General features: G+C 51.6%; 60 protein-coding genes and 1 pseudogene (2 of these 61 cut by a window edge). 25 read left to right on the forward strand and 36 right to left on the reverse strand.

The genetic code is table 11. From position 1 onward, the window contains the following. From N037_RS01380 to N037_RS01415, 8 genes are all read right to left on the reverse strand, one after another. On the reverse strand, positions 1-308 hold the 5' portion of the coding sequence (locus N037_RS01380; protein WP_032638419.1) for a phage protein. 151 nt of this gene lie to the left of the window's left edge; 308 of the gene's 459 nt are visible here — the first part of the coding sequence; it begins with the start codon at positions 306-308; its stop codon lies beyond the left edge, outside the window. Continuing rightward, positions 305-1,453, reverse strand: a complete 1,149-nt coding sequence (locus N037_RS01385; RefSeq protein ID WP_032638421.1) for a DUF2586 domain-containing protein — start codon at positions 1,451-1,453, stop codon at positions 305-307. Before N037_RS01385 ends, N037_RS01380 begins: the two co-directional genes overlap by 4 nt. A 2-nt stretch (positions 1,454-1,455) precedes the next feature. Then, positions 1,456-2,112 carry a hypothetical protein gene (locus N037_RS01390; RefSeq protein WP_047368752.1) on the reverse strand — a complete coding sequence of 219 codons (657 nt, stop codon included), beginning with the start codon at positions 2,110-2,112 and terminating at the stop codon, positions 1,456-1,458. A 35-nt stretch (positions 2,113-2,147) separates the two neighbouring features. Then, the gene (locus tag N037_RS01395) at positions 2,148-2,624 is read right to left on the reverse strand and encodes a phage tail protein (RefSeq protein WP_032638424.1); all 477 of its coding nucleotides are present in this window, start codon (positions 2,622-2,624) and stop codon (positions 2,148-2,150) included. Then, complete coding sequence (locus N037_RS01400; RefSeq protein ID WP_032638426.1) at positions 2,621-3,094, reverse strand: head completion/stabilization protein; 474 nt, start codon at positions 3,092-3,094, stop codon at positions 2,621-2,623. The genes N037_RS01395 and N037_RS01400 overlap by 4 nt, the downstream gene beginning before the upstream one ends. Positions 3,095-3,197: 103 nt before the next feature. Further along, a complete protein-coding gene (gene gpM, locus N037_RS01405; RefSeq protein ID WP_032638428.1) occupies positions 3,198-3,902 on the reverse strand; it encodes a phage terminase small subunit in 705 nt (234 codons plus the stop codon). 2 nt (positions 3,903-3,904) lie between these two features. After that, complete coding sequence (locus N037_RS01410; protein WP_032638430.1) at positions 3,905-4,927, reverse strand: phage major capsid protein, P2 family; 1,023 nt, start codon at positions 4,925-4,927, stop codon at positions 3,905-3,907. 28 nt (positions 4,928-4,955) lie between these two features. Beyond that, positions 4,956-6,008, reverse strand: coding sequence for a GPO family capsid scaffolding protein (locus tag N037_RS01415; RefSeq protein ID WP_050511205.1), 1,053 nt, complete (start codon positions 6,006-6,008; stop codon positions 4,956-4,958). A 175-nt stretch (positions 6,009-6,183) separates the two neighbouring features. Between N037_RS01415 and N037_RS01420 the strand changes: the two genes are divergently transcribed. Genes N037_RS01420 through N037_RS01430 form a run of 3 tightly spaced genes read left to right on the forward strand, consistent with a single transcriptional unit; the run spans position 6,184 to position 9,376 of the window. Then, positions 6,184-8,001 carry a terminase large subunit domain-containing protein gene (locus N037_RS01420; protein WP_032638432.1) on the forward strand — a complete coding sequence of 606 codons (1,818 nt, stop codon included), beginning with the start codon at positions 6,184-6,186 and terminating at the stop codon, positions 7,999-8,001. Continuing rightward, positions 7,998-9,062, forward strand: coding sequence for a phage portal protein (locus N037_RS01425; RefSeq protein WP_032638434.1), 1,065 nt, complete (start codon positions 7,998-8,000; stop codon positions 9,060-9,062). Before N037_RS01420 ends, N037_RS01425 begins: the two co-directional genes overlap by 4 nt. A 56-nt stretch (positions 9,063-9,118) precedes the next feature. Further along, entirely contained in the window at positions 9,119-9,376 is a 258-nt protein-coding gene (locus tag N037_RS01430; RefSeq protein WP_072163863.1) for an ogr/Delta-like zinc finger family protein, read from the forward strand. A 42-nt stretch (positions 9,377-9,418) separates the two neighbouring features. Here the strand turns inward: N037_RS01430 and N037_RS01435 are convergent, their stop codons facing one another. The 7 genes from N037_RS01435 to N037_RS23335 form a co-directional block, all read right to left on the reverse strand. Continuing rightward, complete coding sequence (locus N037_RS01435) at positions 9,419-11,707, reverse strand: AAA family ATPase (protein ID WP_032638438.1); 2,289 nt, start codon at positions 11,705-11,707, stop codon at positions 9,419-9,421. 216 nt (positions 11,708-11,923) lie between these two features. Next, positions 11,924-14,521, reverse strand: coding sequence for a replication endonuclease (locus N037_RS01440; RefSeq protein ID WP_032638440.1), 2,598 nt, complete (start codon positions 14,519-14,521; stop codon positions 11,924-11,926). Further along, complete coding sequence (locus N037_RS23330) at positions 14,518-14,745, reverse strand: ParE family toxin-like protein (RefSeq protein WP_072163841.1); 228 nt, start codon at positions 14,743-14,745, stop codon at positions 14,518-14,520. The genes N037_RS01440 and N037_RS23330 overlap by 4 nt, the downstream gene beginning before the upstream one ends. Next, positions 14,742-15,728, reverse strand: coding sequence for a DNA adenine methylase (locus N037_RS01445; RefSeq protein ID WP_032638442.1), 987 nt, complete (start codon positions 15,726-15,728; stop codon positions 14,742-14,744). Before N037_RS01445 ends, N037_RS23330 begins: the two co-directional genes overlap by 4 nt. A 69-nt stretch (positions 15,729-15,797) precedes the next feature. Then, positions 15,798-16,181 carry a hypothetical protein gene (locus N037_RS01450; RefSeq protein ID WP_197278565.1) on the reverse strand — a complete coding sequence of 128 codons (384 nt, stop codon included), beginning with the start codon at positions 16,179-16,181 and terminating at the stop codon, positions 15,798-15,800. A 22-nt stretch (positions 16,182-16,203) separates the two neighbouring features. Then, on the reverse strand, positions 16,204-16,425 hold the full coding sequence (locus N037_RS01455; RefSeq protein ID WP_032638446.1) for a phage filamentation protein Fil family protein: 222 nt from the start codon (positions 16,423-16,425) through the stop codon (positions 16,204-16,206). 13 nt (positions 16,426-16,438) lie between these two features. After that, the gene (locus N037_RS23335; protein ID WP_072058752.1) at positions 16,439-16,708 is read right to left on the reverse strand and encodes a DNA-binding protein; all 270 of its coding nucleotides are present in this window, start codon (positions 16,706-16,708) and stop codon (positions 16,439-16,441) included. A 120-nt stretch (positions 16,709-16,828) separates the two neighbouring features. Here N037_RS23335 and N037_RS23340 point away from each other — a divergent pair, with 120 nt between their 5' ends. From N037_RS23340 to N037_RS01475, 5 genes are all read left to right on the forward strand, one after another. Next, the gene (locus N037_RS23340; RefSeq protein ID WP_032638449.1) at positions 16,829-17,128 is read left to right on the forward strand and encodes a helix-turn-helix domain-containing protein; all 300 of its coding nucleotides are present in this window, start codon (positions 16,829-16,831) and stop codon (positions 17,126-17,128) included. Positions 17,129-17,204: 76 nt separating this feature from the next. Further along, on the forward strand, positions 17,205-18,191 hold the full coding sequence (locus N037_RS01460; RefSeq protein ID WP_032638451.1) for a phage integrase: 987 nt from the start codon (positions 17,205-17,207) through the stop codon (positions 18,189-18,191). Then, positions 18,184-18,582: a hypothetical protein gene (locus N037_RS01465; RefSeq protein WP_050511206.1), complete on the forward strand. Its 399-nt coding sequence runs from the start codon at positions 18,184-18,186 to the stop codon at positions 18,580-18,582. Before N037_RS01460 ends, N037_RS01465 begins: the two co-directional genes overlap by 8 nt. Next, on the forward strand, positions 18,569-18,883 hold the full coding sequence (locus tag N037_RS01470; RefSeq protein ID WP_231686661.1) for a hypothetical protein: 315 nt from the start codon (positions 18,569-18,571) through the stop codon (positions 18,881-18,883). The genes N037_RS01465 and N037_RS01470 overlap by 14 nt, the downstream gene beginning before the upstream one ends. A 206-nt stretch (positions 18,884-19,089) precedes the next feature. Then, positions 19,090-19,974 (forward strand): D-hexose-6-phosphate mutarotase, encoded by an 885-nt coding sequence (locus N037_RS01475; RefSeq protein ID WP_032638453.1) that lies wholly within the window; start codon positions 19,090-19,092, stop codon positions 19,972-19,974. A 78-nt stretch (positions 19,975-20,052) separates the two neighbouring features. Here the strand turns inward: N037_RS01475 and N037_RS01480 are convergent, their stop codons facing one another. Then, complete coding sequence (locus N037_RS01480; protein ID WP_032638456.1) at positions 20,053-20,799, reverse strand: MipA/OmpV family protein; 747 nt, start codon at positions 20,797-20,799, stop codon at positions 20,053-20,055. 430 nt (positions 20,800-21,229) lie between these two features. On the opposite strand from N037_RS01480, the gene yeaG reads away from it, so the two are divergent. The 3 genes from yeaG (at position 21,230) to N037_RS01495 (ending at position 25,122) form a co-directional block, all read left to right on the forward strand. Further along, positions 21,230-23,164: a protein kinase YeaG gene (yeaG, locus tag N037_RS01485; protein ID WP_008500713.1), complete on the forward strand. Its 1,935-nt coding sequence runs from the start codon at positions 21,230-21,232 to the stop codon at positions 23,162-23,164. 74 nt (positions 23,165-23,238) lie between these two features. Beyond that, the gene (locus N037_RS01490) at positions 23,239-24,522 is read left to right on the forward strand and encodes a YeaH/YhbH family protein (protein ID WP_032638458.1); all 1,284 of its coding nucleotides are present in this window, start codon (positions 23,239-23,241) and stop codon (positions 24,520-24,522) included. A gap of 99 nt (positions 24,523-24,621) precedes the next feature. After that, positions 24,622-25,122: a YbaK/prolyl-tRNA synthetase associated domain-containing protein gene (locus N037_RS01495; RefSeq protein ID WP_023335328.1), complete on the forward strand. Its 501-nt coding sequence runs from the start codon at positions 24,622-24,624 to the stop codon at positions 25,120-25,122. 21 nt (positions 25,123-25,143) lie between these two features. Here the strand turns inward: N037_RS01495 and yoaI are convergent, their stop codons facing one another. Then, positions 25,144-25,248, reverse strand: coding sequence for a small membrane protein YoaI (yoaI, locus tag N037_RS24750; RefSeq protein ID WP_010430055.1), 105 nt, complete (start codon positions 25,246-25,248; stop codon positions 25,144-25,146). A gap of 145 nt (positions 25,249-25,393) precedes the next feature. On the opposite strand from yoaI, the gene N037_RS01500 reads away from it, so the two are divergent. After that, positions 25,394-25,840, forward strand: coding sequence for a DUF441 domain-containing protein (locus tag N037_RS01500; RefSeq protein ID WP_003857881.1), 447 nt, complete (start codon positions 25,394-25,396; stop codon positions 25,838-25,840). Here the strand turns inward: N037_RS01500 and N037_RS01505 are convergent. Continuing rightward, positions 25,824-26,615, reverse strand: a complete 792-nt coding sequence (locus tag N037_RS01505) for an AraC family transcriptional regulator (protein ID WP_032638460.1) — start codon at positions 26,613-26,615, stop codon at positions 25,824-25,826. The genes N037_RS01500 and N037_RS01505 overlap by 17 nt on opposite strands. 99 nt (positions 26,616-26,714) lie before the next feature. On the opposite strand from N037_RS01505, the gene N037_RS01510 reads away from it, so the two are divergent. Continuing rightward, positions 26,715-27,902 (forward strand): CynX/NimT family MFS transporter, encoded by a 1,188-nt coding sequence (locus tag N037_RS01510; RefSeq protein ID WP_032638462.1) that lies wholly within the window; start codon positions 26,715-26,717, stop codon positions 27,900-27,902. Positions 27,903-27,934: 32 nt separating this feature from the next. Here N037_RS01510 and N037_RS01515 read toward each other — a convergent pair whose 3' ends face one another. Further along, on the reverse strand, positions 27,935-28,642 hold the full coding sequence (locus N037_RS01515) for a CTP synthase C-terminal region-related (seleno)protein (RefSeq protein ID WP_023335325.1): 708 nt from the start codon (positions 28,640-28,642) through the stop codon (positions 27,935-27,937). Between the two features lie 101 nt (positions 28,643-28,743). Between N037_RS01515 and N037_RS01520 the strand changes: the two genes are divergently transcribed. Then, a complete protein-coding gene (locus tag N037_RS01520; RefSeq protein ID WP_023335324.1) occupies positions 28,744-29,088 on the forward strand; it encodes a DUF488 domain-containing protein in 345 nt (114 codons plus the stop codon). Here N037_RS01520 and N037_RS01525 read toward each other — a convergent pair whose 3' ends face one another. Continuing rightward, positions 29,089-29,394, reverse strand: a complete 306-nt coding sequence (locus N037_RS01525) for a hypothetical protein (RefSeq protein ID WP_023335323.1) — start codon at positions 29,392-29,394, stop codon at positions 29,089-29,091. Positions 29,395-29,473: 79 nt separating this feature from the next. Beyond that, entirely contained in the window at positions 29,474-29,728 is a 255-nt protein-coding gene (locus N037_RS24535; RefSeq protein WP_023335322.1) for a putative hemolysin, read from the reverse strand. A 309-nt stretch (positions 29,729-30,037) separates the two neighbouring features. Between N037_RS24535 and N037_RS01535 the strand changes: the two genes are divergently transcribed. Together N037_RS01535 and N037_RS24755 are read left to right on the forward strand one after the other, a co-directional pair. Continuing rightward, positions 30,038-31,066 (forward strand): sensor domain-containing diguanylate cyclase, encoded by a 1,029-nt coding sequence (locus N037_RS01535; RefSeq protein ID WP_032639128.1) that lies wholly within the window; start codon positions 30,038-30,040, stop codon positions 31,064-31,066. 45 nt (positions 31,067-31,111) lie between these two features. After that, a complete protein-coding gene (locus N037_RS24755) occupies positions 31,112-31,210 on the forward strand; it encodes a YoaK family small membrane protein (RefSeq protein WP_029739841.1) in 99 nt (32 codons plus the stop codon). A 129-nt stretch (positions 31,211-31,339) separates the two neighbouring features. Here the strand turns inward: N037_RS24755 and N037_RS01540 are convergent, their stop codons facing one another. The 3 genes from N037_RS01540 to N037_RS01550 form a co-directional block, all read right to left on the reverse strand. Continuing rightward, positions 31,340-31,588 (reverse strand): GlsB/YeaQ/YmgE family stress response membrane protein, encoded by a 249-nt coding sequence (locus N037_RS01540; RefSeq protein WP_008500746.1) that lies wholly within the window; start codon positions 31,586-31,588, stop codon positions 31,340-31,342. Between the two features lie 114 nt (positions 31,589-31,702). Further along, positions 31,703-33,187, reverse strand: a complete 1,485-nt coding sequence (locus N037_RS01545) for a sensor domain-containing diguanylate cyclase (protein WP_369796137.1) — start codon at positions 33,185-33,187, stop codon at positions 31,703-31,705. Between the two features lie 113 nt (positions 33,188-33,300). Then, positions 33,301-34,821 carry an EAL domain-containing protein gene (locus tag N037_RS01550; protein WP_032638464.1) on the reverse strand — a complete coding sequence of 507 codons (1,521 nt, stop codon included), beginning with the start codon at positions 34,819-34,821 and terminating at the stop codon, positions 33,301-33,303. Positions 34,822-35,056: 235 nt separating this feature from the next. On the opposite strand from N037_RS01550, the gene N037_RS01555 reads away from it, so the two are divergent. Further along, the gene (locus N037_RS01555) at positions 35,057-36,556 is read left to right on the forward strand and encodes an EAL domain-containing protein (RefSeq protein ID WP_032638466.1); all 1,500 of its coding nucleotides are present in this window, start codon (positions 35,057-35,059) and stop codon (positions 36,554-36,556) included. A 290-nt stretch (positions 36,557-36,846) separates the two neighbouring features. Here N037_RS01555 and N037_RS01560 read toward each other — a convergent pair whose 3' ends face one another. From N037_RS01560 to icd, 3 genes are all read right to left on the reverse strand, one after another. Then, entirely contained in the window at positions 36,847-37,092 is a 246-nt protein-coding gene (locus N037_RS01560; protein WP_032638468.1) for a DUF2543 family protein, read from the reverse strand. 74 nt (positions 37,093-37,166) lie between these two features. Then, on the reverse strand, positions 37,167-37,514 hold the full coding sequence (locus N037_RS01565; protein WP_032638470.1) for a DUF1304 domain-containing protein: 348 nt from the start codon (positions 37,512-37,514) through the stop codon (positions 37,167-37,169). 77 nt (positions 37,515-37,591) lie between these two features. Next, positions 37,592-38,842 carry an NADP-dependent isocitrate dehydrogenase gene (icd, locus tag N037_RS01570; protein ID WP_003857898.1) on the reverse strand — a complete coding sequence of 417 codons (1,251 nt, stop codon included), beginning with the start codon at positions 38,840-38,842 and terminating at the stop codon, positions 37,592-37,594. Between the two features lie 117 nt (positions 38,843-38,959). Between icd and rluE the strand changes: the two genes are divergently transcribed. The 7 genes and pseudogenes from rluE to N037_RS01605 all read left to right on the forward strand — a co-directional run bounded on the left by rluE (position 38,960) and on the right by N037_RS01605 (position 45,373). Beyond that, positions 38,960-39,613, forward strand: coding sequence for a 23S rRNA pseudouridine(2457) synthase RluE (gene rluE, locus N037_RS01575; protein WP_032638472.1), 654 nt, complete (start codon positions 38,960-38,962; stop codon positions 39,611-39,613). Positions 39,614-39,622: 9 nt separating this feature from the next. After that, positions 39,623-40,096 (forward strand): NUDIX hydrolase, encoded by a 474-nt coding sequence (locus N037_RS01580; protein ID WP_032638474.1) that lies wholly within the window; start codon positions 39,623-39,625, stop codon positions 40,094-40,096. Positions 40,097-40,136: 40 nt separating this feature from the next. Beyond that, the gene (mnmA, locus tag N037_RS01585) at positions 40,137-41,249 is read left to right on the forward strand and encodes a tRNA 2-thiouridine(34) synthase MnmA (protein ID WP_032638477.1); all 1,113 of its coding nucleotides are present in this window, start codon (positions 40,137-40,139) and stop codon (positions 41,247-41,249) included. 27 nt (positions 41,250-41,276) lie between these two features. After that, entirely contained in the window at positions 41,277-41,906 is a 630-nt protein-coding gene (hflD, locus tag N037_RS01590) for a high frequency lysogenization protein HflD (protein WP_013097081.1), read from the forward strand. Positions 41,907-41,925: 19 nt separating this feature from the next. Beyond that, positions 41,926-43,296 (forward strand): adenylosuccinate lyase, encoded by a 1,371-nt coding sequence (gene purB, locus N037_RS01595; protein ID WP_008500757.1) that lies wholly within the window; start codon positions 41,926-41,928, stop codon positions 43,294-43,296. 392 nt (positions 43,297-43,688) lie between these two features. Then, a pseudogene (locus N037_RS01600) lies at positions 43,689-44,363 on the forward strand (SOS response-associated peptidase). Positions 44,364-44,593: 230 nt separating this feature from the next. Next, positions 44,594-45,373 (forward strand): hypothetical protein, encoded by a 780-nt coding sequence (locus N037_RS01605; protein WP_032638479.1) that lies wholly within the window; start codon positions 44,594-44,596, stop codon positions 45,371-45,373. A 330-nt stretch (positions 45,374-45,703) separates the two neighbouring features. On the opposite strand, the gene N037_RS01610 is transcribed toward N037_RS01605, so the two are convergent. From N037_RS01610 to N037_RS01625, 4 genes are all read right to left on the reverse strand, one after another. Next, positions 45,704-46,978 (reverse strand): hypothetical protein, encoded by a 1,275-nt coding sequence (locus tag N037_RS01610; protein WP_032638480.1) that lies wholly within the window; start codon positions 46,976-46,978, stop codon positions 45,704-45,706. Positions 46,979-47,207: 229 nt separating this feature from the next. Further along, entirely contained in the window at positions 47,208-48,476 is a 1,269-nt protein-coding gene (locus N037_RS01615) for a Y-family DNA polymerase (RefSeq protein WP_032638482.1), read from the reverse strand. Positions 48,477-48,478: 2 nt separating this feature from the next. Then, complete coding sequence (locus N037_RS01620) at positions 48,479-48,898, reverse strand: translesion error-prone DNA polymerase V autoproteolytic subunit (protein ID WP_028013554.1); 420 nt, start codon at positions 48,896-48,898, stop codon at positions 48,479-48,481. Positions 48,899-49,094: 196 nt separating this feature from the next. Then, positions 49,095-50,354: a phage tail fiber protein gene (locus N037_RS01625; RefSeq protein ID WP_032638485.1), complete on the reverse strand. Its 1,260-nt coding sequence runs from the start codon at positions 50,352-50,354 to the stop codon at positions 49,095-49,097. A gap of 126 nt (positions 50,355-50,480) precedes the next feature. Here N037_RS01625 and N037_RS01630 point away from each other — a divergent pair, with 126 nt between their 5' ends. Further along, a complete protein-coding gene (locus N037_RS01630) occupies positions 50,481-50,843 on the forward strand; it encodes a hypothetical protein (RefSeq protein ID WP_050511207.1) in 363 nt (120 codons plus the stop codon). Here the strand turns inward: N037_RS01630 and N037_RS01635 are convergent. The 5 genes in view from N037_RS01635 to N037_RS01655 are tightly spaced (at most 42 nt apart) and all read right to left on the reverse strand, a layout consistent with a single transcriptional unit that may run on beyond the window. Continuing rightward, positions 50,808-51,449, reverse strand: coding sequence for a hypothetical protein (locus N037_RS01635; RefSeq protein ID WP_032638489.1), 642 nt, complete (start codon positions 51,447-51,449; stop codon positions 50,808-50,810). The two genes, N037_RS01630 and N037_RS01635, sit on opposite strands and share 36 nt — an antisense overlap. Continuing rightward, positions 51,446-51,748 (reverse strand): hypothetical protein, encoded by a 303-nt coding sequence (locus N037_RS01640; RefSeq protein WP_032638492.1) that lies wholly within the window; start codon positions 51,746-51,748, stop codon positions 51,446-51,448. The genes N037_RS01635 and N037_RS01640 overlap by 4 nt, the downstream gene beginning before the upstream one ends. Further along, positions 51,742-55,314, reverse strand: coding sequence for a host specificity protein J (locus tag N037_RS01645; protein WP_032638495.1), 3,573 nt, complete (start codon positions 55,312-55,314; stop codon positions 51,742-51,744). The genes N037_RS01640 and N037_RS01645 overlap by 7 nt, the downstream gene beginning before the upstream one ends. 42 nt (positions 55,315-55,356) lie before the next feature. Next, positions 55,357-55,974, reverse strand: coding sequence for a tail assembly protein (locus N037_RS01650; protein WP_032638497.1), 618 nt, complete (start codon positions 55,972-55,974; stop codon positions 55,357-55,359). Further along, a protein-coding gene (locus N037_RS01655) for a C40 family peptidase (RefSeq protein ID WP_032638499.1) crosses the window boundary here: on the reverse strand, positions 55,967-56,425 show its 3' portion. The gene runs 261 nt beyond the window's last position; the window shows 459 of its 720 coding nt (coding positions 262-720); its start codon lies off the right edge, out of view — the gene reads right to left on this strand; its stop codon occupies positions 55,967-55,969. The genes N037_RS01650 and N037_RS01655 overlap by 8 nt, the downstream gene beginning before the upstream one ends.

The raw sequence follows: 56,425 nt of genomic DNA on the forward strand, positions 1-56,425 counted from the left end.
ACGCATCCAAACACCTCGATTTTTTCTTCGTCGTCTCCGGCGTTCGCATAGAACAAAAAGTCCTTAGCGGGGATGCCGCGCCACGAACCGGCAGCGCGGGCCACGGCGGTGAATTTTTTAAAATTCTGGGAATCGACTTCGATTTCCACATCCGCCGACACCGATCCCTTTGTGTGGCCGTTCGGAACGCCACGCGTTTGCGCCACGGCGCTGTTATCCGTAATGGTGACGGTTGCGTTTTCGACGTGAATCATGACGCCGTCATAGTTCACATCGAACGATCCGCCGCTAATGCGTTCTCCGCTCATGCCTGATTCTCCAGTGATGTATCCAGTTCGATGCTGACGCCGATTTCCTTCGCGCTCTCATACGGGCGGACAATCAAATAAATCTGCACCGCAACGCTACTGGTCCAGGTGATAGTGACGTCGCCGTCTTTTGGCGGTTTCACTTCACCGGGGAATTCCACGCCGTTAATCTGCGAGGAAATCGACATTTCGCGCAGCGGCTTGCCGAAATAGGTTTCATGCGCCGCAATGCTGCCCGGTGTGCTGTTAAGCGAGCGATCTGCGATTTTTGGAATGGCGCGTAAGCGGACGCGGCGGGATGCCTTATCCACTACGCGGACGTTTTCAATGACCTGATAATCGCCGCCCTCAACATCCAGCGTGCGACCGTCTGACCAGTAAATCCCGTCATAGTCGTGATACCACATCGGCACGCTGTAGCGGTTCGCCTGCAATCCCTGCAAGACGGCCAGATCAATTTCTTGCCCGGTCCCATCTTTCGGCAGGTCGTCACTGCCCAGAGCAGTGACCGCGCCGGTTGCCACACGGGCCGGACTGTCGGCGACGGTCACCGAACGGTTACACAGGCGACCGGCCAGGACACCCGGTTCGTTGCCCCACAGTCGCGGCACAAGCTGGACGCCGGGCGACGCGATACCGTTTTCAAGCGCAGCCATGCGAGTCTGGTAATCCGCCCATGATTCGTCTTCCTCCGTGCCACCCACAGACAGCACGAACCAGACAAAGCGCCCGAACTTAGTCTGTAAGGTCGTCCGCATTTCTGTAGCGCGGTTGATTGTCGCTTTTTCAGTGACATCAAACGCCAGGACAACCCCTTCAACGGATGCCACTGACTGGGCATCCGTGACGGCTTTCATCCATGCATCATCGACTTTGTTGCCTGCATCGTCTGGATCTGGCTCAGGCATGACATGCACATAAGCAAACCAGTTCTGACCGGCGTTATTGGCGGCTGCGGCCACAATCCGCTTTAACAGGCTGTCGGTATCACCCAGCGCCTTATCCAGATCGGTGCCGGTGTTGACCGCCTGGGTTTTGTCGGTGTTGGTGTCACCGTAACCGACATACAGGACAACGCGTTCGATATCGTTCGTCGTGCCGTTGTAGCGGTTTTTCTGACTAACTGTGACATTCGGCCACGTCATTTTTACCCCCTGATATCCTGCGCGTTGACGTCCCAGCCGAAGCCGATTGCCTGCATTTGCCGCGCTATGATTTGGTTAAATTCGTCGTTACTGACACCCAGAAAAACGCGGCCCGGTATGTCTATGGTCCATGTGCGTTTGGCCGGTGTGCCTTTCAGCTTGCGGATAACCAGCCCGGCCTGCGCCATGCTCATGGTTTCCATGATTTGTTTGCTGGACGGCTTCACCCAGCGCTTGCCCTTGCGTACCTTGTACCCCAGCGCCCGCAGTCGCTTTGCCTGGCGTGGCAGCGCTGGCTGATTCGCCTGCGGTTTACGCGGGGCGTTACTGGCTTTCATCTGGATCCGCGCACCGTCCTGCTGGACCGCACCGACCAGACCCGCCGCGACGGGCTTATTTCCGTTGCGATAATTACCGCCTTTGAGATAAACCCTGACGCCCTGAATTTCCGGCATTTCCCGGACGGCCAGCAGCTTGGGCAATCCCTTTAACATCTTCCCTTTGCCGCGCTTACGCGGTTCCCACGGCGTGCCGTCCGGGGCCGCCTGCTGGCGCTGGTGACGTTTGGCAGCCGCAATAATTCCCAGCTTTGCGACACGCCACAAAAGGCGCTGGCGCTTCCGTGGTGGCAGGTCAGCTTTTGCCAGCGCTTCGCGCATTTGCTTTAGCTGTTGCTGGTTTAACTCCCCACGGATCACGACGCATCACCATGCTGGACAATGAATTCCGCTTCCTCCGCGACCCAGATTTCCGGGTTGACGATGTCCCACGCTTTGCCCCTGAACGGGATCGGACCGTCTTCCACTTCTCGGATAATCACCGGATCAGCCAGCCCGACCACCACATCAAGAATGCAGCTTCCTTCGTCGTCGAACTCCGGGTCCACTGTGGGATCGGGTAATTTCAGTTCGTCGCGCAGCTCGTTGGCATGTTCATCCACCCAGGCCAGCACCAGGGCATAAATCAGCCCCGGTGAATATTTGCGAAACGGGAAGTTATCCCACGACAAACGAGCGTTATACGTCAGCACACCGATGCGGCGTTGATTGTTCCCCAGCGCTTTGGCGCTGCGGACCAGTTCGCAATCGTCCATTGAACTGGAAAACATCTGCATGGCGTCGGGCTGCAAATTCGCCGTGATAAACGCCGTCAGGCTTTCAAGCTGGCTCATATCAGATGCACCCCCACGCGTGGCTGTTGCAGCATGTTGCGCATCACGTTGGCCGCTTCGGCCAGCAGATTGGCGCGGGTGTCCAGGCTTTCCTGACCCGGGTGCGACTCACGTCGCCCGATGGTGGCGAACTCGCCCAGCAAATCGGCTTTTGCCCGCGCATAAACTGCTTTTTTGTACTGGGCTGTTAACTGGTTTTCGTCTCCCAGCTTTGCGCCCGGTACATCGGCGGCCCGCTCGCATCCTTTCCCGTTCCAGTAGGCCACCACGTCGGCCAGCGTCGTGTTTACCTCCGCTATGGCGGCCAGCAGGGCAACGCCTGCGGTGTCTGGCGGCAGGTCTGCGGGCAGGGTGCGCGACGTCTGAAATTCAGCCAGATCCAGATCAGGCCAGAACGTCACGCCATTGGTGATCACAGTTGGCGTCACCGTTAACGGCTTGCCGCTAATGCTGAAACTTGGACCACTCATGGTTTACACCTTGTTTGCAAAAGAAACGGGCTAACGGGATCCATAGCCAACAACCCAAAAGGGTTGATGCCTCCCCCGCGCCCGTCCCGGCTTGCGGGAGTCGTTATTGCTTTGTCAGGCTGTTAATCCGGGCGCGAATCTTGTCGCGTGCGGTCCTGACGCCAGAGTTATTGTTAAAGGCGTGCGCCTGGGCCAGCAGGGCATCGGCCTGTTCAAGCGTTTCCACATCATCCACGGCAGTGGCACGCGGTCGGCCCCGTTCGTCGCGCAGCAGGTAAAGCCCCGCGAACTTGAACCATTTCGCGTTAATGTCTTCGTGCAAACGCCACTTTTCGCGGATGTTTTCAAACGTGCGGCTGAAATACGGCTCGATGCTTTGACCGGCTTCCGCCTGGCTCGTTGCCCACTCCAGCACCGTATCGGCCACAAAGGCGGGCATGGTACTTTTGAAGTTTTCCGGCATCGCCTGGTTTTCAGTGATAGCCACGTCGGCCCAGTCAAGCGCCTGGCTCATTTCCCCCGTGTCGAACAACCAGATCACGCAGTAGACCAGGGCCGGATTTGCGAAGCGGGCATCACCGGCAAGATAGGACTCAACGGTCGGCATCCAGCGCGGCAACAACACATCGCGTTTAAATTCGATGCGGTCTTCGGTGCGCGGCAGGCTGCGGAGTTGCTCAACATCTTTTGCCAGTTCCAGCATTTGCAGGTGGAAGCTGACCGGCGACGACGCCAGGGCTTCGCGTTTATCCAGCGTCTTTGCGGTCTTAATGCGTGCGCGGTGTCGCTGACACAGGGAAAGAGCCATGATTATTCGCCCCCGCCTGAAGCTGGCGCGTCGGTTGCCAGGGTAATTTTGTCGTATGCGGCGTAAAGCTCGTCATGCTCGACGGCGTACCCTTCCATACGCAGGTAGTTATTTTCAAAGCGCTTGCGGTCGTCGTTCCATTCGGCCTTGCGCTTGCGGGTTCCCTGCTGGGTGTAGATATGCAGGTTATCCAGCGTGGTGACGATCAGGCGACCTTCCGGCATGAATGGCGGGGTGTACACCGTGCGGCCAGCGATCTGGCGACCAATCAACTGCGCCGCAACTTTTTCAGTCGGGCGATCAATCTTATTCATCAGCGTGGTGACGTCTGCGCCGATAAGGTCAGCGGATGCCAGCACAACCAGACGCGGGTCATTGCGATAAGGCTCATAAATGCAGCTATGCACCAGATCGGTGACCGCCGCGTCCAGCCCCATAAAATCAGCATTTGCACCGCCGATAGTGACGTCGCCGGTGACTATTTGCTCGGGTGTACGGTCCTTTACAATTTTGTGCCAGCCGATGTTAACGTCTTCACCGTTCGGGTTGGCTTCCGGGTCGGTATCTTCGGCAACGCTTGTACCGTTAAACGCCACGCGCAGCATATCCAGTGCGAATGATTCATTGCTGAAAGCCTGGATGCGCTGGAAGAATTCTTCCTCACTGCCCGCATTAGCCCAGACAACAAGCAGGGAGTAAGGCAGATACGAACCGGAATCTGTTTCTACCAGTTTGTACTCGTTACCCTCCACACCCAGTACGCGCGAGAAACGCCCGTCTTTTTTACGGCCTGTATAAATACCTTTCTGGCCGGTAGTTACCACCTGTCCGGTGATCTGGTTCACATCCAGCACGTTAGGCAGCAGGCGCAGGAATTCAGAGCTTTCCAGCAGCGCATTGCGCAACTGAGTTTCTTTCGGGTTGGTCAGCGAGAAGTATCGCGAAGTGTCCACCTGGCCGTTGGCTTTCGCCAGGCCTGCGGCGTACTTACGCAACATCTGCTCTGCTTTTGGGGTTAATTGCATTTCGTTTTATCCCTGGAAAGAAAATTGATTAACAGAAGTCAAACGGCTTGTTGCTGCCGCCTGGCGCATTATTCGGGCGCTGCGTGCTGCCGTTTTCCATCGCTGACAGCTTCGTCAGGACGGTAGTCAGTTGCGTGGTCAGCGTGTCCATCTGGTTACCGCCTGACTGGCGACGCGCTGAAAACTCACGGCGACGGCTGCGGCGCGGGCGTTTGGACGGGGTCACGTTGAACGCTTTCATTGCTTTAGCCAGGTTGGCTTTTGCAACGCTGAACTCCGCCGCTTTGACTTCGTCTTCTGGGTTCTCTGCCACTTCCTCGGCAAGATCGGCAACTTCTGCCGCAGCTTCGGCGATATCAGCGGCGATATCTGCCACTTCGTCGGCGGCCTGTTCTGGCGTGTCGACGTTATCAGCGTCGCCGTTAGCGGCCTCTTTGCCGCTTTTGACTAAATCCAGCAGTTGCTGGATGAGGGCTTTTAACTCTTCCATTTTCTGTTCCTCGCCCTCATTGGGCTTGTCGGTGTTAGGTTCTGGTGTTGGCGTAAAATCTTTGCTGGCCGAAAACAGTCGCGACCAGAAAGAATCTTTTTTACTTTTCTGCAAATTTCCCAGGCTGAATGTTTCCAGGCTTCCGCGTTCCGCGTCCTTTTCTTCTCCAGCCAGAATAAATTTAAGCTTTTCAGTTCCCAGACTTGCCGGAATATCCGTAACGGCCAGCCCGAAAAGATATTCCCGTCCGCTACCTGCAAAATCAGTGACAAATTCGGCAGACGTAAAAAGCTTTTGCCCCATGCGGTTGGCATCAATTAAGAACTGGTTAGGGATTAACTGGGCATATAGTTTGGTGACATCACCTTCCGTCTCAACTTTTAGCGCATCCACTTCGCCCAGGTTGCAGGTAAATTCACGCTCGCCAATATCGTATTGCGGATGATGCGGCCAAATCATTGCCGTGTAGGTTTTGCGGGAATAGGTTTCCGCAGCGTCAATTAACCATTGCGCTTCAATGGTGCGACCGTCCACGGCCTGCCCGGATGTGGCAATGCATAGCCAATCAGTTCGATAACTGGGTTGCGTCATAACTGACCTTTAATAATGAAATGAATAATACAATTCGTTTGTGATGGTCAGTATTGCCAATTAAATAGAATGTCGCGACCGCTTTATTTCTTATGCATTCGGTTATAAATGGATAACCACTTTTTGCCGATATTTAATTATCAGGCTGGTCAAATAATCCCGTCATAATAGCCTCATGGCTAAATATTCCGATGAATTAAAAGAAGCGGCCCGCACGCTTTACATTAAAAGCTGGACGCCGAAAGATATTGCGCAGGAATTGAATATTCCGCCGCGCACCATATACCACTGGGCTGACGTCGGGGAGTGGGCATCACTGCTGCCCGTCGAATCAGTGGAAAATGTCATCGCACGCCGCATTGACCAGCTTTCCCGCCGCGAGAAAAAAACGGCGCTGGAACTGGAAGAACTCCGCGATCTGATTGCCCATCACGTCAAGCTTATGGCGCAGCGCAATAAGCACGCCGAAAAACTGGCCGAAATTCAGGCCAAAAAAGCATCCTATGACGGTGAAGGTTACTGCCTCAGCAGCGCAGGCGGGGAACCTGGGGAAAGAGAAGGAAAGCGCCGGTATAAGAAAAACGACGTTTCCGGGCTGACGCCTGAAATGCTCGACACCTGGGCGCGGGAACATCTTTTCGAATATCAGCTACATTGCCGCGAGCATAAAGGCGAAGACTGGCGCTTTATCCTGAAAAGCCGCCAGGTTGGCATGACCTACTACTTTGCATGGGAAGCCTTTGAAGACGCGGTAATCAGCGGTGATAACCAGGTCTTTTTCTCCGCATCCCGTGCACAGTCTGAAATCTTCCGCGAATACATAGTCCAGATTGCTCAGAACCATTTCGGCATCACGCTGACCGGCAAAAATATCCGCCTCAGCAACGGCGCAATCCTGCGCTTTCTGTCCACGAACGCCAGCACCGCGCAGGGCTTTAACGGCCACCTGTATGGTGATGAAGTCTTCTGGATCCCGAAATTCACGCGCCTGCACGAAGTTGCCAGCGCAATGGCAACGCACAACAAATACAGAACGACCTACTTTTCAACGCCCAGCGCGAAGACGCACCAGGCCTACCCGGTATGGACTGGCGAAGAATGGCGCGGTGACGATCCGAAGCGCAAAGGGATTGAGTTTCCAAAAGAAAACGCCATGCGCCAGGGCATCATCTGCCCGGACGGGATCTGGCGATACATCATCACGATGGAAGACGCCATCAAAGGCGGGCTGGGCGCGCTCGTCGATATTGAGCGGCTCCGCAACAAGTACAACCCGACCGCGTTCGCCATGCTTTACATGTGCCAGTTCGTTGACAGCAAAGACGCGGTCTTCAAATTTTCGACGCTGGTCGGCTGCGAAGTGGACCGGGCAACCTGGGGCGATTATGACCCGACCGCCGCGCGGCCATTTGGCAACCGCGAAGTGTGGGCGGGCTTCGACCCGTCGCGCTCCGGTGACAACTCCACTTTTGTGATAATTGCGCCCCCCATTCACGACGGCGAACGCTTCCGCGTGCTGGCCTGCTGGCAATGGCAGGGCTTTAACTTTAGCTGGCAGGCTGACCAGATACGCCAGCTTATGCGCCGCTTTAATATTACCTACATCGGGATCGACACAACCGGCATCGGGAAAGGGGTGTATGACCTGGTCAGCAAGTTTGCCCCGCGCGAAGCGAACGCCATTCTTTACAGCGTCGAAAGTAAAAACCGCCTGGTAATGAAGATGATCGACGTCGTGGAACGTAAGCGCATCGAATGGGCAAAAGACGCCATAGACGAAACCAACAAAGAGCGCGTCGAAATCCCCGCGTCGTTTATGGCAATCCGGCGCACCACAACTAACAGCGGCAACGCGTTAACGTTCGTTGCTGAACGTTCCGACGCAACCGGCCACGCGGATGTTTTCTTTGCTATCTCGCACGCCGTAATAAACGAACCTATCGATCACGAATTTGACCGCCCATCGACCTGGGCTTTTGGGAATGCAGCATGACGACAAAGAAACATCGTAAAGCGAAAAAATTCAGGGGAACGACCGGCAACAACGTTGAAACGTTCTCGCCGGGGCGCGGCAGCGTGATTACCTTCGGTGAACCGGAACCCATCCTTACGACCGGCACCGATTATCACAATATCTGGTATGACAACGAGGCGGATCACTGGCGGCTCCCGATTGACCGGCTGGCGCTGGCTCAGTTGCCAAACCTTAACGGCCAGCATGGTGGCGTATTGTATGCGCGGCGCAACATGGTTGCCGGTGGCTATATCGGCGGCGGCCTGACGCCTGACCAGGTAGAACAAGCGGTATTTGATTATCTGCTGTTTGGCGACGTCGCAATCCTGAAAATTCGTAACGTATTCGGGGAGGTGATCGACCTGCTGCCGCTGCCGTCGCTTTATCTGCGCTGCCGTAAAGACGGAACGTTCGCCGTTCTCCAGGAAGGGCCAGCGCTGATTTATGACCCGGAAGACATTGTCTTCTTTAAAATGTATGACCCGCGTCAGCAGGTCTATGGCCTGCCGGATTATATCGGCGGGATCCATTCCGTTTTACTTAACAGCGAAGCGACCATCTTCCGCCGCCGCTACTACAACAACGGTGCGCATATGGGCTTTATTCTGTATACCAGCGACCCAAATTTAACGCTGGAAATGGAAAACGAAATCAAAGACAAGATTGCGCAGTCCAAAGGGCTGGGCAACTTTCGCAACATGTTTATCAACATCCCGAAAGGCGACCCGGACGGGGTCAAAATCCTGCCGGTGGGTGAAGTCAGCGCAAAGGATGAATTCCAGAACATCAAAGGGATCACCGCGCAGGATATCTTTACCGCGCACCGCTTCCCGGCTGGGCTGGCAGGTATCATCCCGACGAACGGCGCGGTAATGGGTAACCCTGAAACTGCCCGCACGACTTACCGGAAAGACGAAGTTATCCCGTTACAGCGTAAATTTATGAATGGGGTTAACAATGACCCAGAAATCCCGCCGCGCTTACACCTAAATTTTGACGTTGAATTGCCGGTAATTACCGCCGATAAGGGCGAAAAATGAACGTAATTAGTTTAAAATCATCCCCATTGTTAGCAATGGCGTGCGGGGTGGTGAACATGCGAGTTTTTAAAATTAAATGTCCTGAATGCGGTCAACCGGCCATCATTCGTAAATCTGACTGGAAAGACAAAAAACTGGCGGATTTATACTGCGCTTGCACCGAAGTTGAATGCGGCCACACGTTTGTTTTTAACGCCTCGTTTTCTCACACTCTCAGCCCGAGCGGGTTGACCGGTAACAAGCTGGTCAAATTCCTGATTGACCGACTCAAGCCAGAAGAACGTCAGTTCGCGTTAGACTTATTAAAAAACTGAAAATCAGTTGTTGCTCCTTTATAAAGGAGCAACCTTTTTACACTAAATCGAGCCACGATAAACAATATTGAGCGCTCTTGAACAAAATGCAGATAGCTCCCCATGAATAACTAGTTCATTAGCTGCATTCGGATTTGTGTCATGATGGAACCTACCTGCATAACTATTAATCTGATTCAATTCATCAGTAATCGATAATGCATTATGAAGAGGCGTATTAGGCTGCGCTGACAATATCAACTGAATAATTTCACCAAAAAGTTTCCCCGGTGAAATATGCCCAGGGAATCGACGATGCAAATAACCTTCCAGAAGTGGCCTGATAGCAATAGCTACATCTTGCGGATTGAATTGCTCTCCATTTAAATAACCACTCACAAGCCTATGATTTTTATAGTAAGGACTCTCACATTCATCATCAAGATTTAGAGCCATCAAATCACTGAATTGTCCTTGTGCATGCACTACCTTTATCAATGAAAGAGTATTTACATCCACTCCCCTTTTCAAGAATTCATCTCTCAAACTTTTTATAAAATAAGCATCATGTGCCAGTATAATTAATTGTTTACACCTGTCATTTAGGAGTTTTAATTCTGTAATGGTTTGCTGTTTTCTATGAGTATCAAAACTGCACATTGGATCATCGATTAGTACAATTTTGTCATTTAAATTTTCATCTTCCGAAATTACTGCAATGAAGAATGCAAAAGCCAGAGTTCTCTTATCTCCTTCACTCAGACAGGTTTTAAAGCCTGCGTCTTCTCCTTGCAATGTAATTTCACTACCTCTTAGCTTCAACCCATACTCGGTTCTTGGCTCACCGGTTCCAAGATAATTATAACTTATCTCCTCAATAGTAAAAGCCGCGCCGAATTTGAGTAACAATGAATTAATAGCCGACTCGTATCTACCTAGAGTCGTTTGCATAATAGTATCTAACGCTTCTCTTTTAGCAGCCTTTGTCGCCTTAGCAGCCGTTTCATTAGCTTTCGCTATTGTGTACTCATCAATTAAATCTTGCACTGCTTTTGAATGTCGTATTTTGATTGCGTTTAGTCTTGTATTTTCTTGAGTAAGAGCTTGAATATTTATATTCTCCAAACTCAATTGGTACTCATCAATTTGGTTGTTCAAACCATCAATTAGAGTATTAAAATCGCTAACACATTGGGCCATTTCATTTATTATTGTTTTAATTCCCTCCTCATACTTAACATCTAGCTTCGAAAGAGGATTGGATGATTTAAACTGAACGCACTCTTTTAATTGTGCATCAAGATTATCTTTCAGTTCTTTCAGTTTTTCGAAGTTAGGATTAGATATATTTAACTGTAAGAATTCGCTCCAAGAATGAATACCATCAGTAACATTGACATGCTCCTGCTCAATAGCTGGCAAGTTAAATTTTGATAAAATTGATATTCTCTTACTATCTAGAGAAGCAATTTCTGAAATGAAATTACTATACTCAACGTTGAAATAGTTTTTATAAGCATTTATTAAAGCAATACCTTCAATGTTTTGTGCGCAGAAAGGGCAAGTATTTTTATGAATGAATTGCTGACCTTCGCCTATCCATTTTTCGCTCCCATCGGCAGGAAAATGCTGAAAATGCTCTTTCACGATCACACTGGCATTTTCATCAATTTCATCAACAGTTTTGTACATTATGTTGAAAAAAGAATCCAAATTACAATTGAACTCGGTTAATTTCTTTAATTTATTTTTTCTTTTTATTAGATCGATTTGTTTGGATTTCCCTTGCTCAGCAACATTTGCTGCAATCAAATCATCAATGTTATTTTCATTGCTTAACCTTATGTATTGAGAAATAGTTAACTGCCCACGATACCCTGTTAATTTTGCTTCTGCCTCTCGTTTTAATCTAGTACATTCGGCGACTGCTGAATTAGATGCATCAAATTCTGCCCTGGCGTTTACCGCTGAATGCCCTAATGCGAAACTCAGTAATTGCTGTCTATGTCCCGGGCTGATTTCACCGCCAGAGTAAACATTCGTATCGATAAAGTCCAAATCGAATACGTGAAAGTCAGAAAACTTCGTATTCCAAGATTCATTTTCGAATTTAGCTCTTCTTCCCCCAGTAAATTGTAAATCAACTAGTTGCGGTAGAGTTGAATTTAAAGTCTTTCTTTTCAATAAGATTGATGGGGCTGTTTTTGTGTAAGAGCGCATTATTGAAGCAAGCGTGGATTTGCCCCTACCATTATCCCCGTAAATCAATGAAGTTTTTTTAAAAGAAATCCTAGTAGGAGTAATGTCATTAAACAAACCAACACTAGTAATCCTTTGTATTCTATCAAGCATAAAAATCCCTCAGAGAAAACATGGAACTGACAATTTACGATTTTGATTTGAAAGCATCAACTCTAATGGCAATAATTTCATGGCAAAAATTAATAGTTTGATTAAGATCACTTTTTGATACTATAGAGGCAAAAAACTGATTTAAACTAATTAATATTATGACCTATTAATTTCAAGAAAAAACTATTAATCACCTAACAATCCTTAAAGAAAAACTTATTTGTTATGTTTATATCTTAAATTTTTAGCATACTCACCCATTGGGTCAAATCGTATACAAGTTGAACTAATGCCATGATTATCTCTTAACCATTCCCATAGTTTGTTTACCGTCTGCCCTCCGTCAGGTTGTTGACGTGTGATTAACTCGCCGTCCGAACTAGTGCGGTAAACCTGCCCGTTAATTTCCAGCCTGCTGCCTTTCAGCAGTGAAATTGCCTGTGCTTCAGAAATATCCAGCCCGTAGAGGGAGGCATCAGCCAGCAAGCTGGTAACCGCTGGCGCAAGCGCGGCCCGTTTGGCGCTTTCCTCAGCCGATTTCGAGTTAATTTTCTCCACTGCGACCCGCCAGGAGACATCCAGTTCACTGCCGGGATCATACGGTGAATCTGTTTTTACCCTTCTGACAGGCATTTCCCGCAACCGGCGAACCAGCTTGCGCCGCGTGGCGTCATCCATGTTTTCAAAATCGACCATTTCTTCCTCTGAATCGTCTGTCACATCCTCCACGTGTGGCGCTAAATCGGTGATTTTTTCGTCTTCCGTAGAGTTATTGACAGAACTCCAAGCGTCGCCGGGTGGCGACGGCAAAACGTCAACCCCCAAGCCAGGGCCGCTTTTGGCCCCGGTGGCGGCTTTTGATTTGGCGCGGATTGTCCACTTAACCAGACGCGTGCAAATGCGGGAGTCTTCCCCCAGACGCGGCGACCAGACACCGAAGACCTTGTCGGGGATCTCACAGTAAGCATTCATTTCATCGGCTGGTTGATAGGCGAGACGGACGACATAGTTTTCACGCGGGATCAACACACCGCCCTGGCGCAAAATGTATGTGGCGAAGCAACCCACATCGGCAGCGGCGCAGACCGCATCCATTTCGGGATCTGCCAGCATTGCCGCGCCACGTTTGAAGGTATTCGCGATTTTGCGCTGGTTGGTTAGCTGGTTGCTCAGTTTGCGCAGTTCGCGATAAACAGACACAGGCGGCTGGCCCAGCGGCTGAAACTGGCGGATGCGGTGAAGCGATGCCCACGCCATTGCATATCTGGCCGTTTCATTCAGCGGCCTGCCCGTCTCGTCGTCCAGCTCACCGGCCAGCGCGTGGCCGTCGATATTCTTGGAAATATATTTCGCGATGTAGGCCGTTGCTGACCCCTTGCGCGGATCCATTTTTTTGGACTTGAAGCGAGCGCCGGTATTGCGGCCCAGTTCGTCGCGGTCCTCCGCAATGAAGTAAGCGCGAAGGATCGCGACGGTGGCTTTAACCTCCGCCTGCGGCATGAATAACAAGGCGTGCCAGTGCGGCGTGCCGTCGTGGTGTGGCTCCGCGACACGGAAGCCATAAGGGCGCAAATCTTCACGTTTCAGTTTGGCGGTTGCTCGGTTCCAGACGCGGCATAAATACCGCTGCGCCTGGGCAACGGTTGTGTGATTCCACTTGCCGTTATGGTGACCGGATTCGACATTGCTGTGATATTTGGACGGGCAAGTGATGGTCAGGAAGATGCCCACATCGCCACGGCTCTGGGCGACAAGCTCCACGCCAGCCATACGCGCCATTAGCTCATGACGGCGGATCGCAGGATTGGACGTGGATTTGTTAATCATATCTTCAAGCGATGAAACGTTGCCGTCTTCGTCGACAAGCTCATGGCTTTTGAAAAATTCGCGGTTCTTACGGCGCTGTTCCTGCCACTCAACCAGGCTTGATGCGCTTACATAGGCGTGGGCCTTACGATGAACTGCGCCGACTGCACGCAACTGGTTTTCGCGCCAGTCACAGCGAAGACGCCAGATTTTACGGCCCCACCAGTCCGGCGAGCACATACGCAGAATGGCGGTAAAGATTCGATCACGTTCCCACGGCGCGGTCCATGCAGGAGGCACAACGCGGAGGGCCAGCATTTCGCGGCCCAGGTGGCAATAAATCCAGTCCAGTTCTTCAACGCTCATGCCCTCGGCGGTCAGGCCCAAAGCGGCGCATTCGGTTTCAAGCATTTCCGCCAGGCGGTTTGCAATCTCATGCGCGGCACTTAACGCTTCCCGTTTGGTGAAATCTGCCAGGCGTTGCCAGCGTCCATGCCAGTAGGCGGCCAGTTCGCTGTTGACGTCTGTCGCAACGCCTTGTTTGCTGCGCACGACATCAAGACGCAGTAATGATTTTTTCACGGTCCCCATAAGAAAATCATTAATGTGTCGGGCTTCACGGTTGGCGCGTAACCAGTCGATTTTTTTGCGCCAGACTTCGCGGATAAAAAACGGCTCAGACAACAAACGGGCCTCCACACCTTCCGGTGTGCTGGCCCATGCGGCTGCGGCGGCCTTTGCGGCGGCCATTTCTTTTCTGACCATTTCTTGATGTATGGCAAACGGCAGGCCGTGCGGCTCGTATTTGTCCAACGCATGGATCAGCGCTCCACGATTGCGAACCTCAGCCGGGTTATAACCGGCGCGTTTGATAAGCCGGTCGATATGCTTTTCAACGGCAGGATTATGCGCCACCCCCCCGGCGAGCGGGGTAAGTTTTGCAGGTTCAAAGGTAAACGCCCCGATAGCGGGGCGGGGCTTATTCCAGGGCCAGGCGAAATCCGTCATTTCTTACTTTCCACGTTGTACTTTTCGTGGGTCAGCAATGACCAGACCTTGCCGCCGTCCTTACTCAACAACCGCCAGCGGCAAACTAGGCGGATCACCAGGTAATGATGTGGCGCAATGCGGGAATAATTTCTCCGGCCTTTTGCGTACTGGCTTAATTCCACGGTTGCACGCTTGCTTACGCACAGCGGTGCGGCGCATGTAATCTGCAAACGGGTAGTCACTGGAAAGCCTCCACACCATTCGCCGCAGCCGTCGCGATCATTTCTTTGTATGTCGCATTCCCCATTACTGGGCCGCAATCAGGGCAGCAACCACCACCGGCACGCCCGCAGCCGTCGCACACTTTGAGGACGCCGATCACCTCGCTGGCGGCACCCCTGGTAATGGCGTTCGCGCTCACTGAACGGTTAACGCTAATTTCCTGGAATTTGAAAGCGCTGTAGATCTCACGGGTGACTGGGGTATCACTGTTTGACAGGATCACCGGCGAACCAGTCAGTCGGTTGGCAGCCAGTAGGGCCGCAGCTAACTGGCGGTGTTGTTTCTCACCAAACGGGGCGGTGTGGTACTGGGTAAAATTGGCTGTTTCGCTTGCTGGCAGGTACGGCGGATCGCAGTAGATAACGGCATCGTTGCCAATCATGATTTTTAATGTGCTCTGGTAGTCGCAACAAACGAAAACGGCTTTCGTGTCGTTGGCCTTTTCAGAGAACAAGCGGATCTGTTCTTCGGGGAAGTAAGGCGGGGTTTTATGCTTACCAAAGGGAACGTTATATCCGCCCTGGCGGTTGTAGCGCACAACGCCGTTATAGCCGTGGCGATTCAGATAAAGGAATTGCGCAGCGCGTAGGATCTTGCCCGCGTCCGGGCCGTTTTCGAAAACTTCACGCGAAGAAAGATTATCTCTGGCACGGGCGTTGAAATCATCCCGGACCCACTGATAACCGTCTTTATCGCCATACACCTTAAACAACGGGCGAGCGGCGATAATCACTGCATCCGGCCAGCGAGTTATCTGGCGGTAAAGGTTAATCAGGTCTGGATTGATATCGCCCAGGATATAGCGGCGATATTCAGTATTGAGGAAGACAGAAGCACCGCCGACGAACGGTTCAACCAGGCAATCCGTCTTAGGCAGTAGGGGCAGCAGATCGGGAATTACGCGGCTTTTACCACCAGGCCATTTCACAAGGGAACGAATCATTTTACTTTCTCCAGGGTGCAAGAAGCCCGACGCGTTAGCGCCTGTTTCTTTTTTTTGGTCAGTTATTTGTTAATTGGTTGGTTTGTCTGGCTCTGGCGGCTTGTCACGTAAAGCCTGCATTTCAGCGCGGGGCGCGGCGTAGTCCTCAAATTCCCACGGCATTGACGCAGCGAACTCTGAAAGGCGCTTAATCCCCATCATCAGGCAGGTTTGTTCCGCTTCGGTCAGATCAGCAAAAGCTAAATTCAGGTGGCTGCGGGTCAGTTGTGGTAAACCGGCCACGCGGCTGGCCGCATCATTCGCCAGGATGAAAACCACTTTCTTGCGAGTTTCATCCAAGCGATTAAAGCGGGTTGCCGTATCGTTCACGCGGTTGGCGTTCAAACTGGCTTGCAGTCGGGCGCGTTGTTCCAGAAAACTGCGGCGGCCCGGTTGCTGTCCTGTTTTATCCATGAACATATCCACCTCACCAGAACTAAGCGAAGATGCCCATCAGGCGGGCGAACCAGCGGCGCTTTTTACGCGGGCGAGACATAAACGGCAAACGTGACTGTTTGATGAATTGCACGTCAGTTGCCTTTGGCTGGAAGAAGCGCCCGTCCGGGGTTTCGATCCAGCCCTGGGTGTGGGCGCGGTGTGTTATCTGCTGGCTTTTAGTTAATAGGCTGGCAAATGAAGGGCATTGAATCATATCCATAATTGTCTTTGCCTCAGTTCATCATTTCAGTGTAACGCTCGGCTTTGTAACGGGCGTTCATATAAAGCGCATAAAGGTTAACTTCACGCTTTTTGCCAGGTGCAGTCTGGAGAATCGGAATTAATCCCCGATCCGCTCTTGTACGTATTGCACCGACTGAAACCCCCATACGTTTTGCATATTCTGCAAGCGATTCGGAGACACGGTTACCGAATGGATAATCAGAAGGTAATTGGTTGTTTAATGACCCAGCATTCACTGAGGTTTTCAGCTTCTTAGGCATAGTGTTATTCTCACCTTTTGGGGCTTTCTGCTGTAGTTTGTTGCAGTTAGCCGTTTTCCATTGCTAGTTGGAAGTGTTTTCACTACCAATGAGCGCAATATTAGGAGTGAAAACACTACCATGTCAAGCGATCGTGGAAAAAGGCTCAAAGAAATACGTGAGGCTGAAGGTTACAGCCAAGCAGGATTTGCAGAGTTAACAGGCATAAATATCGGAGTTATAAAGAATTATGAGTCTGGTCGTTCCGGCGCAGGTATAACCGTTATTGATCGAGTAATCGAGACTAAAGACTTTAGTAAATACACCTTGTGGCTAATGACCGGCGTAGCTAATGAATCTGCCGGACAGATCTGTCCGGCTCTCTCCCCTAATGGGCAAGAGAACACATCCGACCACCCAAAAGGCCACAAGGCTGGTTAGTCGCATTGAAAATTAAGGAAAATTGGTCAGCTGGCGGGATTTGCGCCTACAAAGTGAACTTTTGGGAGGATGCCGAATGACAGTCTCTAAATTGCCTGACGGCAGGTATCTCGTAGACGTGCGTCCTCAGGGTCGGAATGGGAAGCGGATTAGAAAACGATTTACAACCAAATCCGAAGCTCAGCAGTATGAGCGCTGGGCGGTTGCGTCTTTTCACAATAAAGAGTGGCAGGAACGGCCAGCGGATAAACGCCAGCTTTCCGAGTTGATCGACCTCTGGTATCAGATTAAAGGCCAGATGATGAAATCTGCTACCAATACCCACAACAAAGTTAAAGCGATTGATAAACGGCTTGGCTATCCGCGTGCAGATAAAATTAACAAAAAAATGATTGCCGACTACCGGGCTAAACGATTCGAGGCGGGTGTTACAGCAAACACAATCAATCGCGATATCACAGCAATCTCAGCAGTGTTTACCACTCTCATCGAGACCGGAAACTACCATGGAGAAAATCCATTCTCCGGTACTAAGAAGTTAAAAATCGCCACTGTCGAAATGGGATTTTTAACTCGGGCCGAAATCAGCGCCCTACTCGCTGAACTTCCCGAAGATGAACAACTGGCGGCGAAGCTTTCACTTTCAACTGGTGCGCGCTGGGGGGAAGTTAAAGGTCTCATGAGCACACGTATTGCCCATGGCCGCGTTACGTATACCGATACAAAAAACGGCAAAGATCGCACGGTGCCGATAAGTGAAAAACTTGAGAAAGCACTTAAGGCGCGGGGGCGTGGTTACATTTTTTCTAACGTTGATTATGACATTGTGAGAGAAGCGCTTAAGAAAGTTGCGCCTGACCTGCCGAAAGGCCAGGCAGTGCACGCACTACGTCACACATTCGCGTCTCACTTTGTGATGAACGGCGGCAACATTTTAGTGCTGCAAAAAATACTTGGTCACGCAAATATTCAACAAACTATGGTCTATGCACATCTTGCGCCCGACTTCCTGCAAGATGCGGTCAAGTTCAACCCCCTTAATGAGGATTCTGAAAATGGGTGAACAACTGGATGATACCCAGAACAACAGTGTAGAAAGTAAGAAAAAAGCTTTCACTCAACTCTTAGAATCGGTTGCTCCATCCGATTTCTTTAGATTTCTGGATGCAAAGGGAGTAACAACAATCTGTCCTGGTTGTCAGCGTGATGGTTTGCAGGTTACTGCTATATCAGGGAAGAAAAACTTAGATGAGTTAATGAAAGGAGACGATGGCAAAAGCTTCGTAACATACTTTAGACTTGAACCAGGCCATGCTGGCGATACGGATCATAATTATTACTATAAGTCGTTTTGCGAGAACTGCGGTTACATCACCATGCACGCTGTGACGCCCGTTCTACAATGGCTCCAGTCTGAAGCGAATCAGGGAGGGGCTGAAGATGAGCAACTATAGTGATATCATAACGCCACAGATTGGCTTCTCGTATGGAGGTATTAGACAAGTGGGTATGCGCAGAAGTGACGCTTCAAGTTCCGATGCCTCAATGGACGGTCGCGTAGCTCGCATTGAGTCAGATATCTCATACATCAAACGAGATATTCAGGATCTTAAAGGCGATATTAAAGATGTACGAAGTGATATCAGAGAGATTCGAACTGATATGCGCACTGACTTCCGAATCACCTTCGGTGCCCTGATCGCCGTCGCCCTAGGTCTTGCTGGAATCATGGCTCGTGGTTTTGGATGGATGTGAATCACAGCATAAAAATAGCCCCGCAATGCGGGGCTTTTTCATTTTTGCGTGTCCACAAATTGCCCTAAAGACTGATGTTAGGCGTGGTTTTATGCTGTAGAATGTTGTAACCACGTCACTGTAAAAACAGTAACTTACTGAATTTCAAAGATAAAGATAGGCCACTTCGGTCGCCTTTTTTTATTTATAAGACAGAGGATTGCTTAATGATTAATAAAATTTTTGCACTTCCGGTAGTCGAACAACTTACCCCTGTGCTCTCCCGCCGTCAGATTGACGGTGCCGACGTTATCGTCGTTGACCATCCGCGCGTCAAAGCGTCCGTGGCGCTGAACGGCGCCCACCTGCTCTCCTGGAAACCGGAAGGCGAAGCCGAAGGTTTATGGCTGAGCGATGCGACTTCCTTCAAAAAAGGCGCCGCAATCCGCGGCGGCGTGCCGATCTGCTGGCCGTGGTTCGGGCCGTCCGCACAGCCGGGTTTGCCGTCTCACGGTTTTGCCCGCAACCAGCAGTGGACGCTGAAAGCGCATAACGAAGATGACAACGGTGCGGTGCTGACCTTTGAGCTGCAGGCTAATGATGAAACCCGCGCCCTCTGGCCGCACGATTTCACCCTGTACGCCCGATTTAAGCTGGGTAAAACCTGTGAAATCGAACTGGAGGCTCACGGCGAGTTCGAAACCACCTCTGCCCTGCACACCTATTTTAACGTGGGTGATATCAGCGCAGTGAAGGTGAGCGGCCTGGGCGATACCTATATCGACAAAGTGGATAACGCCAAAGAAGGTAAACTGAGCGACGGCGTACAAACGTTCCCTGACCGTACCGACCGCGTCTACCTGCACCCGGAAGCGTGCAGCGTGATCCACGACGGCGCCCTGAACCGCGGAATTGAAGTGGTCCATCATCATCACAGCGACGTGGTGGGCTGGAACCCGGGTCCTGCGCTGTCCGTCAGCATGGCCGACATGACGGATGAAGGGTATAAAACGTTTGTCTGCGTGGAAACGGCCCGCGTGACCACCCCGCAGAAAGCGAGCGAAGAAAAGCCATCTCGTTTAGGGCAGACGATCCGCATTGTTAAGCGATAATCTCGCCGCACCACATTAAAGCAAACGGGGCGCAAGCGCCCCGTTTTAACGCACCGATTGCACAATGTAAGTGCACAATCAGAACTTGTAGGTCACACCGACAGAGAAGATGCCTGCCCAGGACTTGTCGACCATCGGGCTATCCTTCACTTCATCGCTCAGACGCTCGTAGCGGCCGGTACCGTACACGCTCCAGTCGCCGAGGAAGTTATAGCTTGCGGTCAGCTCCAGGTACGGATCCCAGCCGTCATCTGCGCTGTAGCTCTTCAGACCGCTACGGCGGGACTCGTTTTTAGAGACGCCATAGTAATAGTCGTTGTAGTTCTCGCTGTTGTACTGCACACCAATACCCGGCGTCAGAGTCAGCCCACCGTTGGTATAGCGGTACAACCACGCAAGATCCCAGATAAAGCCGTTGCTGTTATCCAGCGTATCACCCGCCAGAGCCGTTCGCAGGAAGCCATACTGGGTGTTATGCACATAAGAAAGGCCAGCCATCATTGAGCTTTTACGCTTGTCGAGCTGGCGAAGCGCATGGCTGTCGCTGTCACCCGGCTTGAAGTGCGTTGGATCGTAGTAGGCCATGATAGAGAGCTTATCAGCCGTATCGTTCCAGAGATAGTAGCCGCCGCCGAGCCCGCGGAACCAGAAGTTATCGCCTTCATAGGTGATAACGGGAACAGGATAAACGTCACGGTCATACTGCTTGTACGGGCTGTTAATGACGCCAACACCCGCGCCAACCGTCCACTGACTTTCCGCCTGTGCGGTGCTTACTGCGGTCGCGGCAAGGATGCCTAATGACAGAAGTTTGAGTTTGGTCACAATCCATTCTTTCCTGTAGTCAAATAATCAGCGGGTGAAGTGTAACCGCCATTCCCGTACATCCCAAAATTTTTTGCCTGCTAATCAGTCTGATTAACCCATTATTTTTAACTTTTCAGATGACAGCCCGCTTACATTTATATGACCACTGAGTGAAAAACGTGCATTTGTCTTATAACGACAGTGGAAATTTTTGGATGAGTTATTGATATGTCATTGAAAGTAGATTTTCTGGGCATGCAAGTTTTGCAAATGCCATCTACGCTTTAATTTAAGAAGAGTTTTCCTGAACACCTGCGGTTCTTAGCGTCTGACCTGGCACACAGGTTGCTGCTCTGGCAGTGGGGTGCGAGAGATTCTCTTCCGGGAGCCTCCACTACTCATACGAACGGCTCTTATCCTGTGCTAAAAAACGAAAGGACGGCATGCCATGAATATATTCGATCACTATCGCCAGCGCTATGAAGCTGCCAAGGACGAAGAGTTCACACTGCAGGAGTTTCTTACCATCTGTCGGCAAGATCGCAGTGCCTATGCCAATGCGGCAGAACGGCTATTGATGGCTATTGGTGAGCCAAACATGGTTGACACTGCCCTGGAGCCTCGGCTTTCCCGTCTCTTTTCGAATCGGGTGGTCGCCCGATATCCGGCGTTTGAAGAGTTCTATGGTATGGAAGATGCCATCGAACAGATTGTCTCCTATCTGAAGCATGCCGCTCAGGGTCTGGAAGAGAAGAAACAGATCCTCTATTTACTCGGCCCGGTGGGTGGCGGTAAATCCTCGCTGGCTGAACGCCTGAAGTCGCTGATGCAGCGCGTGCCTATCTATGTGCTGAGCGCCAACGGTGAACGCAGCCCGGTGAACGACCATCCGCTGTGCCTGTTCAATCCGCAGGAAGATGCGCAGATTCTGGATAAAGAGTATGGCATCCCGCGTCGCTACCTCGGGACCATTATGTCGCCGTGGGCGGCAAAACGCCTGCACGAGTTTGGTGGCGACATCACCAAGTTCCGCGTAGTGAAAGTCTGGCCATCTATCCTTGAACAGATCGCCATCGCCAAAACAGAACCCGGCGATGAGAACAACCAGGACATCTCGGCGCTGGTGGGTAAAGTCGACATCCGCAAGCTGGAAAACTTCGCGCAAAACGATCCGGATGCCTACGGCTACTCAGGCGCGCTGTGCCGCGCGAACCAGGGGATTATGGAATTCGTCGAGATGTTTAAAGCACCCATTAAAGTGCTGCATCCTCTGCTGACGGCTACCCAGGAAGGCAACTACAACGGGACGGAAGGTATCTCCGCCCTGCCGTTTAACGGGATTATTCTCGCCCACTCGAACGAATCTGAATGGGTGACCTTCCGTAATAACAAAAACAATGAGGCCTTCCTTGACCGCGTCTATATCGTCAAGGTGCCTTATTGCCTGCGGATCTCCGAAGAGATCAAAATTTACGAGAAGCTGCTTAACCACAGTGAGCTGGTGCATGCCCCCTGCGCGCCGGGCACGCTGGAAACGCTGTCACGCTTCTCCATCCTTTCGCGTCTGAAAGAGCCGGAAAACTCCAGCATCTATTCGAAAATGCGCGTTTATGACGGTGAAAGCCTGAAAGACACCGACCCGAAAGCGAAGTCGTATCAGGAATACCGCGACTATGCCGGGGTTGATGAGGGGATGAACGGTCTGTCCACGCGCTTCGCGTTTAAGATCCTCTCCCGCGTCTTTAACTTCGACCATGCGGAAGTGGCGGCCAACCCGGTTCATCTGTTCTACGTGCTGGAGCAGCAGATCGAACGCGAGCAGTTCCCGCAGGAGCAGGCTGAACGCTACCTGGAGTTCCTCAAAGGTTACCTGATCCCGAAATACGCCGAGTTCATTGGCAAAGAGATCCAGACGGCCTACCTGGAATCCTATTCAGAATACGGGCAGAACATTTTCGACCGTTATGTCACCTATGCTGACTTCTGGATCCAGGATCAGGAGTACCGCGACCCGGATACCGGCCAGCTGTTTGACCGTGAATCCCTGAACGCGGAGCTGGAAAAAATCGAGAAGCCTGCCGGGATCAGCAACCCGAAAGACTTCCGTAACGAGATTGTGAACTTCGTCCTGCGCGCCAGAGCGCATAACAACGGACGCAATCCGAACTGGACCAGCTACGAGAAGCTGCGCACGGTCATTGAGAAGAAAATGTTCTCCAATACCGAAGAGCTGCTGCCGGTGATCTCGTTTAACGCCAAAACCTCAACCGATGAGCAGAAAAAGCACGACGATTTTGTCGACCGTATGATGGAAAAAGGCTACACCCGCAAGCAGGTCCGCCTGCTCTGCGAATGGTATCTGCGCGTGCGTAAATCGTCTTAAAACAAGTGCCCGGTGGCGGTTAGCGCTTACCGGGCCTACAAAATGCAAGTTGGCAAATGCAGTACGGGGGGTATATGACCTGGTTTATTGACCGGCGTCTTAACGGCAAAAACAAGAGCACGGTTAACCGCCAGCGCTTCTTGCGTCGTTATAAAGCGCAAATTAAACAGTCTATCTCCGAGGCCATCAACAAACGCTCGGTGACCGACGTCGACAGCGGCGAATCTGTCTCCATCCCCACCGATGACATCAGCGAACCGATGTTTCATCAGGGGCGAGGCGGCCTGCGCCATCGCGTACATCCAGGTAATGACCACTTCGTTCAGAACGACAGAATTGAGCGTCCTCAGGGCGGCGGCGGTGGTTCAGGAAGCGGTCAGGGACAGGCCAGCCAGGACGGTGAAGGTCAGGACGAATTTGTCTTCCAGATTTCGAAAGATGAATATCTCGACCTGCTGTTTGAAGACCTGGCGCTGCCGAATCTGAAAAAGAATCAGCATCGTCAGCTTAATGAATATAAAACCCACCGCGCGGGCTATACCGCCAACGGCGTGCCCGCCAATATTAGCGTTGTGCGTTCGTTGCAGAATTCGCTGGCGCGACGCACGGCGATGACGGCGGGAAAACGCCGCGAACTGCGCGAGCTGGAGAGCAGCCTCAAGGTCGTGGAAAACACTGAACCGGCGCAACTGCTGGAAGAGGAGCGCCTGCGTAAAGAGATTGCAGAGCTGAGGGCGAAGATCGAACGGGTACCGTTTATTGACACCTTTGACCTGCGCTACAAGAACTACGAAAAACGCCCTGAGCCCTCCAGCCAGGCGGTGATGTTCTGTCTGATGGACGTATCCGGCTCGATGGACCAGGCCACCAAGGATATGGCGAAGCGTTTTTATATTCTGCTCTACCTGTTCCTGAGCAGAACCTATAAGAACGTGGAGGTGGTCTATATCCGTCACCATACTCAGGCGAAAGAGGTGGATGAACATGAGTTCTTCTACTCGCAGGAGACCGGCGGGACCATCGTATCAAGCGCTCTGAAGCTGATGGATGAGGTAGTGAAAGAGCGTTACGACCCGGCGCAGTGGAACATTTATGCCGCGCAGGCGTCCGATGGCGATAACTGGGCCGATGACTCACCGCTGTGTCACGAGATTCTGGCGAAGAAAATTCTGCCGGTGGTGCGTTACTACAGCTATATCGAAATCACCCGTCGTGCGCACCAGACCCTGTGGCGGGAATATGAACATCTGCAGTCGATGTTCGATAATTTTGCCATGCAACATATCCGTGACCAGGATGATATTTATCCGGTGTTCAGGGAGCTGTTCCACAAGCAAGCTTCTACCAGCAACGCATAATCCCACAGCCAGCGAACCCGCTGGCTGTTTTCTTTCGACCCCGCTTATCCCGTGCTAATGTAGAACGCTGCATACTGGATTATCACCGGGAAAATCGTTATGACTGACGACGTTATTGGCACAGGAACCCACCAGCAACTGATTACCTTACTCACCGAGCAGGGCGCGCGTTTTCGCGTCATGGAGCACGAGGCGGTCGGGAAATGTGAAGCGGTAAGTGAAATTCGCGGGACCGATCTGCGGCAAGGCGCCAAAGCTCTGGTCTGCAAGGTGAAGGGAAACGGTGTAAAAAAACACGTTCTGGCGATCCTCGCCGCCGATCTGCAGGCTGACCTGAGCCAGCTTGCCAGCCATTTTGGCGGGCTGAAGGCCTCCCTCGCCAGCCCGGCCGAGGTCGATACCCTGACCGCCTGCGTTTTCGGCGCTATTCCGCCCTTTAGCTTCCATCCTGATTTGGCGCTGGTTGCCGACCCGCTGCTGTTCGAGCGCTTTGACGAAATCGCGTTTAACGCCGGCCTGCTGGAGAAATCCGTGATTATGGATACCCAGGATTACCTGCGCATCGCTCGTCCTGAACTGGTGACCTTCCATAAAGCGTAACCGCGATGGCTGACGATCCGGTCAGCCTTTTCTTTCCAGGAACAGCACGGAGGCGACGAGAATAACGGCAATAGCGAAAAACGATGAGGAGATAATCAGCGTTTCAACAAACATGTGATCGTTCATGATGGCGACCCCTTTTGCGATATCTGCCTCCGTTTTAATCCGCGTAAATGACAAGGTTATGACAACAATAAAATCTTTTTAAAACTGTCCTGCGTCGCGTTTGCGCGTACTGTAAGCAGGTTAATTATTTAGGCAAGGATTCCCTATGTTTGACCCTACTCTGCTCATTCTCCTGGCACTCGCCGCGCTCGGCTTTGTCAGCCATAACACCACCGTCGCCATCTCGATTCTGGTGCTGATTATTGTTCGCGTGACCCCGTTAAATACCTTTTTCCCGTGGATAGAAAAACAAGGCCTCACCATCGGGATCATCATTTTAACCATCGGGGTAATGGCGCCCATCGCCAGCGGTACGCTTCCCGCCTCAACCCTGCTGCACTCGTTTGTAAACTGGAAATCGCTGGTGGCGATCGCGGTGGGGGTTTTTGTTTCATGGCTGGGCGGACGCGGCGTTACGCTGATGAGCAGCCAGCCCTCGCTGGTGGCAGGTCTGCTGGTGGGCACCGTACTGGGCGTGGCGCTGTTTCGCGGCGTACCGGTGGGGCCGCTGATTGCGGCAGGCCTGGTCTCTCTGTTTATCGGGAAGTCGTAGTCAGGCTGGCCATATAACGCGCTGGCGTCTGGCCCAGCCCCTTCCTGAACATGGTGATAAACGCGGTGGTAGAGTCATATCCCAGTGACTGTGCCACCTGCTGTACCGATTTCCCACTTATCAAATGCTGTAACGCCACGATCAGCTGCAGCTGGTGGCGCCAGCGGCGAAAGCTTAAACCGGTCTCTTTCACCACCAGCCGCGCCAGGCTGCGTTCGCTCATGGCAAAGTGGCTCGCCCACTGCGCCAGCGTTTGCCAGTCGGCAGGCTCTTCCGCCATCTTCTCGCTCATCAGCCGAATTTTAGGATGGGGCGAGACGGGCAGCTGCAGATGTTCCTGACGCTGGAGCGGCAGCTCGTCAAACAGAACGTCCACCAGGCGCGACGTGGCCGTAAGAGGGAGTTGTTCACGCGATTTTTCCGCCAGGGATAAAATCAGCTCCCGCACCAGAGGAGAGATTTTCAGAGTGCAGCAGCGGTCAGGCAAGCTTGCAGCCCCCGGCTCAATGAACAAAAAGCAGAGCTGCGCGCCCGGCGTGGCCCTGTTACTGTGCGGCATTTGGCCGGGGATCCAGACGGCGTACTGGGGCGGAACCATCAGCATGGCATTTTCCACTTCGCAGGTGATCGCGCCGCCGAGCGCCAGAATCAGCTGTCCCTTACGGTGATGATGTCGGGGAATATACTGTTCCTCCGCCACCACGCGGATGCGAAATGCGACGGCCGCATCGTGCTGGCTATCAGGATCGTAGCCCTCCAGTCCCAGACCAATCATCAGTTTGTCCGATTTTAGCGATAAACTGTCATTTTAGCCTGATTTCAACCGCGGAGAAAATCGGTATTGTGTGCGCTCGCTTGAACGTATGAGAACATAATGACTACTGCCATTCGCACCTCAGGAAAACACGGCGCGCTGTTGATTGCAGGCATCCTGATGATTGCCACTACGCTTCGCGTCACCTTTACCGGCGCAGCTCCGCTGCTCGACACTATTCGTCTTGATTATGGCTTAAGCACGGCGCAAACCGGTCTGCTGACCACCCTGCCCCTGCTGGCTTTCGCCCTTGTCTCACCCCTCGCCGCAGGCGTTGCCCGACGTATCGGCATGGAGCGCAGCCTGTTTGTCGCCCTGCTGCTGATTTGCGCCGGAATTGCGGTTCGCTCGCTGCCCTCCGCCGGGCTGCTTTTCATTGGCACAGCGGTCATCGGCTGCGGGATTGCGCTCGGGAACGTGCTGTTACCCGGATTAATCAAACGTGACTTTCCGGGACAGGTGGCGAAACTCACCGGAGCCTATTCCCTGACGATGGGCGTCTCGGCGGCGTTTGGCTCAGCGATGATTGTGCCCCTGGCGCAGGGTAGCGCGGGCTGGCATGGCGCGCTGCTGATGCTGATGGCGTTTCCGCTGGTCGCGCTGCTGCTCTGGCTGCCGCAGTGGCGTCAGAAACACGTTGCGACGGTAACGGGCGCTGGCGCGCTGCATAATCGCGCCATCTGGCGTTCGGCTCTCGCCTGGCAGGTAACGCTCTTTTTGGGGATTAACTCGCTGATTTACTACGTCATCATCGGCTGGCTGCCGGCGATTTTGCTCAGCCACGGCTACAGCGAAGCGCAGGCCGGCTCGGTGCACGGGCTGCTGCAGCTGGCCACGGCCGTGCCGGGGCTTGCCGTGCCGCTGGTCCTCCACCGTCTGAAAGATCAGCGGGCCATTGCAGGCGCGGTGGCGCTGTTGTGCGCGGTAAGCGCGGCGGGGCTATGGTTTATGCCTGACATGGCGGTGATGTGGACGCTGGTGTTTGGCTTTGGCACAGGAGCAACGATGATCCTCGGCCTGACGTTCATCGGCCTGCGCGCCAGCTCTGCACACCAGGCTGCGGCGCTGTCCGGCATGGCGCAGTCGATTGGCTATCTGCTCGCCGCCTGCGGCCCTCCGCTGATGGGGAAAATTCACGATAGCGCGGGAGACTGGCGGATCCCGCTTCTGGGCTGCGCCCTTGCCGCCGTGATAATGGCTATTTGCGGCGTGCTCGCCGGGCGAGACCGGGAGATCGCGCCCCGTTAAACAGTGTGGCAGACCATCGGGTCTGCCTTTTCTTACCCTCGAGCCGCGCGCAGCATCGCCTGCACCAGCACGACCGGGCGTCCTTCCAGCGCGGCACGCTCATGCTGGAATAGGGTGATCACGAAGAACGGGTGCGTAACCAGCTCTGCGGCGCGAATTTCACCCTGTTCGTCCCATCCCGTGACGTGCATATCACCGCTTTCCAGCGCCTGTGCAAACGCCGGCGACACGCCATAGTTACAGTGATACCCCTCTTCAATTTCCGGCCTGCCGTACGCTTTCGCGATCAGCGTATTTTTGCGCAGCTCAATGGCATCAGTTTTTTCCACCAGCGAGCATGTCAGCGGCGCAATCACCATGGTGCCTTCGCTATCCGTCTCAGCGTGTGCCGCATCGGCCCAGCCCAACACATTGCGGGCATACTCAATCAGCGCATGCTGGAACCCACCGCAGGTGCCAAGGAACGGAATGCCGTTTTCACGGGCGTAGCGCGCGGCGATAAAGGCTGCTTCGGTGTTTTTATAGGGGCTGGCGGGAACCAGCCAGATGGCATCGTAGCCCACCAGATCTTCAGGGCTTGTCAGCTCCGTGGTAGGAAGCCAGTCGTAATCGGCGGTGAGGTCCAGAACTGCGGCGGCGTCGTCAATGGCCAGCGGGATCGCCTGATGCGCAATAACATTGGGATTGTAATCGCCAACCAGCGCAATGCGCAGCGTCGTTTTAACCGGGAGGTGTTCCATGAAAGGTTCCTTATGCCAGAGTATTATCAGATAACATAAGGAACCTCAGACTACCGATCTTCTGCAATTATCACAATACCTTAAATTGGGAGGGTGGAATCATGATTCAATGCAAACGCGTGTACGAACAGGCAGGTCCGGACGATGGCTATCGGGTGCTGGTGGACAAACTGTGGCCGCGCGGCGTTAAAAAAACGGACCTCGCGTATGATGAATGGTGTAAAGCGCTCACGCCTTCAAATGAATTACGCAAGGCCTTTCACAGCGAAACCATTGATTTCGCCGCTTTCAGTAAGGCCTATCGGGAAGAGCTGGCGCAGCACGCTGACGAGGGAATGCGTCTGGCGACGCTGGCGAACGGGCAGACCGTCACCCTGCTCTTTGCTGCCAAAGACACGAAGCAAAATCACGCCCTGGTATTAGCCGACTGGCTGCGCCATCTCTGATCAGCCGATCGCCAGCTCATCGAGGATTTGCGGCGCTTCATCGGGAGTGAGCGGCATCAGATGTTCGGCGCGGACAAACGCAAAGCCGTGCTGATTATCAAAGGCGTAAACATCACCCGTCACCAGCCAAAGCGCGCGATCGGCGGTTGCGGGTAATTGCGTCATCACGCCGTTGACCGGGTTAACGAAACGCTGTCCGGGCTGGCACAGGCCAAACAGCTCAACAGATTTACCAATATTGCGACGGCCTGACGCCGTGCGGGCACCCACGATCATCGCCATGCTGCCCGGTTTAAGCTGAAACATACTTCTCTCACGATAACAATAGCCAGGACTGGCTAAGAATAATCCTAAAGAGAAGTGTATCGCAGGCACTATACGTCTGTCACCTGGTGGGTTGCGGACGATCGCGACGATAGAGCGTCCATTCATCGATCACTTCACCGCCCGGTAGTTTGCACTCCGTGCGTACGCCCTGCGGGCTTTGAACCGGGATCTGTTCCCCGCCTTTCTCAAGGCAGTACACGGAGGCCGGGTTCGCCATACCGATAGCGTGCGGCGGTTTCGGGGCATCGGGTGGGGTCGTTTTTGCGGTGCAGGCCACCAGGGGAAGCGCCACCGCCAGAAGCAGAAATCTCATCTCATTGATCCTTGTGACATGATTACGGTCTAAGGGTAACGGGTCACCGCCGCTTTCTCCATGATTTCTCCATTTTAACTGCACTTTTCAACACTATAGTGAGGCGTGTTCTCGATATGACCAGAGAACATCATTCCGTAATCAAGATGTCTTTGCCCCGGTCTCAACAACGGGGCTTTTTTTCTCTCCTGCTGCCCTCTCCCTGCATATATTAAATTTTCTGTATTCATGTTTTACTATGCCTGAAGTCTAAAAACTCAGCATAACATGCAGATGCAGACGTCTTCTGCCTGGGAGTCATTCTACGTCATGTCGGATATTATCCTTGCCCGTGTTTCAGAAACCCTCGCCACTGAACAATCCCTTGAAAGTCTCGTACGTCAGCTGCTGGAGATGCTGGAGATCGTGACGGATATGGAGTCGACTTACCTCACCAAGGTAGATATCGAAGCCCGACTGCAGCATATCCTCTACGCCCGCAACAGCAAGCAGATGACAATCCCTGAGGGACTCAGCGTCCCGTGGGATGAAACACTGTGCAAGCGCGCGCTGGATAGCGACACCGTATTCAGCAACGACGTTCCTGAACGCTGGCCGGAGTGCGAGGCGGCGAAAGCGCTCGGCATTACGACCTACATGAGTATTCCTGTCCATCTTGCGGATGGTTCGCTATACGGAACGCTCTGCGCCACCAGCACGGCCAGAAAGCCGCTGAGCGAGCGCGGTGAACAGGTTCTGAAGTTATTCGCCGGGCTGATTGCCCAGTCCATTCAGAAAGAGTCGCTGGTAACCCAGCTTCGCGAAGCCAACGCGGCCCTCATCGCGCACTCCTACACGGATGCCCTTACCGGTTTACCCAACCGTCGCGCCATTTTTGAAGATCTGACCACCCTGTTTTCGCTGGCGCGCCACCTTAAACGTAATACCGTCATCGCGTTCATCGATCTGGATGATTTCAAGCTGATTAACGATCGCTACGGCCACGAGGCTGGCGACCAGTTCCTGATTGAAGTGGGCAAGCGTTTGACGGAGGAAAAACAGCAGGACGATATCATTGGCCGGTTGGGTGGCGATGAATTTCTGGTGGCGTCGCTGAGCCAGCCTCACCAGGACGGGGATAACCCACAGGTTACGCTGCTCAAAACGCGCCTCAGCGCCTGCATTGCCGGTGAATACTGGCTGGGCAGCGTTCATATTATTTATCCGGGAGCCAGCCTCGGCGTTATCGAAGTGGATCCAGGGATAACCGATCCTGACAGCGCATTACGCGCCGCGGATGTCGCGATGTATCAGGATAAGAAAGGAAAAAGCAAAACACGCTTTCTCACTATGGATTAACCCCGTACACTCTACGGCGTTATAGAAACCGAAACAGGTGATGGTATGAGAATAGGGATCCTCTTCCCGGTCGTTATTTTTATAACGGCGGTGATTTTTTTAGCGTGGTTTTTTGTCGGTGGTTACGCGGCTCCGGGGGCATAAATGAGAAAAACGACCCTCATTATGCTGATCGTTGCCATCGCGGCGTTTGCCGGCACGCAGCTAGGCTGGTGGTAAACCCGCCACGTAAAAAAGGCCGCCATCTGGCAGCCTTTTTTAACGCGTTAAGGATCAGCTTTTGATTTTTCTGTAGATAAACAGAACAACCAGCGCACCGATCACCGCGACGGCGAAGCTGCCGAAGTTAAAGCCATCGACTTTGCCAAAACCGAATAACGTACTGATCCAGCCGCCGACTACCGCGCCGACAATCCCCAGTATTACGGTGACGATAAACCCACCGCCATCTTTGCCCGGCATGATCCACTTCGCCAGAATACCCGCAATAAGCCCAAAGATAATCCAGGATAAAATTCCCATAACTTTCCTCTCTGTATGGTTTTTGTCATTAAATCAACGACACAAAAAGAATAGCACAGGATCTGAGAAAGGAAATTTGTGATAAGCATCACTCTATGTGAGCTTCATCTCCTGTCATACCCCAACAAACGCGTACCGGTTACGTCCTGCGCGTTTTGCCTGGTAGAGCGCCTGATCGGCGGCAATAATGATATTCTGCTGGCTGCCCGCGATGTCGACCGCTCGCGCGGTAGAAATTCCGACGCTTACCGTCACCCGCCCGAAGGGGCTAAAAGCATGCTCGATTTGCAGGGAAAACACATTGCGAATAATTGTCTGCGCCAGTCGAAGCGCCTCCTGGATATCGGTATCAGGCAATATCAACGCAAACTCCTCACCGCCGTAGCGCGCCACAACCTGATTATCATGGGTAAGGCTCTCCCTGAGGCTGTTTCCCAGCAGCGCCAGACATCGGTCCCCTTCAGGATGGCCGTAGTTATCGTTGTATTTTTTGAAGAAGTCCACATCCACAATCAGTATCGAAATCGGTGCATCATGCGCGGCACAAAGCGCGATTTCCGAGAGGATTTTTTCATCAAAAATGCGACGGTTGTAAAGCCCGGTCAGCGCATCCTCAGAGGCGATAATCTTCAACGCCTTATTATCTCTGCTTTTTCTGGATAAGTCGGAATACAGGAAGTATGACGCGACGATGAGTATCGCCGTGAAAACGAAAATGAGTACCGCCAGCTGAATGGCCTGCTTGCGCCACGGTGCGAGGGCTTCATCAATGCTGACGGCCACGGTGGTGACCAGTCCGTAGCGTCTGTTTTTCTCATAGGCATAAATGCGTTCGATTTTATCAAACCGCGAAACGGAACGGGCTATCCCGGTATTTTGTACCTTAAGGTATTTCCTGAAGAGAGGTGAGTCAGAAACAATCGTCCCGATATAGGTATTTTTAAAAGGATAACGGACCAGCAGCACGCCTGACTCGGTTGTTAAGCCAATGACGCCCGCGTGACCAATATTAATCTGCCCGTAGAGCGCGAGAAAATTCTCGATACCCAGCGTCACCACCACCACACCATTAAATGCCCCGGTGTGGGTGTCAAGGCGCCGACTAATGGTGATAACCCATTTACCATTGGTTCTGCTGACAACGGGCTCGCCAATAAAAATCTGCTGATTTTTATTTTCCTGGTGATAGATAAAAAATGACCTGTCCGATCCTTTGCGTGGGCCCGTAAACGTTTCGTGCAATGCGGTAAATATATCGCCCCTGGCATCGTAAACAACCACATTATTAATCTGGGTAAGCAGATTATCCTGATTATTTATCATTCGCTGAATATGGCTCGCCTGTTGCGGGGTCATGCCATAAATTTCGATTATGTCGGAAATGGTAGTAATTAACATTTCACTCTGGCGCATGATCCCCTCAGTGTAAACATCAAGGGTATGGCTCAGGTTAGCGACGCTGGTATTAATTTGCTGGATTGACTGCTGCCTGGACGTAGCAATTTGGACGGCAAGCGACAGCGAGATGATCAATGAGACAATGATGACGGTAATGATTGTTGTGTAAAAAGTATTTTTCACATGCACGAGCTTTTCCACCTTATCACGCCTGACATCCCTGGCTGACAACTCTTGTCACTGTAACAAAGCTCAGGATAAGAGGAAAATGAATTGCACTTAAGCATACAACAGAAGCTCGTCTTAATTTCGTTTTACAAACTTACCGTCTCCCGGGGCTTAGATAAAATGACTTTAATAAAATCGATATAGGAGACGGGCTTACCAAAATAATACCCCTGCAACAGCGTAATCTCATTACGGTTGAGATACTCCAGCTGCGCTTTCGTTTCTACCCCTTCAGCCACAATGCGCAATGAGAGTTTTTTCGCCAGGTCAATGACGCAGTCCAGCAGGATCGTTGAGTCTTTTTCATCTGAAACCCGGTTCACAAAGCTTTTATCAATTTTAATATAATCAATGGCAAGCGCATTAAGGCATGAAAGACCTGAATAACCTGTACCAAAATCATCCAGTGCAATGACAAAGCCGGCGTTATGCAGCATGTTGAGGTTTTCCACCAGGTGAGGATTGTCGATCAGCGGTTCACGCTCGGTCACCTCGAGAACCAGTTTAACCTCTTTACCCTGAAACCCGTTCCCGAAGACGCGACAGTCACCGATGAAGGAAGGCGCATTGATATGTCTGGCGCTGATGTTCACCCCGATATGAAACCCGTCCGGTAGCTTAGGCAAAAGCGGCTTAAGCTGGGTCACCACTTTCGCCATCAACCCTTTGGTGAGCGGAATAATCAAACCGCTACGTTCGGCAATCGGAATAAAGACATCCGGCGGGATAAAGCCTGACTTTGGATGCTTCCATCTTGCCAGGACTTCAACGCCATACAGCCCGCCGGTATCGCCGTTCACGATCGGCTGGTAGTACGGCACGATCTCCCCCTGCAAAATGGCCTTACGTAAGTCGTCTTCAAAGGAGGTGCTTTTCCCCTTGTAACGGCGGATCAAAATACCCACAGCCACGGATAGCGCAAGAACCAGCAGAATCAGGCTCCATCCCTGCTGCAGAAGCCGCGTCAGGCTAAAGAAGGCAGGCGGTTGCCAGGCCAGGCTAAAGGGGAATTGCGTTGACGCCGTAAGCGCTCCTGCCCAGGAGGCGGCTTTCCAGCCGGTAACATCACCGTTGCGCCCAAGCATGCTTTCACCAACAACCAGCCCCAGATCTACGCTGTTTGATGCGCTCGCGATGACGTCCCGCAAATGCGCGTCACTCACGCTGACGATGACGCGCCCTGCCGCGACAGGCATCTGGTAAATAAGCACCGGAATGCCGTTTACCAGCCGATTGCCGGGTAGCAGCATCAATTTTTCGACGGGCAGCGTCTCAGGATGAATAATCAACACGCCATTCCCGGGAAGGGAAGTGCAGATGATTTTACCCTGCTGCTCGATCATGATGGCGCGCAGATGCGGTTTTAGCGCGGCCTCTGTCCCCAGCGCCAGCTGTCCGCTGCCGTTACACCCTCCGGCCGCAACGCGCTTCGCCGTGTTGGCCGCACTGGCGGCTTCAGCCAGAATGCTTTCTATTTTTTGGGTGCTTGCCGTGGCGGTATGACTATTATTAAGCTTCGCCATCTGCCATAGCTGCCAGTTAATAATCAAAATGCCGCTCAGAAAAAGAAACAGAGCGCTAAGAATAGGTATCATCACGTTGCGCATGATGTTTTCCTTAAATAGAAAAAACAAGCATGGATGTTCTGGAAGAAGCGCCTGTGCTACCCGGTATTGCTTATAACAATGAAAATAGCTTAGCTGAGAATTGTCTTAAAAAACTGATACTTTCGTATGAGTTCACCCGCCGGTATTTACTCACATGACGTGACTATCAGGCTTGTTCCTTGCCCTGGCTGTGTTAAGATTTGTGAAATCAGGGAGCGGACTGGATATCTGGAAAATGAAAAAGCTCATTGCCGTTGCTATCGTTTCAACGCTTCTGGTCTTCCTGTCTCTTTATGCGGTCAATGCTGTAATCATCGGTCAGCAGAAGAGCAAACAGCGTGAAATATCCCGTACCCTTTTACATTATTCAGAAGACGTGTCCCAAAGCGTGGCGCTGGGCCTCAAAAGCATCACGACGCAGGGGTGTGATAAAACCAGCCTCGATCGCTACAGACAAATTAAGCTTAATAATCTTTATTTTGCCGATATCGGCTTTATTGAGAAGGGAAAAATTGTCTGTACCGCTTTTTGGGGGAAACTCGCGACGCCCGTCGCTCTTCCTGCAGAACTGCATAAAACGCCGAGGGGCTTTCTGCTGGCCCAGTTTTCGCGAAAAGACTTTTTCACGGGTAATGCGGCAATTTATAATAATATTATTATCTTCACCTCCCGCTATGCTTACGATAAATTCACTCCGGTTACCGCAAGCTATTCGCTTAGTGCTACCACCAAAGACTTCGGCAGAGTCTTTTTTTCGGCCGCCACGGCGCTAAATCAGCAGAGCTGGCTGCATTCGACGTTGTTTACCCTGACCCTGACACAGTGCAGCGCCTTGTGGGACCTGTGCGTCATCGTGAAGCATCACGACGCCGGGCTGGCCTCGTTACCTCCGTTTATCTTTGCGCTTCTCGCGGTTATTCTCTGTTTTATCTGGATCGCAATAACGTTATTTATCTTCCGCATCTATGAAGACCGTTTTTCTCTGGAACGTACGCTGATCAAAGCCGTCATCACGAATACCATCAGCGTTAACTATCAGCCCATTATTCGCATTCACGATCAAAAAATCGTAGGCGTCGAAGTTCTGTCGAGATGGCGCGATCAAAAGCACGGGGACGTCTCTCCGGAGCTGTTTATCCCATTAATTAAGAAGATTGGTCTGTATAAAAAATATTACAGTAATATTATCGAGAAATCCGTTTCAGAGATTGCCCCACTGGCGATGAAACATCAGCTGATAGTATCCATAAACGTTGGGCGAAAGGAAATTGAAGATGGGCAGTTCATTACCATTTTGCGTCGTGCGTGTTTTGCCAATCACCTTCCCCTTTCCCTGATGAAGGTCGAACTCTCTGAGAAAGCCGTTTCCACGGCAGATATCCTCGAGGGATTCTGTCAGGAGCTGAAATCGCTCGGCGTTAAAATATCAATAGATGATTTTGGCGTGCAAAACTCGAATCTCGCCCGCCTGTCGCTGCTTGAATATGATGAGATCAAAATTGATAAGTCGCTGGTGGACGGCATCAGCGAGCATTATAAGCAAAACATCTTTGCTATCTTCAGCGATGCCCTTGCAAGATTGAATAAAACCCTTGTTTTCGAGGGTGTGGAAAATGAAGTTCAATATCGCTTCATTGCGAGCAGATATCCCGATGCACTGATCCAGGGATGGTATTTTTCAAAAGCACTCACCCGCAGCGAACTGGCGAAGCGACTCACCGGTATCTCACCGTAACCAGAAGACTTGCGTGTCCGTTTTTTTCCAGTCGGGCATTTCCATTTTTAACGCAAAAACATATAGTCGTCACAATCAGACGGTAGATTACCCTGACGCACACTCCTATTTTGGTTAAAAACGTGAAAATATCCTTACTATTCCCAGCAGTACTCTTTTGTCTGACCGTTATTTTCGCGCTGTTTATCGACGCCCCCGCTTCACATATTCTGCGAAAAAAATGCATGTGGTCCGATAGCGTGATGCTGAGCTGTATTGCTAAGCATCAGCATAACGGTTTCTGAAGCAGACTATTCATTTCCCCACTGATTGAGGAAATTCGCAATATCATCAATGCGACCCGCACGGATCCCGGCCTCAGTGGCCATCTCCTGCTGGGCTTCCTCGCTAATCTCCTCATTATTCGCTAAGCGGGTGAGCAGCAACTGGAAATAGTGTGCCAGCGCGTCGCGCTCCGACTCCGCAACCTGCTCTGCGGCTTCCGTCGCGTACTCATCGGCAATGTCATAATATTTCAGTGGGATATCGTTGTGCATAACTGTCTCGTCTCAGGTCAATAAAGGTAACGTCACGAGTATATCGGAGGCGTTATCTCAACCAAAGCATTGCTTCAGAGAAGTAACGCAAGCAGCGCAGCGAGTGCGGGCGCGGCCTGTACATACAAAATTTTTCGGCTGGCGGTGGCTGCGCCAAAGAGCCCGGCGATCAGTACGCAGGCCAGGAAGAAGATGGCCACCTGAATACCCTTTTCGCCGAGCCAGAGGCTCCAGAGCAGACCGGCCGCCAGAAAACCGTTATACAGCCCCTGATTCGCGGCCAGCACGCGGGTTTCGCGCGCAAAGTCGGGACGCAGATTAAAGGCCTTATGCCCTGTTTTGGTGTTCCACAGGAACATTTCCAGCACAAGAATGTAGAGATGGATGAGTGCAACGACAGCGATAAGGACGGTGGCTAACATCGTGTTGTCTCCCGCAGGCAGAGGCAAAAAAAACGGGAACCCTCAGGCCCCCGCTCTTGTTTAACCCAGAATCTGGATTACATGTTCGCGATAATCGCGTCGCCAAACTCTGAGCATTTCAGCAGTTTAGCGCCTTCCATCAGACGTTCGAAGTCATAGGTGACGGTTTTCGCGTTGATCGCGCCTTCCATACCTTTAACGATCAGGTCTGCGGCTTCGAACCATTCCATGTGGCGCAGCATCATTTCTGCGGACAGGATGATAGAACCTGGGTTCACTTTGTCCTGACCGGCATATTTTGGTGCAGTACCGTGGGTCGCTTCGAACAGCGCGCACTCGTCGCCGATGTTCGCGCCAGGGGCGATACCGATACCGCCAACCTGCGCTGCCAGGGCGTCAGAGATGTAGTCACCGTTCAGGTTCATACAGGCGATTACGTCGTATTCAGCAGGACGCAGCAGGATCTGCTGCAGGAACGCATCGGCGATGACATCTTTAATGATGATCTCTTTGCCGGTGTTCGGGTTCTTGATCTTCTGCCATGGGCCGCCGTCGATCAGCTCACCGCCGAACTCTTCGGTCGCCAACTGGTAGCCCCAGTCTTTGAACGCGCCTTCGGTGAACTTCATGATGTTGCCTTTGTGAACCAGGGTCACAGAGTCGCGGTCGTTGGTGATCGCATATTCGATCGCCGCACGCACCAGACGCTTGGTCCCTTCTTCAGAGCACGGCTTAATGCCGATGCCGCAATGCTCAGGGAAGCGAATTTTCTTCACGCCCATCTCTTCGCGCAGGAATTTAATCACTTTTTCTGCGTCAGCAGAGTCCGCTTTCCATTCGATACCCGCGTAGATGTCTTCTGAGTTTTCGCGGAAGATAACCATATCGGTCAGTTCAGGGTGCTTAACCGGGCTTGGGGTGCCCTGATAGTAACGAACCGGACGCAGACACACGTACAGGTCCAGCTCCTGACGCAGCGCCACGTTCAGGGAACGGATACCGCCGCCAACTGGCGTCGTCAGTGGGCCTTTAATAGCAACGCGGTAGTCGCGGATCAGGTCCAGCGTTTCTGCTGGCAGCCAGACGTCCTGGCCATAAACTTGAGTAGATTTCTCACCGGTGTAAATTTCCATCCAGGAAATTTTACGCTCGCCTTTGTAGGCTTTCTCAACAGCGGCATCAACCACTTTCAGCATTGCCGGGGTAACGTCTACACCGATACCGTCACCTTCGATGAACGGGATAATCGGATTGTGAGGAACGTTAATCTTGCCGTTTTGCAGGGTGATCTTTTTACCTTCCGCCGGAACAACTACTTTGCTTTCCATTAACCTCTCCTTCGAGCGCTTCTGGTTGTTACTGATCTTATGTTAATAAATTGTAATGAGCCCTTCGATAGTACCTGATTGTCCTGCGCCATGAAAGGTCTTCGTTATTAGGCTATAATGCGGCAATTGATAACGCCTGAAAATACCATGAAGAAAACTTCTTTTACAAAACACCGGGTTGAGCGATTCAGCTCGCGACAAGCCGCCAGAAGACCGCAGGAAACCCAGCCGAAGCGGGTTATTTTGTTCAATAAACCCTACGATGTTTTGCCGCAGTTTACCGACGAGGCCGGGCGCAGCACGCTGAAGGACTACATCCCCGTTCAGGGCGTCTACGCAGCCGGGCGTCTGGACCGCGACAGCGAAGGCCTTCTGGTCTTAACCAACGACGGCGCTTTACAGGCGAAGCTCACGCAGCCCGGGAAACGCACCGGGAAAATTTACTTCGTCCAGGTGGAAGGCGAGCCGGATGACGCGACGCTGGCAGCGCTACGCAGCGGCGTGACGTTGAACGACGGCCCAACCCTGCCCGCAGGTATTGAGCGCGTGAATGAACCCGAGTGGCTGTGGCCGCGCAACCCGCCGATTCGCGAGCGCAAATCCATTCCGACAAGCTGGCTCAAAATTACCCTTTATGAAGGCCGTAACCGCCAGGTTCGCCGCATGACCGCGCACGTCGGCTTCCCTACCCTGCGTCTGATTCGCTACGCCATGGGCAGCTACACCCTGGACACGCTGGCAAACGGCGAATGGCGCGACGTCACCCCTTAAGGAGTCACTATGTTTAAACCTCATGTCACGGTTGCCTGCGTGGTCCACGCCCGGGGTAAATTCCTTGTTGTCGAAGAGAGCATTAACGGCAAAGCGCTGTGGAACCAGCCTGCCGGACACCTTGAAGCCAATGAAACCCTGCTGCAGGCAGCAAAACGCGAGCTGTGGGAAGAGACCGGCATTCACGCTGAGCCTCAGCACTTCATCCGCATGCACCAGTGGATCGCACCTGACCACACCCCGTTCCTGCGCTTTTTATTTGCCGTTGAGCTTAGCGAAACGTGCGCCACAGAGCCGCAGGATGACGATATCGACCGCTGTCTGTGGGTCACTGCCGACGAGATCCTGAACGCGCCAAACCTGCGCTCGCCGCTGGTTGCGGAAAGCATTCGCTGCTGGCAGTCAGGCGCACGCCTGCCGCTGGACGTTATCGGCGCATTTAACTGGCCGTTTACAGAGGGTGCCAATGGTGGGGGGGCGTGATAGAATACGCCGCCTTGAAGTTCAATGTCGTGAGTATTCCATGTCAGATAACAGCCAGAAAAAAGTGATCGTCGGCATGTCCGGCGGTGTCGATTCCTCCGTTTCCGCCTACCTGTTACAGCAACAGGGCTATAAGGTGGAGGGCCTGTTCATGAAGAACTGGGAGGAAGATGATGGCGAGGAATACTGCACCGCCGCAGCGGATCTCGCCGACGCGCAGGCCGTATGCGATAAGCTCGGCATTGAACTGCACACCGTTAATTTTGCCGCAGAATACTGGGATAACGTTTTTGAACTCTTCCTGGAAGAGTACAAAGCGGGCCGTACGCCGAACCCGGATATTCTGTGCAACAAAGAGATCAAATTTAAGGCCTTCCTGGAATTCGCCGCGGAAGATTTGGGCGCAGACTATATTGCGACCGGTCACTACGTGCGTCGCGCAGACGTGAATGGCAAAAGCCAGCTGCTGCGCGGTCTGGACGGCAACAAAGATCAAAGCTACTTCCTCTATACGCTGAGCCACGAGCAAATCGCCCAGAGCCTGTTCCCGGTCGGCGAGCTGGAAAAGCCGCAGGTACGTAAAATCGCCGAAGAGCTGGACCTGATCACCGCGAAGAAAAAAGACTCTACCGGTATCTGCTTCATCGGCGAGCGCAAATTCCGCGATTTCCTCGGACGTTACCTGCCCGCACAGCCGGGTAAAATTGTCACCGTCGACGGGGAAGAGATTGGCCAGCATCAGGGGCTGATGTACCACACGCTCGGCCAGCGCAAAGGCCTGGGTATTGGCGGGACCAAAGAAGGTAGCGAAGATCCATGGTATGTTGTCGACAAAGACGTCGAAAACAATATTCTGGTTGTTGCCCAGGGCCACGATCATCCGCGCCTGATGTCCGTTGGCCTTATCGCGCAGCAGCTGCACTGGGTCGATCGTGAGCCGCTGAAAGGCACGCTGCGCTGCACGGTGAAAACCCGCTACCGCCAGACCGATATTCCTTGCACCATTACCGGGCTTGATGACGATCGCATTGACGTGCGTTTCGACGAGCCGGTTGCCGCCGTCACCCCGGGTCAGTCCGCTGTCTTCTACAGCGGTGAGATCTGCCTGGGCGGCGGGATCATTGAACAGCGCCTGCCGCTGCCTGCTGTTTAATACGATTGCACACATAAAGGAGACCGTGTGGCGAAGAACTACTATGACATCACCCTGGCGCTGGCGGGAATTTGCCAGTCAGCCCGTCTGGTGCAACAGCTGGCACATCAGGGTCATTGCGACGCTGACGCCCTGCACGTTTCACTGAACAGCGTTATCGATCTCAACCCCGGCTCGACCCTGGGTGTATTCGGTGGCAGTGAAACCAATCTTCGTCTCGGTCTTGAAACCCTGCTTGGCGTGCTTAACGCCAGCAGCCGTCAGGGATTAAACGCGGAGCTGACCCGCTACACGTTGAGCCTGATGGTGCTGGAGCGTAAGCTGAGCGCAGCAAAAGGCGCGCTGAATACTCTCGGCGATCGCATTGCCGGGTTACAGCGTCAGCTCGATCATTTTGACCTGCAGTCCGAAACGCTGCTCAGCGCCATGGCCGGCATTTATGTTGACGTCATCAGCCCGCTGGGCCCGCGTATTCAGGTCACCGGCTCCCCTGCCGTACTGCAAAGCCCGCAGGTACAGGCAAAAGTGCGCGCGTCCCTGCTGGCAGGGATCCGCGCCGCCGTGCTGTGGCACCAGGTTGGCGGTGGCCGCCTGCAGTTAATGTTTTCTCGTAATCGCCTGACCACTCAGGCAAAACAAATTCTTGCTCATTGTTAACCTCCCGGAGTTGCGAATTATGGAATTATCCTCACTGACCGCCGTATCCCCTGTCGATGGACGCTACGGCGATAAAGTCAGCGCGCTGCGCGGGATCTTCAGCGAATATGGTTTGCTGAAGTTCCGTGTTCAGGTTGAAGTACGCTGGCTGCAAAAGCTGGCCGCCCAGGCAGCAATCAAGGAAGTTCCTGCTTTTGACGAAAAGGCAAACGATTACCTTGATAAAATCGTTGCCGAGTTTAGCGAACAAGACGCCGCGCGCATTAAAACCATTGAACGCACCACCAACCACGACGTGAAAGCGGTTGAGTACTTCCTGAAAGAGAAAGTGGAAAGCGTTCCTGCGCTGCACGCCGTGTCTGAGTTCATTCACTTCGCCTGTACCTCTGAAGACATCAACAACCTGTCTCATGCGCTGATGCTCTCTACCGCGCGCAAAGAGGTGGTCCTGCCTTACTGGCGTAAAATCATCGACGCGGTAAAAGCGCTGTCCGTGGAATACCGCGACATTCCGCTGCTCTCCCGTACCCACGGTCAGCCAGCCACCCCATCCACGATGGGTAAAGAGATGGCCAACGTCGCGTACCGTATGGAGCGCCAGTATCGTCAGCTGGAGCAGGTTGAAATTCTGGGCAAAATCAACGGCGCGGTCGGTAACTATAACGCCCACATCGCCGCTTACCCGGAAGTGGACTGGCACCAGTTCAGCGAAGAGTTCGTGACCTCTCTGGGCATTCAGTGGAACCCGTACACCACCCAGATTGAGCCGCACGACTATATCGCCGAACTGTTTGACTGCATCGCGCGCTTCAACACCATCCTGATCGACTTCGATCGTGACGTGTGGGGCTACATCGCCCTGAACCACTTCAAGCAGAAAACCATCGCCGGTGAAATCGGCTCTTCTACCATGCCGCACAAAGTCAACCCAATCGACTTCGAAAACTCCGAAGGCAATCTGGGCCTGGCGAACGCCGTGCTGCAGCATATGGCGAGCAAACTGCCGGTATCCCGCTGGCAGCGCGACCTGACCGACTCCACCGTACTGCGTAACCTGGGCGTGGGCATTGGCTACGCGCTGATCGCGTATCAGTCCACCCTGAAAGGCGTGAGCAAACTGGAAGTGAACCGCGACCGTCTGCTGGACGAGCTGGATCACAACTGGGAAGTGCTGGCGGAGCCAATCCAGACCGTGATGCGCCGTTACGGCATCGAAAAACCGTACGAGAAGCTGAAAGAGCTGACCCGCGGCAAACGCGTTGACGCCGAAGGCATGAAGCAGTTTATCGACGGTCTGGCGCTGCCGGAAGAAGAGAAAACGCGCCTGAAGGCGATGACCCCGGCGAACTACATTGGCCGCGCCATCACCATGGTTGACGAGCTGAAATAACGCCCCTCTCCCCCTTTTCGCCCGAAAAGGGGGATGCTTTTCCCCGGTTTACTCAATGTTTATCCCCACAACAACATAATCAGCGTTAGACTGTTTGGTAGAAATCACACTCACCATGAAATCAGTAACTTAGTTATTAATCAGCGACTTACAGAAACTACTGTGTGGACTTTATCGGACAATATAGGTCGTTTTAACGCCCCAAAATATGCCCCAGGCTCAATTTTGCCCCCAAATTTGCCCCCAAAACTGGCACTTTTGCGTAGCTCCTATCGATTTACGCCTCTCTTACTCCTCAGCATAATCGCCTCGAATCCGTTTGTAAGACTTAACCAGCGCGCGCTACTTTTTCTCCCTGCCCTACACTTTCAGTCTAATGACTGGAGGTTTCTATGTGTGGACGTTTTGCACAAGCCCAAACCCGTGAAGAATATCTGGCTTACCTAGCCGATGAAGCCGATCGCGACATTGCCTATGACCCGGAGCCTATTGGCCGGTACAACGTCGCACCCGGCACCAAAGTGCTGCTGTTGAGCGAACGCGACGAACAGTTTCATCTCGACCCGGTCCTTTGGTCATACGCGCTTGGATGGTGGGATAAAGCACCACTGATAAATGCCCGCCTCGAGACAGCGGCCAACAGCAGGATGTTCAAGTCTCTCTGACAGCATGGCCGGGCAATCTGCTTTGCTGATGGATGGTTCGAGTGGAAGAAGGAAGGTGACAATAAGCAGCCATATTTCATTCACCGGGAAGACGGTCAGCCGATATTTATGGCTACGATCGGCAGTACGCCATTCGAACGTGGCGATGAAGCAGAAGGTTTCCTGATAGTGACGTCTGCAGCTGACAAAGGACTGGTCGACATTCACGAACGTAGGCCACTGGTTCTGTCGCCTGAAGCGGCCCGGGAGTGGATGCGCCAAGATATAAGCAAGAAAGAAGCTGAGGATATAGCCGCAGACGGTGCTGCGCGGGCCGACAAGTTTATCTGGCACGCCGTGTCGCGCGACGTGGACAATGTGAAGAACCAGGGTCCGGAGATAATCGAGGCATCACAATCGTAAGGGCAAAAGAGAAATGTCACGTCTGAAATGAGCGAGTAATTGACTTCGATTTAAATGAATTATAAGGCTTCAAATGTTACTGGCACAAATTTCTAAGATGCATACAGTCATACTAAATGTTTAAACAAGGTTCTGGACTATGGCTAACCCATCAGTTAAGTTTGTTTCCAATCCGTCGCTTCCCCCTATCAGGCGCCACTTTTTTCAGTATTATGTTTTAAGGATAATTCATGAGTAATGGAGCACAATCACTTCTTAGTCAATTATTAATTGCCATAATCTCTATATCTTTAGGGTCATTTCTTTTTGCTGGGATTCTAGAGAGTTACAAAAAAGACCAAAGTCTTCAGGAGGAGCTCATAAAGGATTACTTCAGGCCAATGATGGAATTACAAAGTTCTTGTGCATCTTCACATAATGAACTATTCCTAAAGTATGGGGAATTATCTGGTTCTTATCAGCTCATGTCTAATGAAATAGTACATATGACAATGACCCCTGATTCAAAATTAGGCCAACATTATGAAGCTCTCCCAATGTCTATTATTAAAGCAAATACAGAGTTAAAAAAAGGAGTTGAAGAGCTTGAAATAACAGTAAAAAAATGCAAGACCGATTTATTCCTCAAGTACGAAGAGCTTGCATTAGTTACTGGTTCATATCCAGAGTTTAAGAGCTTAGCGAAAAATTATACAAGTGCGATTAACACCATCTATTCAGAAAGACAAAAAAAAGCCAAGGAAAACACAAAAAATATAGACCCTAATCAACTAATGCCATTGATGCGGAAATTTATTGCTATGGATCCATCCACCAATGCAAACAAATCCATGCTTGTCAATGAAATGGATAATATATCTAAACTAACAACGCAGCATAGTTTGATAATGGCAGAGTATGAGGAGTTAATTTTTAAAGAAGATAATGATTTATTTCTAAGTCTTCATGATCTTTTTGCAATAAAAATTAGTGACAAGTATTCGAGTGGATTTATTAGTTGGATATTTTAAAAAATTATAACCCATAAGATGCGACGCTTACTATGTAGAACGCGTAAATCTGAGAAGGTTAACAATGTGTTAGGTAATATCCGCTTATGACACAAAGCGGACGACCTGCTGTATCCCGAAGGGCTGCAATGCGCGAAAAGCGGAAATTCACACATTTTCATCAGAACCAAATTATGTATTATGCGTATTGCTATACTTTAATAACAGAAGGATCACCTTATACTAACTCATATATAATCTGATAGCTTTGGTGATGAAGTGTTATTTCATCACGCAATTTGCATATCAGAACGACCAAGGTCATTTAAAAAACAATTTTAGCTTATCAAATCACCTTATATCCTCGAAGTATTCTCTGACCAAGTCTTTTTTATTCATACTTTCATAAACCATAAGAAAAAGTACATTCATGTTTTGATATTTATAATTTATCGGGATTTTTGCATTATCTATTTTAAACGTTTTTATTTTATGTTCTCCTTTGACTGCTGGATCATCTAAACGTTTAAAATAAGTGTCCACATCATAAACTATATACTCATGATCAATATGACTAATTACATCACTTCCATTTTTTTTTGTTACTTCTAAGTGTACTAAGTTAGTCACAACATTTAGTTCTTTATCATAAAATGTGTCTTCTAGAGTTTCCTCAAAGGTTATAGAGAACTTATTTTCTTCTTTCACCACAGTAACCCAAACATTATCATTTTGGGCATTAATATCATAGAAACGAGATAAGTCAGGTAGCCGGTCCAAATCGAACGAAAACTTCTGTCCATACATTCTTTCTTCAAGCGAGATAAGTTGATTCTTAACTGAATCAATTTTAAATGAAATATCTTGAATGTAGCCTTTTGCAATTAGGTCTTTGAATAAATCTATAAGGTTTTTATTCTTACTGTCGATAATAAGATAGGTACCATTATTATTTTCATCAGAGATATAAGGAAATACATCCTTGGTAATATATTGATTATCATGGTCAATTTTAAAAAGCTCGTACCTGCATAAATAGTTGTGACCATACAAGTCTTTTATTTTCTCTTTTACTTCATCAGATACCATTAAGGATTTGTAATCAAAATTATTTTTTTCATATTCGCGCATATACTTATCGAGCAACAACTTAATAATTCTATAGTAAACGGCGTTTTCTTGTAGACTTTCATAGGAAAGAGCTTTTGCATAGATTAATTTATAAAATATTGACGTTTCCCCTATACAGTTGAAGCTATCAAATGCTTCTTTTTTATAATTACCAATGAAATCTTCAACGCTATTAATATGGAGGGCAGCGTTTGCGCGTTCTATTTCAGGCTTATAAAACAAATATGCTCTTACATATTCCTCATTGGTGAGGGCGCTATTTTCTAGTTTATTCCTTATGCTTTGAATTTTATTCGTGCATTCGAATTTAACTTGATCAATTAAATCACCTTCAATTTCACTGGGGTTTGTTTTTATATATTCAGTAAGTTGTAGGAGGTCATTGTCCTGCAATAATACACACTCTGAACAAAAATCAAAATCAGTAACAGACGCTTGGAGGCCATCAATTAAGGATTTCTGCTTTAACCTCAACGATTCTAAATAATACTTCACAGGAAACACCTCCATAACCTATAGGGTTCACAATATACTTAATTTTTTCGCTAAAATCAATTATAGTTATGTGTCTTCTTGAGTGATTAAATTTAAATAGTCTTTCCTTTAATATGAACAAATCGCATAAGATGATATATTAGATCAGGCTGATTATTTATTTAAGATACTCTTAGTTATGTGAGCGCTGTCCGTTCTTGCACAAAGTGGACCACAACGTTAGGAAAATTTATCGGACTCTTAGCAGATCTGAATATCTTGTCGTATATCGAGGCGACAGCATTTCTCGCTTCATTTGCCACTGTTGCTGAATGCCCTGCCCGGCAAAGTAGAGCGTTCCTCTGCCGTCTCTGGCATTGAGTTGATCAAGAACCTCCATCAGTTTATCACTATCGGGCCGTTGCGCGTTTTCATCGAACAAGTTGAGCTGGGCTACCCCCTGACTGAAGAAATCACCCAGCATAATGCCGGCTTTCTGGTACCTGTGGCCATCCTTCCAGATTTTGTCCAGGCACTTTACAGCTGCGTTAATGATGTCTCGGGAATCTTGTGTTGGGGTGAGAAGCTTCATTGACGCGCTATTACCGTAATACGGCTCGTTAAGCGCAAAGGGAGAGGTTTTCACGAACGCAGAGATAAAGCGGCAGTACTGATGTTCACTCCGCAGTTTTTCAGCACCACGGGCGGCATAGCTGCAGATAGCCTGGCGCATCTGTTCGTACTCGGTAACGCGTTCACCGAAAGACCTGCTGCAGACAATTTCCTGCTTAGCTGGTGCAAACTCCTCTAGATCCAGACATGGTTCGCCGCGCAGCTCCCGGACAGTTCGCTCCAGGACGACATTGAAGTGCTTTCGAATAATCCACGTACTCTGCTCTGAGAGGTCGAGAGCCGTTTTGATGCCCATGGCGTTCAGCTTCTTACTGATGCGCCTGCCGACGCCCCAGACGTCCTCCACCGGAACCAGAGCAAGCAGTCGGCGCTGGCGATCGAGATTGGATAGGTCCACTACCCCGCCCGTTTGCCGCTGCCATTTTTTAGCGGCATGGTTTGCGAGCTTCGCCAGTGTCTTTGTCTGGGCAATGCCAACACCGACCGTCAGGTGCGTACGCTTCAAAACTGTAGCGCGGATCTCTTTCCCGAAGTCTGTCAGGTCACGACAATTTCGAACACCAGTCAGGTCACAAAAAGCTTCATCGATACTGTAAATTTCGACGCGGGGGCTCATTTCCTCCAACGTTGTCATCACCCGGTTGGACATGTCAGCATAGAGCTCGTAATTACTGCTGAAGCAAACAACACCAGCGCGCCGGAATAGATCCTTTTGCTTAAAGAAAGGCTCTCCCATGGTAATTCCGGCGGCTTTGGCCTCGGCGCTGCGTGCGATTACGCAGCCGTCATTATTCGAGAGAACAACCACTGGCCGCCCTTTCAAATCGGGCCGAAACACCGTCTCGCATGATGCGTAGAAAGAATTCACATCACAGAGCGCAAACATATTCAGCTCGCAGATTTAACGATGAAAGTCACGACACCGAAAACATCAAGCGTGTCCTCGCTACCGACAATAATCGGCGAGTAAGCGCTGTTCATAGGATTGAGCTGCACGGTCGGGCGCAACTGCAGGCGCTTAACAGTGAACTCCCCTTCCACCGCGGCGATGACAATGTCACCATGCTCAGCAGTGCGTGAGCTGTCCACCACCAGCAGATCACCGTCGCTGATCCCGGCTTCGATCATTGAATCACCCGCGGCTTTAACGAAGTATGTTGAGCTCGGGTGAGCAACAAGTAACTCATTGAGATCGATACGCTGTTCAACGTAATCAGCCGCGGGGCTTGGGAAACCACACTGTACTAAGTCACTGAAAAGCGGAAGAGCGATAATTTCTCGCAGTTCTGTTGGCCTGATGAATTCCATTGCACACACCTCGAATACTGTTTTTATATACAGTAGTTTTATTTGTAAGTGTCCGCAAGATACAGGCCCTACCGTCACTGCTTAAAGCTTCGCCGTTTCGTTTCTAAGTTTCTCTCTCGTTTCGAATTATGAGTTTTGTAAATTTTATACTCGTAACCATTCCTGAACAGATTTAAACCAGTATTGAAACGGCCCCTTATTCACCTTCATCTGCAGTCATGGCCAACTCCGCCGCGATAATTCTTTGGTTGTGCAGAGAATCGACTGGCATTTCGACACGGACGGACAAAAACTGGTCGCGGGGAATATCGACCGGCTCCCCCTCGCTAATACCCTGTATTTCGTTCCTGGCGAATGCAGGCGCGCCAGGATGTGTTCGATGATAGGTTTTTACCAGCACAGAACCATCAGCATTTACTTCATAATCCAGCCAGATGAGAGGCTGTTTGTTCCTGTCAGTTGGGATATCAAAACCGCCATCAATGCCGCCCCAGGCAGCATCAGAGTTAAGCCCCTCACACCCTTCAACCAGATATTCACCGATGCCCAGACGGGTTACAGTGCAGCCATCTGATTCATCATTAGTCTGGTATGATCCATCCGAAAACACATTAACCACAGGCGATGCTGCTTTGAGCGTGCCATCGCTGGCTCTGGTGGTATTGCCCGTGGTGTAAGCCTCATGATATGACCAGGACGAGCCACTGTAATATGAGAACCAGGTTCTCCTGAGTGAATACGACTGGTGAATACGGGTTGGCCTGTTCCCTCTGTTAATGGTCAAAGTTGTCAGATCCGCTGAAACACCAATTTCAGAGTACCCATCCCCTGCAGAACCATAAAATCCTGATGGGGTACTCCCATCTTGTAAGCGGATACTTGCTCCGCTAGGAAATACAGCCCCCACACCAAAATCACCAACGGAAAGCATATCCCCGGAGGTACTGTAGGCGTTCCTCGTGGCGCTACTTCCCAACTCGAGGTTTGTGCGAGCGTCTTCCACCTTCGTTGCGCCGGTACCACCCTGGTTAACCGGCAGGGCTCCGTTGCTCCCCTTCTGCGCCAGTTTCCCGATGCCAGGGATCGTTACAGCAGTGCCGTTGATGGTTACGGTAATGCTCTGGTTCGCTGAGGTAGTAGCGAACGTCTCCCATGCGCCAATATTCTCGTCATACTCTTTGATGAGCTGCGACATGGCCTGAGCCAGCCCATCGACCGAGATATTGTCTGATACCAGAATGCCGTACTTCTGACCGCTGAGCGTCGGGGATGCCGCAGGCGTGACCGTCATTGACGTGGCGCTGTTCACGGATGAAATCTGGAACAGCTGCACCGGGTTAGACATCACGATAATCGTCTGGCCTGCGCGAACTTGGCTGGCGGGAGCCGTCCAGTTTGTGCCAGTACCGGTTGCGGTATTTCCGTTAATTGCGATGGTGCCGGTGTTATAAAGCATAAACTACCTCACGATAATAACGATCGTTAAAAGCGATCAATCATTTAAAATTGATCGCTCATATCAATCTGACTATTTTTTAAACTCAAATAAAATGGAAGTTCCCGCATAAACAGGAATGTTGAAATGAAACTTTTATTTGCTGCTGCGCTTTTGCTGTTGGCTGGATGTACGAACAAACACACAGATAACGCATTCCAGATGGACTATCCCGTTGATGCCGCTCGTTTATCGCTGGGTGGCGATATTCACGTTAATATCGACTGTGCCACCAGAGAGGTGGAAGTTATTTCAGACAGCAGCAATGGAATATTCAGCCGCCATATTAATAAACGGCTGAGTAATATTTGCTATAAAAAAACAGATAAATTTGATGTTATTTATCGCTTTAATTCAGCAAAGGGCGTGAAACAAGATATGATTGCGACTCATTATCCTCGCGTTCCTCCCGTGTCAAATTCCAACAAACTGAGCGATGGGGATTCTTAAGCCCCGCCCCTGAAACGTCTGGCTCCAGTTGCGCTGATTATTTGAAATGTATCTACCCTGCAGCTGCGAGCCAGTCCATTTGAGCACCACACCTGAATACCCGACAACCGTACCATCATCGCTGAGATTACCTGGGCAGTTGTTTACCAGAATCCAGGGGTTGAAGCCTAAACTGACTGAAAAGGTATTGTTCTGCAGGTCATAGTTCGCTGGTACATCAAAAAAACCAACTACTCTCGGCATCTTAGAGGCTGATGCAGCACTCCAGATAAGGCTGCCGGCACTATCAAACACATCGAGATAGCCGCTCTGGATGCCAATATTTCGCGCAGTCCGGATCATGCTACCAGCATTATCTTCAAGCATATCAGCACCAGGAAAACCGTATTTGTTCGTGCCCAGCTGCAGCCACCTTAAACGGCCGTCATTCCAGAATGACTGCTGCGTAAAGCCGAGCGTACTGCCATCACCAAACGGACTGTTAACGCGATAAGTGCCTTTGTCTGTTACGGCCCCCAACGCGCGCTGATCGTAAAACAGGGTCGACCTGTTTTGCGAGTCCACCAGCAGTTTCCCGGCGCTGTTGTAAACTTCGAATCCGCTCATTGAAAGTTATAAACCTCAACATTGAGAGTGATTGCGGCGCTTCCACCCGTGGGGAGATAGTAGAGAGTAAAGCCGCCGTTATAAGCGCGGCAAAAATACTCGTTTACAGTCACGCCAGTTGAAACGATTGTGACAAACGTCCCGTCCTGCGTTGCGCCAGAAAAAGCGACATTTTTTGACGTATCTCCTGAAGCAAGCGAAACAGTTGCGCTTCCCATGTAACGGATCGCGTAATCGCTTAAATCCACAGCAACCCGCCCTGCACTATCCCAGCATTGCAAACCCTGTGGCATTACCATAACCCCATTCTGACGCGCAGCACGTTGTTGCTGTCGTAAATGCGAATGAGGGTGCTGGATATCAGCATCCTCCCGCCCCCGGCCACGCCGTTAATTTCGAACGTTCCCCCCTTATCGAGCTTCCAGCCTGCAGAACCAGCCACATAGTTATTCGACTGGATATAGTTGCCGATTTTGGCGTTCTCAATGGTGCCGTCCTGGATGAAGCTGGCCCGGATGAATGTCTGCCCGTTCTGGATCACGAACGGCAAGGCCACGCTGTTACCGGCCGCCGTGGTGACTGCGAAGCGATCTGCCAGGAAGATAACCTGCGACTGCATGCCGGATGGCGTATTCTCAACGCCGATCCCCATCCCCGCGGCGTAATACTGACCGTTGCTGGAGACACCAACCTTGATGTTGTACATCGCGCTGAGGTCGCCGTTTACGTTCGCTATGGCCTGAGCGTTGGTGGTGATGGCTGAGGTATGCCCGTTCACCGTCGCCGTGATGCTGTTTACCTGCGTGGCCATAGCCTGCTGGTAATCGGAGAACGTCTGGTTCAGGCTGTTGATGGATGCCTTGTTGCCGTTAACGTCCGTCTGCAGGCTCAGCAGCGAGCGCGCCGTTGCCTCCCTGTCGTTGACAATCACTTCATCAATGCGGTCCAGATTCGCGCTGTTGCCGGCGACCGATGCAGAAAGGGTTTTACGCGTGGCCACCTGAGCGAGGTTGGCCTGGATTATCGCAATTGCAGAGTTCTTCACCCCGCCCGTCATGCCGTCCATAGAAACGCTGATGTTGTCGATTCGCTGGCCCAGGGCGGTATCAGCCGTCGCAACGGTCTGCTCAAGCTGACTGAGTGAAGACGAAACATTCCCGACAGTGCTGGAAATCTCATTAACGCTGGTCTGAACCTTCCCGACGTCCTGGGCATTTTTGGCGATATCTTTCGCTTGCTGCTCCAGTTCGTCGTTGGCCTGTTTGATATCGTTAGCCATGCCAGCAATTTTTTCGTTGCTGTCCACCGCGTTCTCGATCAGGTCTTTGAAAGTTTCCGACTCTTTCATATCCTCCAGAATGTCATTGGTTATTTCGCTGACATCTATCGAGGACGTGCCCATGACCCAGTCGGTCCAGTCCCCGGCGTTACCGATACGGTCAATCAGGCGCGCGCGGTACCACTGGCGAACGCCGGCAGGCATGGGGCCATGCTGATAATCTGCAGCCGGGTACGGCACCAGGACCAGCAGTTCAGGATTGGCGTAGTCGGCAGTTGTGGCGCGCTGTATCTCTGTATAGGCCGTGTCGCCTGAGCCATCCGGAAATTTCCAGGTCAGGTCGATATGCCAGACCACATCTTCGGTCGCCAGGAAGTTGAGCGGAGTACCCGGTTTTCCCGTTTTACCGGAGAGATAAGTTGTTTCACCGTATCCCCATGGTGACGACGTATCCTGCGCATTCAGCGCCCGGACGCGCACGTCATAGCTGCCGGAATAAATGCCCTGAACCGAGAAACCCTGCGCGCTGGTAACCGGAACGTTTATCCAGTCTCCGTTGTCCTTACGCCACTGAGCAACATACCGGATTGCGCCCTCTACCTTATCCCATGACACGTCCAGGCTTGCTACAGTCAGCCCCTGAGACACATGATCGCTCTCAGTCACCACGATATTCTTCGGAGCAGACAGGACGCTTATCGGCGTGACGGTGATCGGGGGCGACTCGACCCGAACGCCGTCATCGATGTAACGATATTTGTTTGGATCGTGCTGAACGGCCGTAATAGTGAAACCACCTGTGCTGTCGTCGTTAGCCGCGATTGAGGTGACCCTGAAGTACTGTATTGCGAGGTTATCACTGTCTATCGCCCAGACAGCGCCCGCAACAGGAACCTGACTGAATGCCGTAGCCACCGTCACCGTTATTTTATCGGCGCTCACCGCGCTGATTGTCCGCGTCTGGGCTTTTCCATCTGGCAGGTTAACCACCAGCCGGTCTTTCGCCGCGTAGTCTATTTCTCGATCCAGCGTAATCTGGCGGCCGTTGACCGCCACTATGCGGCCACCGTTCTCCTTGCCGGAACGGAAAGGATCGGCGACACCGATAATTTCAGCGGGAAGAGGGATGTAACCGTCCAGCCCCACGCCAAACGATACGGTCCCGTCTTTGGCATTGGAGAGCAATACCCAGCGACCGCGTCGGTGCGCTTCACTTTGCGAGGTGCAGCCGATTGCGGTCAGGGACGTCTGCCGGACGTCGTAACGTTCTACAAGCGCCGAATCGTAGACCCCCTCAACGGTATCGCTGTAATGGTTCTGCGGATCGGACCAGGACACCAGGCAGGAGCTGTAGCGATTCTTGTATGAGCCACCCGCATAAGTAAACAGCCCATCGATCACGTTTGAGGCGTTATAAACCCAGTCAACATCGTCCTGCGGGACGTCTGCCTGGACATAAATCTGATCGTTGCCCCAGAACGTTATTCCACGAAATACCGCAGCGAGATCGTTAAGTACCTGCCAGGCGTCCTCCTGGCTCTGAATGAAAACGTTGCAGGTGAAACGCGGTTCGGTGCCACCGGCCCCGTCGGAAACCATTTCGTCACAGTACTGGGCGATTGAATACAGCGCCCACTTATCCACCATGGACGCATCCACGCGCGTGCCCATGCCGTAAATTTCATCCAGAACCAGATCGTAAAAGATCCAGGCAGGGTTATTGGACCAGGCCATTTTGAACCCGCCGGACCATGAACCAGAATAGGTTCGGATTATCGGATCGTAATTATCCGGAACCTTAATCAGCTTGCCTTTTATCTTACAGGTCACTTTCGGCGCGCTACCGTTGAACTGGCTGCTGTCCACTTCGACATACAGGAGCGCGGTTAAAGGATAACGAAGCTTGCTGTCGATGACTTCCGCATACGAAAACACCTTGAAGGCGTTAACCAGTTTCGAATTTGATCCGCTGGCATCAGCCGTAATACGCCTGACCCTGACAGACCAGCCGGACGTGGATTTTGGCAGATCGATACGGTGGTCACGCTGATATTCCGTCGTGGTCTTTCCGTCAAACTTGCCGTTTACAACCGTTTTCCAGGCGCCGCCGTCCGTTGATAAATCGATAGCATACTCGGTAACCGTGCCCACCATATCGCCGTTATCTTTATAGAGATACTGGACCGGAAGGCTGAGCTTGATGCGGATGGCATCCAGGGAAAGGTTGGTAAACTGGCGCGTCCAGGGCGCGGTGGTGGTGACAGTTGTGCCCACCGCCAGTTCGTTATCGACCTGGGGCATCCCGGCAATATAGGTCTGGTCCTGTGTGCCCTTGCGGAACTCCCATTTCACGCCGCTGAAGTTATATTCCCCGCTGTCGTTTGCCAGCGGCGTATCGTTGAGAAAAATGTTCTGAGCGGTCAGGTCGCCCTGTATTTCCCCCTCAGAAACGGCAATGAGCATTTTTAACTTTGCGACCGATAGCAGATCGTCTGGCTGCTCAACCGGAGTATGGGAACTGCCACCTCCCCCTTTGGCACCCTGCAGGATGGTTTCTTGTTTAAGAAGCTGCATTTTTTCACCCATAAAAAAAGATGCCGAAGCACCTTTAAGTTAGTGGCCGCTGGCCTACTGCTGATCGCTCGAGTACATACCGGCGCTGACTATCGCTCCCCCTGCCTCGATCAGACCGTAGGCCAGGGGGACAGGATGCCCCATAGCGACCGTATTGACCGGCGCCCCGAAGGCGTAGTTAGGCGTGTTGTCAGTGCTGGAGGATTTACCCGCGCCGAAGGATGGCTGGGGCGTGAGCATCTGGACAACGCCACCCAGCATCATTGACACCCCGACCCCGGTCAAAATTGACGTGGCGCTGATGGCTGTTGCACTCATCGCAGCCCCCCAGGCTGCCATACTCGCACCGGCGGTAAAGAATGCAGCGACCAGCGCAACGGCACCGACAACTATCTGCAGGACGCCCGAATTTTTGGCCCCCTCATAAACAGGCACGATCCGGTACACGCTTCCACCGCGGGTCATATCAAACTCTTCCAGCCCGATATTGTTGTCACCGTTATAAAAGGCGAAACGGATCCCCTTCATATGAGCTTCCGACATATATTTTTTGAATCCGGGAACCTGTGAACACATGGCCCTGAGCATTTCGCGCAGGTCGGCAACATCAAACTGAACGCGTTTACCGAATTTTTTAGCCATTTTCCCTTCGAGAATAAGCGTCTTAACCATGCATTCGGTCCTTATGCCTGACCACCCGGACCGTTCTGTCGCGATAATATTTTCCATAAGGCGTTCGCGAAGAAAGATGCCCGAACAGATGATGGAGAATGATGTTGTCACCCACATATACCGCGGCGTGATTAGTCACCGATGCCTGCACACTCATCATGATGATGTCACCGGGCTGCATTGCACCGGCGGCAATCTCAACGAATCCCTCGCGCTCCCAGTTGTCGTCGTAGAGCCGCTCCTTGCCACTCTCCCACCATTCGTAAGGTACCGAATGGTCCCCGAGAACAATGCCGTATTCGCGCAGATAATATTCACGGATTAACGACCAGCAGTCCGCGTAACCCAGCACCCACTGCCGCCCGGCATAATCCCGGTCTTCACGCGGTGAGATCGTACAAAAGTCCCCGTCCGGCCAAGACATGATCCCCCACTCAATACCCGACCAGTC

This window comes from Enterobacter sp. EGD-HP1 (assembly GCF_000733275.2).
Lineage (GTDB): Bacteria > Pseudomonadota > Gammaproteobacteria > Enterobacterales > Enterobacteriaceae > Enterobacter.

Excerpts from the sequence above, each read along its gene's own strand:
- N037_RS01385 (WP_032638421.1), bottom strand. The coding sequence starts at position 1,453 with ATGACGTGGCCGAATGTCACAGTTAGTCAGAAAAACCGCTACAACGGC.
- N037_RS01390 (WP_047368752.1), bottom strand. The coding sequence starts at position 2,112 with ATGCGCGAAGCGCTGGCAAAAGCTGACCTGCCACCACGGAAGCGCCAG.
- N037_RS01395 (WP_032638424.1), bottom strand. The coding sequence starts at position 2,624 with ATGAGCCAGCTTGAAAGCCTGACGGCGTTTATCACGGCGAATTTGCAG.
- N037_RS01400 (WP_032638426.1), bottom strand. The coding sequence starts at position 3,094 with ATGAGTGGTCCAAGTTTCAGCATTAGCGGCAAGCCGTTAACGGTGACG.
- gpM (WP_032638428.1), bottom strand. The coding sequence starts at position 3,902 with ATGGCTCTTTCCCTGTGTCAGCGACACCGCGCACGCATTAAGACCGCA.
- N037_RS01410 (WP_032638430.1), bottom strand. The coding sequence starts at position 4,927 with ATGCAATTAACCCCAAAAGCAGAGCAGATGTTGCGTAAGTACGCCGCA.
- N037_RS01415 (WP_050511205.1), bottom strand. The coding sequence starts at position 6,008 with ATGACGCAACCCAGTTATCGAACTGATTGGCTATGCATTGCCACATCC.
- N037_RS01420 (WP_032638432.1), top strand. The coding sequence starts at position 6,184 with ATGGCTAAATATTCCGATGAATTAAAAGAAGCGGCCCGCACGCTTTAC.
- N037_RS01425 (WP_032638434.1), top strand. The coding sequence starts at position 7,998 with ATGACGACAAAGAAACATCGTAAAGCGAAAAAATTCAGGGGAACGACC.
- N037_RS01430 (WP_072163863.1), top strand. The coding sequence starts at position 9,119 with ATGCGAGTTTTTAAAATTAAATGTCCTGAATGCGGTCAACCGGCCATC.
- N037_RS01435 (WP_032638438.1), bottom strand. The coding sequence starts at position 11,707 with ATGCTTGATAGAATACAAAGGATTACTAGTGTTGGTTTGTTTAATGAC.
- N037_RS01440 (WP_032638440.1), bottom strand. The coding sequence starts at position 14,521 with ATGACGGATTTCGCCTGGCCCTGGAATAAGCCCCGCCCCGCTATCGGG.
- N037_RS01445 (WP_032638442.1), bottom strand. The coding sequence starts at position 15,728 with ATGATTCGTTCCCTTGTGAAATGGCCTGGTGGTAAAAGCCGCGTAATT.
- N037_RS01450 (WP_197278565.1), bottom strand. The coding sequence starts at position 16,181 with ATGGATAAAACAGGACAGCAACCGGGCCGCCGCAGTTTTCTGGAACAA.
- N037_RS01455 (WP_032638446.1), bottom strand. The coding sequence starts at position 16,425 with ATGGATATGATTCAATGCCCTTCATTTGCCAGCCTATTAACTAAAAGC.
- N037_RS23335 (WP_072058752.1), bottom strand. The coding sequence starts at position 16,708 with ATGCCTAAGAAGCTGAAAACCTCAGTGAATGCTGGGTCATTAAACAAC.
- N037_RS23340 (WP_032638449.1), top strand. The coding sequence starts at position 16,829 with ATGTCAAGCGATCGTGGAAAAAGGCTCAAAGAAATACGTGAGGCTGAA.
- N037_RS01460 (WP_032638451.1), top strand. The coding sequence starts at position 17,205 with ATGACAGTCTCTAAATTGCCTGACGGCAGGTATCTCGTAGACGTGCGT.
- N037_RS01465 (WP_050511206.1), top strand. The coding sequence starts at position 18,184 with ATGGGTGAACAACTGGATGATACCCAGAACAACAGTGTAGAAAGTAAG.
- N037_RS01470 (WP_231686661.1), top strand. The coding sequence starts at position 18,569 with ATGAGCAACTATAGTGATATCATAACGCCACAGATTGGCTTCTCGTAT.
- N037_RS01475 (WP_032638453.1), top strand. The coding sequence starts at position 19,090 with ATGATTAATAAAATTTTTGCACTTCCGGTAGTCGAACAACTTACCCCT.
- yeaG (WP_008500713.1), top strand. The coding sequence starts at position 21,230 with ATGAATATATTCGATCACTATCGCCAGCGCTATGAAGCTGCCAAGGAC.
- N037_RS01490 (WP_032638458.1), top strand. The coding sequence starts at position 23,239 with ATGACCTGGTTTATTGACCGGCGTCTTAACGGCAAAAACAAGAGCACG.
- N037_RS01495 (WP_023335328.1), top strand. The coding sequence starts at position 24,622 with ATGACTGACGACGTTATTGGCACAGGAACCCACCAGCAACTGATTACC.
- yoaI (WP_010430055.1), bottom strand. The coding sequence starts at position 25,248 with ATGAACGATCACATGTTTGTTGAAACGCTGATTATCTCCTCATCGTTT.
- N037_RS01500 (WP_003857881.1), top strand. The coding sequence starts at position 25,394 with ATGTTTGACCCTACTCTGCTCATTCTCCTGGCACTCGCCGCGCTCGGC.
- N037_RS01505 (WP_032638460.1), bottom strand. The coding sequence starts at position 26,615 with ATGATTGGTCTGGGACTGGAGGGCTACGATCCTGATAGCCAGCACGAT.
- N037_RS01510 (WP_032638462.1), top strand. The coding sequence starts at position 26,715 with ATGACTACTGCCATTCGCACCTCAGGAAAACACGGCGCGCTGTTGATT.
- N037_RS01515 (WP_023335325.1), bottom strand. The coding sequence starts at position 28,642 with ATGGAACACCTCCCGGTTAAAACGACGCTGCGCATTGCGCTGGTTGGC.
- N037_RS01520 (WP_023335324.1), top strand. The coding sequence starts at position 28,744 with ATGATTCAATGCAAACGCGTGTACGAACAGGCAGGTCCGGACGATGGC.
- N037_RS01525 (WP_023335323.1), bottom strand. The coding sequence starts at position 29,394 with ATGTTTCAGCTTAAACCGGGCAGCATGGCGATGATCGTGGGTGCCCGC.
- N037_RS24535 (WP_023335322.1), bottom strand. The coding sequence starts at position 29,728 with ATGAGATTTCTGCTTCTGGCGGTGGCGCTTCCCCTGGTGGCCTGCACC.
- N037_RS01535 (WP_032639128.1), top strand. The coding sequence starts at position 30,038 with ATGTCGGATATTATCCTTGCCCGTGTTTCAGAAACCCTCGCCACTGAA.
- N037_RS24755 (WP_029739841.1), top strand. The coding sequence starts at position 31,112 with ATGAGAATAGGGATCCTCTTCCCGGTCGTTATTTTTATAACGGCGGTG.
- N037_RS01540 (WP_008500746.1), bottom strand. The coding sequence starts at position 31,588 with ATGGGAATTTTATCCTGGATTATCTTTGGGCTTATTGCGGGTATTCTG.
- N037_RS01550 (WP_032638464.1), bottom strand. The coding sequence starts at position 34,821 with ATGCGCAACGTGATGATACCTATTCTTAGCGCTCTGTTTCTTTTTCTG.
- N037_RS01555 (WP_032638466.1), top strand. The coding sequence starts at position 35,057 with ATGAAAAAGCTCATTGCCGTTGCTATCGTTTCAACGCTTCTGGTCTTC.
- N037_RS01560 (WP_032638468.1), bottom strand. The coding sequence starts at position 37,092 with ATGCACAACGATATCCCACTGAAATATTATGACATTGCCGATGAGTAC.
- N037_RS01565 (WP_032638470.1), bottom strand. The coding sequence starts at position 37,514 with ATGTTAGCCACCGTCCTTATCGCTGTCGTTGCACTCATCCATCTCTAC.
- icd (WP_003857898.1), bottom strand. The coding sequence starts at position 38,842 with ATGGAAAGCAAAGTAGTTGTTCCGGCGGAAGGTAAAAAGATCACCCTG.
- rluE (WP_032638472.1), top strand. The coding sequence starts at position 38,960 with ATGCGGCAATTGATAACGCCTGAAAATACCATGAAGAAAACTTCTTTT.
- N037_RS01580 (WP_032638474.1), top strand. The coding sequence starts at position 39,623 with ATGTTTAAACCTCATGTCACGGTTGCCTGCGTGGTCCACGCCCGGGGT.
- mnmA (WP_032638477.1), top strand. The coding sequence starts at position 40,137 with ATGTCAGATAACAGCCAGAAAAAAGTGATCGTCGGCATGTCCGGCGGT.
- purB (WP_008500757.1), top strand. The coding sequence starts at position 41,926 with ATGGAATTATCCTCACTGACCGCCGTATCCCCTGTCGATGGACGCTAC.
- N037_RS01605 (WP_032638479.1), top strand. The coding sequence starts at position 44,594 with ATGAGTAATGGAGCACAATCACTTCTTAGTCAATTATTAATTGCCATA.
- N037_RS01615 (WP_032638482.1), bottom strand. The coding sequence starts at position 48,476 with ATGTTTGCGCTCTGTGATGTGAATTCTTTCTACGCATCATGCGAGACG.
- N037_RS01620 (WP_028013554.1), bottom strand. The coding sequence starts at position 48,898 with ATGGAATTCATCAGGCCAACAGAACTGCGAGAAATTATCGCTCTTCCG.
- N037_RS01625 (WP_032638485.1), bottom strand. The coding sequence starts at position 50,354 with ATGCTTTATAACACCGGCACCATCGCAATTAACGGAAATACCGCAACC.
- N037_RS01630 (WP_050511207.1), top strand. The coding sequence starts at position 50,481 with ATGAAACTTTTATTTGCTGCTGCGCTTTTGCTGTTGGCTGGATGTACG.
- N037_RS01635 (WP_032638489.1), bottom strand. The coding sequence starts at position 51,449 with ATGAGCGGATTCGAAGTTTACAACAGCGCCGGGAAACTGCTGGTGGAC.
- N037_RS01640 (WP_032638492.1), bottom strand. The coding sequence starts at position 51,748 with ATGGTAATGCCACAGGGTTTGCAATGCTGGGATAGTGCAGGGCGGGTT.
- N037_RS01645 (WP_032638495.1), bottom strand. The coding sequence starts at position 55,314 with ATGGGTGAAAAAATGCAGCTTCTTAAACAAGAAACCATCCTGCAGGGT.
- N037_RS01650 (WP_032638497.1), bottom strand. The coding sequence starts at position 55,974 with ATGGTTAAGACGCTTATTCTCGAAGGGAAAATGGCTAAAAAATTCGGT.